This window comes from Allobosea sp. RAF48, assembly GCF_052114025.1.
In the GTDB taxonomy this organism is placed as follows: Bacteria; Pseudomonadota; Alphaproteobacteria; order Rhizobiales; family Beijerinckiaceae; genus Allobosea.
The window spans coordinates 1-57,671 of record NZ_JBFRDZ010000020.1 but is presented as its reverse complement, the minus strand read 5'-3'; the positions used below and the strand labels follow the sequence as shown (position 1 = coordinate 57,671).

Sequence of the window (57,671 nt, the reverse complement as noted above, 5' to 3'; positions counted from 1 at the left end):
CTCAGTATCGACAAGCGTCCGGGTTCCGCTTCCTTCAGGTGCCGGGCCCGGACATTGCGGACGTCCGGAACGGGGCAGTTTCGCGCGTTGGCTGGTGCCTGGCGTCTCGCGCCGCGCCCCCCGGTTGAACCTCGCGCCCCCGGGATCGAATTCCCTGAGACAAAATCAATCCAGATGAGGCCTGAGACGGGTGGAGGCCGGCAGGCTTGACGGCGGCCGGTTTTGCTCTCAATTTGAATTTGAATTCAGGTTCAATTTTGAGAAAGCTCATGCCTGATATGGCGCCGAGACAGCCGCGCAAGGCCGGGAAGCGGGAGGCGATCCTCGCCGCCGCGCGCGGCATTGTTTCGGAGGTTGGCTTCCACGAAACCTCGATTGCCGCAGTGGCCTCCGCCAGCGGCGTCTCCACCGGCAGCGTCTATTCCTATTTCTCGTCCAAGGCCGAGCTGATGGCCGAGATCGTCGCGGCGGTGTCCTCTCGCGAACTGTCCGTGCTGCGCGAGATCGCCGCAAGCGATGCCCCGGTCGCTGAGCGGCTGACCGCCGCGGTCGAGGCCTTCGCCCGTCGCGCCTTCGCCAATCGCCGCCTGGCATGGTCGATGATTGCGGAGCCCGCCGACCCGGCTGTCGACGCGACGCGCCTCGACTATCGCCGCGAGATCGCCGGCATCTTCCGCGCACTCGTCGTGGAAGGCGAAGGGCAGGGCGCTTTCCGTGCCGTCGATCCCGATGCCGCGGCAGCGATGATCGTCGGCGGCTTCATGGAGGCGCTGATCGGCCCGCTCTCGCCCGAACGGCCGATCACCTCGGAACGCGGCCGCGAGATTGCCGCCGCGCTTGCAGATCTCTCCCTCGCAGCGCTGATTTCCCGTGAAGGACAGTCCGCATGACCACGCTCGACGCTTACGGTTACGACACGCATGAGGTGCTGAACCAGGCCCCGGCGCTGGCGGATTACGATACCTTTGCCGCCGATCCGGCGCTCGGACGCATCCTCGACACCTTCGGCGCCGGCTGGTTCCGCGAGCAGGCGAGCGTCGTCGGAGGCCATGTCGGTTCGCAACGCGTGCAGGATCTTGCCCGGCAGGCCAATCGCAGCCTGCCGGAACTGCGCACGCATGATCGCTGGGGCCGACGCGTCGACCAGATCGAGTTCCATCCCGCCTGGCACGAACTGATGGGGCTCGCCATGCGCGACGAGTTCCATTCGCTGTGCTGGACCAGACCGCGAGCCGGCGCGCAAGTGGCGCGTGCTGCCGTCTCCTATCTCTGGAACCAGGGCGAGAACGGCATCTGCTGCCCGCTCGGCATGACCTATTCGGCAATCCCCGTCCTGCAGCGCGATCCCGCGCGCTGGGCCGAGTTCGGCAGGCTGATCACCTCCTCCGACTACGACGGGCGCCCGCTGCCGGCCGCGCAGAAGCGCGGCGGCACGGTCGGCATGGCGATGACCGAGAAGCAGGGCGGCTCGGATCTGCGCCAGACCCAGACCGTGGCGTCGCGCAATGCCGACGGCACCTATTCGCTCACCGGCCATAAATGGTTCTTCTCCGTCCCGCATTCCGACGTGTTCCTGACGCTGGCCCGGACGGAGGAGGGCGTCTCCTGCTTCGTCGTGCCGGGCTGGCTGCCCGACGGCTCGCGCAACCGGCTGCAGATCCAGCGGCTCAAGGACAAATGCGGCAACAAGTCGAACGCCTCCTCGGAAGTCGAATTCCGCGGCGTCATCGCCCATCTGATCGGCGAGCCCGGCCATGGCATCCGCGCCGGGCTGGAAATGAACCATTATACGCGGCTCGATTTCGCCGTCGGCTCGGCCGGGCTGATGCGCCATGCTGTAGCGCAGGCGGCGCACCACACCGCGCATCGCCGCGCCTTCCAGAAGGCTCTGATCGACCAGCCGATCATGGCGAATGTCATCGCCGACCTCGCTCTCGAAGCCGAAGCCTCCGCCTGGCTCGCCTTCCGCTTCGTCCATGCGCTCGACCGCGAGGGCGAAAACGAGGCGGAGAAACTCATCGGCCGCATCGGCGCGCCGATCGCCAAATACTGGAACTGCAAGCGCGCCACGCCAGTGGTGATCGAAGCGCTGGAATGCCATGGCGGCAACGGCTTCATCGAGGACCATCTGATGGCGCGGCTCTATCGCGAAGCGCCGCTCAACGGCATCTGGGAGGGCACCGGCAACGTCGTCTGCCTCGACGTTCTCCGCTCGATCCGCCGCTATCCGGATTGCGTGCCGGCGCTGCTCGACGAATTGCGCGCGGCGCGCGGCAGCGACCCACGCTACGACGCGTTCCTGAACGAGCTGGAGACCGATCTCGTCGACGTTCTCCGCCACGAGCATCTGGCGCGGCGCTTCGTCGAGCGCATGGCGCTGGCGCTGTCGGCCTCGCTGCTGATCCGCCACGCGCCGCATGCGGTGTCCGATGCCTTCATCGCCTCGCGTCTGGCGGGCGGCTGGTCTGGCCATTTCGGCTCGCTGCCGCTGGGAGCCGATCTGCAGGCGATCGCGCGGCGGGCAGTGCCGGACCCGAACTGAGACTTCGACCCGAGACGCATCTTAGGCGTCATGCTCGGGCTTGACCCGAGCATCTCATGCCGAAGGAGGCCCCGGCGCCTTCTCGTCCAGAGATTCTCGGGTCTGCGCTTCGCTCCGCCCGAGAATGACGTGCGGGCGAAGGTCAAAGCAGCGTCATAGCCGCCAGCACTGCCGCCAGTCCCCACAGCAACCCGCAGGCGCGCCGGTAGAGCCTGAGCGCCCGGCGGATGTCGGCGGCGTTCGCTTCGGCCCGGCCATCGCCCATCCAATGGTCCTCGACACGGGTTTTGCCATAGATGCGCGGCCCGGCGAGGCGGAGCCCCAGCGCCCCGGCCATCGCCGCTTCGGGCCAGCCGGCATTGGGCGAGCGATGCTTGTCGGCATCGCGGCGCAGGGCTCGCCAGGCGCCGCCTGCATCGGCCGACCGGTCGAGCGCGGCCGAGGCGACCAGCAGCAGCGCCGTCAGCCGCGAAGCCGGCAGGTTGACGAGGTCGTCGAGCCGAGCCGCCGCCCAGCCGAAGGCGAGATGGCGCGGCGTGCGGTGGCCGATCATCGAATCGGCGGTGTTGATCGCCTTGTAGGCGGCGATACCAGGCAGGCCGCCCGCACCAAGCCAGAAGGCGGGCGCAACGATGCCGTCCGAGAAATTCTCGCCGAGGCTTTCGATCGCCGCGCGCGCAACCCCGGCTTCATCCAGCGTCTGCGGATTACGCCCGACGATCATCGAGACGGCTCGGCGGCCGCCTTCCAGCCCCTCGCGTTCCAATCCTTCGGCGACGCGGGCGACATGCTCGTAGAGGCTGCGCTGTGCGATCAGAGTCGAGGCGATCAGCGCGAGCGGGATGAGGCCGAGCGGCCCGAAGAACAGGCACAGACGCTGGACCAATGCGGACAATGCGATGGTGACGGCGAGCAACAGCGCCAGCGCCAGCACGCCCATGACCTTTCGCGTGACGAAGGACGAAGCCTCGCGGTTGAGAGCCCGGTCGAGCACGCCGATCAGTTTGCCAATCCAGGTGACGGGATGGCCGATTGCGGCATAGAAGCGCGAGGGATAGCCGAAGGCCGCCTCGATCGCGAGGGCGAGCATGAGTAGCGGCAGGCTGGCGGAGAGGTTCATGCGGGGCGCGGGCGCAATCGTGGCTGAGGACAGCATCTGGCATGGCGGCGATCTCGCCACAGCCCGTGCGCTCTTTCCGGATGCGCCCGGACCCTGGATCGATCTCTCCACCGGGATCAATCCGATCCCCTATCCGCTTCCGGAGCTGCCGTTAAGCCTGTGGACGCGCCTGCCCGGCGCCGATGACGAGGCGGCGCTGATCGCCGCCGCACGCGCGGCCTACCGCGTGCCGGATCACGTCGGCATCGTCGCCGCGCCCGGCACGCAGATCCTCATCGAGCTGCTGCCGCGCCTTGCGCCGTCGGGGCCCGTCGCCATCCTCGGGCCGACCTATGCCGAGCACGGCCATGCCTGGCGCAAGGCGGGCTTCGCGGTCGCCGAGGCGGCCGCGCTGGAAGAGGCCGCGACCATCGTCGTGGTCAATCCGAACAATCCCGATGGGCGCGCGCTGTCGCGGGCAGAACTCGCGGATCTGGCGGCGCTCTGCGCCGCGCGCGGCGGTCTGCTGGTCGTCGACGAAGCCTTCGCCGATTTCACGCCCGAGACCAGCACCGTGCCGGAACTGCCGCCCGGTGCGATCGTGCTGCGCTCCTTCGGCAAGACTTATGGACTCGCCGGCCTGCGCCTCGGCTTCGCGATCGGCGCGGCCGAACTGATGGCACGGCTCAAGGCGGCACTCGGCCCCTGGTCGGTCGCCGGCCCCGCCCTTCATGTCGGTGCCCAGGCTTTGGCGGATGCCGAATGGCTGGTCAGCGCCGGCCGAGAGCGCGCACGGGATGCCGCGCGTCTCGACGCGTTGCTCGCGCCCCATGGCCGCATCCTCGGCGGCACCAGCCTGTTCCGCCTGCTCGAGACGCCCGCGGCGGCGGCGCTCTTCACGCGCCTCGGCCGACACGGCATCTATGTCCGCCGTTTCCAGAACGCGCCGGATCGTTTGCGCTTCGGTCTGCCGGGCGACGCCGCCGGCTGGTCGCGCCTGCAGACGGCGCTCACCGTCGATGCGCGGGAGGCATCGGCGTCAGCGTGAAGCTTGCATGCGGCGGATGCGGGGACAGGAGCCGGCGCGCCAGCTAACGTCCACCGAAAAGGATTCGGGGAGAGAAAACGCATGGCATTCCTGCCGCCGGAAGGTGAACTGACGATCGGCTTCGCCCACGCCGCCTACCAGCTGGGTGACGAGTTCGCGACGCGCGGACGAGCGGCAGGAAGTTTCGAGGTCCGCAATCTCGACGAATTGCGAGAGCGCGCGCCGGAGGCGGATGTGCTCGTCGTCTCCGGCCTTTGGCGTAACGACCTTCTGCCGCGCCTGCCGAAGCTGCGCTTCATCCAGTCGATCAGCGCCGGCACCGACCAGTTCGACAAGGCGGCGATTGGGGCAGCCGGCATCCGCCTCGCAAGCGCGCAGGGCAGCAATGAACGGGCGGTCGCCGAGCATGCGATGTCGCTGATCCTCGCGCTCACGCGTCAGATACATTTCGCCCGCGACAACCAGGCGAAGCAGCACTGGCGCCCGATGATCGGCGACCGTGCGCTGCGTGAGGACGAGCTTGGCGGCAAGACGCTGGTCGTCGTCGGGCTCGGCCGCATCGGGCTGCGGCTGGCGAAGCTCGCCGCCGCCTTCGACATGCGCGTCATCGGAGTCCGGCGCAGCTCCGAGCCTCAGCCTCATGTCGAGGCCGTCGTCCATCCCGACAAGCTCGCCGAGACGGTCGCGCAAGCCGATTTCGTCACGCTGACCTGCCCGCTGACGCCAGAGACCGAAGGGTTGATCGACGCCCGCATCCTCGCGGCGATGAAGCCTTCGGCCTTCCTGATCAATGTCGCGCGCGGCCGTGTCGTCGACGAGGCGGCGCTGCTCGATGCCCTCGGCAACGGCGGGATCGCGGGTGCCGGGCTCGACTGCGTCCATGAGGAGCCGCTGCCGGCCGCCTCGCCGCTCTGGCGCCTGCCGCAGGTCATCGTCACGCCGCACAGCGCCGGCGAGACCCGCGCCTATGAAGGCAATGTGGTCGATATCCTGCTCGACAATCTCGATCGCCTCGGCCGAGGCGAGACGGCGTTGCGCAACCAGGTCGTCTGACCGGAACAGGGGGCGGCCATGCCCTGGCCCAAGTTCGGACGGCCCGGCGGGCCGTCGCTCATCCTTGCGCTCGGTGTGACGCAGGTCTTCGGCTACGGCGCGCTCTACTACGCCTTCACCGTGCTGGCGCCCCGCATCACCGCGAGCTTCGGCTGGGCGCCGGAATGGACCTATGGCGGCTTCGCGGTCGGTCTCTTCCTCGGTGGCGCGGTCGCGCCCGTCACCGGCAGCCTGATCGACCGCTACGGCACGCGACTGGTGATGACCGCCGGCTCCGCGCTGGCCGGTCTCGCTTTGCTGGCGCTGGCCGAGGCGCGCGGCATGGTCGGGTACGTCCTTGCGATGGTGGCCTTGCAGGCCGTCACCACCGCCGTCTTCTACGATGCCGCCTTCGCGGCGTTGACGCAGGCACGCGGAAGCCAGGCGCGCCGCGCCATCAGCCAGCTCACCTTGATCGGTGGCTTCGCCTCGACCTTGTTCTGGCCGCTCACCAGCAGTCTGCTCGCGATCCTCGACTGGCGTGGCGTGTACCGGCTCTACGGCCTTTCGCAGATCCTCGTCTGCATGCCGCTGCACTTCGTCTTCCTGCCGGGGCGGGTGAAACGGCCGGTCGTCGCGCCGGCCGCTCATGCCGCATCGCCCGTGCCGCAGGAACCGGAAGTGACCTATCTCACGGGCGATGCCCGTCGCCGCGCCTTCCTGCTGCTGGCGCTGGCCTTTTCGCTGCAGGGTTTCGTGGTCTCGGCCATGGCCGTGCATATGCTGGCGCTGCTGCAGGGCTTCGGGCTCAGCGCCGCCGTCGCGGTCGGCCTCGGCGCGATGCTCGGGCCGTCTCAGGTCGCCGGGCGCCTCGCCGAGATGCTGTTCGGCCGCGCGGTCTCGCCGATCACCACCGCCTGGGTCTCGGCCTGGCTGATGCCGTTGGGCCTTGTGCTGCTCCTGATCGGCGGCTCTCTGCCGGTGGCCGCGGGCCTGTTCGCCATCGCCTTCGGCATCAGCATGGGGCTGAGCTCGATCGTGCGCGGCACCGTTCCGCTCCAGCTCTTCGGCCCGGTCGGCTTCGGCGCGACGATGGGCAAGCTCTCGGCGCCCGGCCTCGTCATCAAGGCGGCGGCGCCGCTCGTCTTCGCCGTTTCGCTGCAACGCGGCGGCGTCATGGTCTCGACGCTGCTGCTGATCGCCGTCTCGGCGCTCGCCGCCATCGCGCTTGTCCTGCTGGCGCGCAGCCGGCGCTAGCAGCGGTGCTTGAAAATTCTCGGCCCTCAGGATGGGGGCTCGCAAAGTTGCTCGCCTATGAAAGGCTCAGGCGAGAAGGCCCTGCCACCAGCGCCGGGCGGTGTCACGGGTGCGAATGGCGAAGCCATAGGCGGCCGAGGCGCGTACCCAGCCCAGCACCTGATCGCGCACGCGCACCACCTGTCCCATGATCCAGGCGAACCAGCGATAGCTCAACAGCTTCTCGCGGCCGGCATGATAGATGCGCTCAACGAAGACGAAGCTCATGAGATGCGCGAAGGCCGTCACGACGAGCCCGGCCCAGAACTGCCCGCGCGCGAACAGCAGCAGGCCGAAGAGCTTCAGCGGTTCGGCGATGGCGAACGGGATCGCCAGCGCCAGCAGGACGAGCGGGCGGGGCAGGCCAGAGACCGTTTCCTCAAGCCTGCGCATGACACGCAGGCCCGCGAGCCGGCGGATCAGCGGCCGGTAGAGCGGCCGCAGCAGCTCATCGAGGACGATGAAGACGGTGAGGACGGCGCGCAGTGCCGCGAGCAGCCCGCGCTTCAGCGGGCCGCGCTCCGGGGCGGGCGGGGGCGGGAGGTTGTCGGACATCGCAGCCGGATTCATTGGCCCGGATTTATGGCATTTCCGTGCCGCTCGATATCCGCCATGGCGAGAAGCGATGCGACGAAGCAATCTGGCGGCGGCAGAACTCCCGGTCTCCCGGATTGCATAGCTGCACCTGCAATGAGGTTCCGTTCCGCCCGGTCTAACGGCGCGCATCCTCTTTCAGCATGGCCACGCCCTTCTCGGCGATCATCATCGTCGGGTTGGCGGTATTGCCGGAGGTGATCGTCGGCATCACCGAGGCATCGATGACGCGCAGGCCCGAGACGCCGCGCACGCGCAGCCTTTTGTCCAGCACGGCGCCCGGATCGTCGTCGCCGCCCATCTTCGCCGTGCCGACCGGATGGAAGATCGTGGTGCCGAGCTTGGCGGCGGCTTCGAGCAGGGCTTCGTCCGACTGGGCGCCTTCGCCCGGCAGGTACTCCTCTGGCCGGAAGCGCGCCAGCGGTGCCTGCGCCACGATCCGGCGCGTCAGCTTCAGCGCGTCGATCGCGACCTGCCGGTCTTCCTCGGTATCGAGGTAGTTCGGCGAGATCACGGGGGGGCCGAACGGATCGGCGGAGCGCAGATGGACGTTGCCGCGGCTCGTCGGCCGCAGATTGCAGACGCTGGCGGTGAAGGCGTCGAAGGGGTGCAGGCCCGAGCCCCAGCTGTCGAGCGAGAGCGGCTGGAAATGATACTGCAGGTTCGCGGTCGCATAATGAGGCGCGGATTTCGCGAAGGCGCCGACCTGCGAGGGCGCCATCGTCAGCGGGCCGGAACGCAGAGCCGCCCATTGCAGCGCCATCAGCGGCCGGCGCCAGATCCTGGCATAGTCGCTGTTCAGCGTCTTGACGCCGTGGACCTTGTAGACCGGCCGGATCTGCAGATGGTCCTGCAGGTTCTCGCCGACGCCGGGCGCGTCGACCAGTGTCTCGATGCCCAGGCTCTGCAGCCGTGCCCCGCCGCCGATGCCGGAGCGTTCGAGCAGGAGAGGGGAGGCGACGGCGCCCGCCGACAGCACGACTTCGCCGCGGACCTCGACCCTGAGCTTCTCCTCGCTCGGAGTGCCCTGGCCATGGGTGAACTCGATCGCCTTCGCCCGGCCGTCCTCGAAGACGATGCGCTCGACATGAACGCGCGTCTCGAGCCTGAGATTGGTCCGGTCGCGCTGTTCGAGCAGCGGCTTCAGGAAGGCGCGATAGGCGCTCAGGCGTCGCCCGCGCCGCTGGTTCACCTGGAAATAGGAGGAGCCTTCGTTGTCGCCGGTATTGAAGTCCGGGATCTTGGCGATGCCGGCGGCCTCGGCCGCGTTGCGGATGGCATCGAGGATAGCCCAGCGCACGCGCGGATGCTCGACGCGCCATTCTCCGCCCGCCTTGTGCATCCCGCCGGGCGGCGGCGCGATATGGTCTTCGTGCTTGAGGAAATAGGGCAGCACGTCGTCCCAGCCCCAGCCGTTGAGGCCGCGCTGGCGCCAGCCGTCATAGTCGGCCGCCTGGCCGCGCATATAGACCATGGCGTTGATCGCCGAGGAGCCGCCGACCACCTTGCCGCGCGGATAGGCCAGGGCCCGGCCGCCGAGCCCGGGCTGCGGCTCGGTCTGGAACAGCCAGTCGGCGCGGGGATTGCCGATGGCGAAGAGATAGCCCACCGGGATGTGGAGCCAGATCCAGTCGTCGTTGCCGCCGGCTTCGAGGACGAGGACCTTGGTCTCCGGATCGGCCGCCAGCCGATTGGCGACGACGCAGCCGGCCGAGCCCGCACCGATGACGACGTAGTCGAAGGTGCCGATCAGGCGGCGGTCGGTCGAAGGCGAATCTGGCATGGCGTTTCCAAGGGCTTAGCTGCGAACCCGCCTGTTCGCCGGCGGTGGAGGTACAATCTGGCATAGGTCGGAACGCCGTGTCAGCGCGCGGATATGCACATCCGTGCTGCTTCTCTGCGGCTCATCTGGGCCTGAAAGCCAATCGCGAGTCGCCGCGCTGAAAACCAGGTGAAGTTCTCGCACTGATATCGGAACGGACTGCGGCATACTTGTCATCGCTGCGAGGATGTGGCCGAAGGTGAGATTGCCAGGCGTTCGCATGCATCCTTTTCGCGAGGAGCGGCAAGACGCGCCCGGCATCGAAGCTCCAGCTGCCGTCCGTCCGAGAATGAGCGATATGAATGAAATTCTGCCGGATGAGGCGGCGAAGAAGCTGCTGCAGCGCGTGCTGGACCGTAGCTTCCGGGTTGGGATCATCGGCCTGGGGTATGTCGGCGTCCCGCTCGCCTTGGCTGCTCTGCGTGCCGGCTTCGACGTGCTCGGTTTCGATATCAACTCTGCACGCGTGTCCGAGCTCAACGCGGGCAGAACCGGGATCAAGCATATTCAGGCCGAGGATCTCGCCGCGGCCGCGAGGGCGGGGCGCTTTCTCGCCACGGACGACTTTTCGCGGCTGGACGAGCCAGACGGCCTTATCATCTGCGTTCCGACCCCGCTCACGCGCCACCGCGAGCCGGATCTGAGCTTCGTCGTCCAGACGGCGGAAACCATCGCGGGACGTTTGCGGAAGGGGCAATTCATCGCGCTGGAATCCACCACCTACCCGGGTACGACCGAGGAAGTCCTCAAGCCGATCCTCGAACGAACCGGGTTGAAGAGCGGCACGGATTTTTACTTGGCCTTCTCGCCCGAACGCGAAGATCCGGGCAATCCGCGTTTTGGAACCGCCTCGATACCCAAGGTCGTCGGAGGCGACGGCCCCGAGGCGCTCGCGATAGCGCAGGCCCTGTATGGCGAGCTCGTCGTCCAGACCGTGCCGGTCTCGTCGACCTCCGTGGCCGAAGCCGTGAAGCTGACCGAGAACATCTTTCGCTCGGTCAATATTGCGCTCGTCAATGAGCTGAAATCGATCTACGCGGCCATGGGCATCGATATCTGGGAGGTTATCGATGCCGCCAAGACCAAACCGTTCGGCTTCATGCCGTTCTATCCCGGCCCGGGGCTGGGCGGGCACTGCATCCCGATCGATCCTTTCTATCTTTCATGGAAGGCCCGGGAATACGGGATCACGGCGCGCTTCATCGAGCTGGCAGGCGAAATCAACACGGCGATGCCGCATCTGGTTGTCGAACGACTCGCGCACGGTCTGGATCAGCATTTCGCGCGCGGACTGAACGGAGCGCGGATTCTCGTCATCGGCGCCGCCTACAAGAAGAATGTTGACGATATGCGCGAAAGCCCTTCATTGCGCCTGATCGAGCTGATCGAGCAACGCGGCGCCCAGGCATCCTATCACGACCCGCATGTTCCGATCATTCCGCAGACCAGGGAGCATGGCGGCCTTGCCGGGCGCCGATCCATTGATCTCGCTCCCGGCACGATCGGCGATTTCGATGCCGTTCTCATCGCTACCGACCACGACGCTGTCGATTACAAGAGGCTCGTCGCAGAAGCGCGGCTGGTTATAGACACGCGTAACGCTTGCGAACGGAACGGCGCCTCTGCAGCCAACGTGATCAAGGCCTGACCCGCGCTTTGAGGACGGCGGTGGTATGATAGGCAAGCAGCTGGGTTGATCTGCGTTGGCTTCTCGCCCCGACAGCCGGGCAGGGTCGCCGGAGCGAGCATTGCTCTGCGGCTATGGCCTGCGCGATAAGCGATGGCCGTGTTTTCGGCGTCCGAGCCTAACGGAGTCTCCATGACTTTCCGCAACATCCATTCGCACGGTCTCGTCCGGATCGCCTGCGCCGCGCCGCGGCTGAAGGTGGCCGATCCGGCTTTCAACGTGGCCGAGACGATTGCGATGCTGCGGCGGGCGGACGAGAGCGGGGCGTCGCTGACCCTGTTCCCGGAACTCGGCATCAGCGCCTATGCCATCGACGACCTGCTGCAGCAGAATGCGTTGCTCGATGCCGTGCGCGAGGCCTTGGGGCACCTCGTCGCGGAGAGTCGCGCGCTGCGCGGCGTCGTCGTGGTCGGCGCGCCGCTGCGGGTCGAGGGGCGGCTGTTCAACTGCGCCGTCGCGATCCATCGCGGGCGCATCCTCGCTGCCGTGCCCAAGACCTATCTGCCGAACTATCGCGAGTTCTACGAGCGCCGGCAGTTCGCCTCGGGCGAGCGGGCGGGCGCGCTCTATATCGATCTCTGCGGCCAGGAAGTGCCGTTCGGCACGGATATCCTGCTGGCCGCGGCCGATATCCCGGACTTCGTGGTGCATATGGAGATCTGCGAGGACGTCTGGACGCCGATCCCGCCATCGTCCTACGCCGCGCTCGCCGGGGCGACCGTGCTGCTCAACCTCTCGGCCTCCAACGTCACCATCGGCAAGTCGGACTGGCGCCACGCACTCTGCAAGGCCCATTCCGGCCGCTGCATCGCGGCCTATGCCTATTCCGCCGCGGGCACCGGCGAGTCGACCACCGACCTCGCCTGGGACGGGCAGGCGATGATCTACGAGAACGGCGCGCTGCTGGCCGAGGCGGAGCGCTTCGCCGCCGAGCCGCAACTCATCCTCGCCGATATCGATCTCGAACGGCTGGCGATGGACCGCATCCGCCAGAACACCTTCGGCGACAGCGCCGATGTGAACCGCGACCGGCTCGGCTTCCGTCGCATCGACTTCACGCTGGAGCCGGATCGCGACAACGATCTCGGATTGGCCCGCACCGTCGAGCGCTTCCCCTTCGTGCCGAGCGACGATGCCAGACTGAACGAGCTCTGCTTCGAGGCCTACAACATCCAGTCGCATGGGCTGCGCAAGCGGCTGGAGAGCACGCGGCTCGACAAGGTCGTGATCGGCGTCTCCGGCGGCCTCGATTCGACGCAGGCGCTGATCGTCGCGGCCCATACCTTCGATGCGCTCGGCCTGCCCCGCCAGAACATCCTCGCCTATACGCTGCCGGCCTTTGCCACCAGCAAGGACACCAAGGACAATGCCTGGCGACTGATGCGGGCGCTGGGTGTCTCTGCCGAGGAGATCGACATGACGCCGGCCTGCCGGCAGATGCTGATCGATATCGGCCACCCCTTCGCTCAAGGGCAGCCGCTCTACGACATCACCTTCGAGAACGTGCAGGCCGGCGCACGCACCTCGGTGCTGTTCCGCCTCGCCAACCGGCACAATGCGCTGGTGATGGGAACCGGCGACCTGTCGGAGCTGGCGCTCGGATGGTGCACCTATGGCGTCGGCGATCACATGTCGCATTACAACGTCAACGGCTCGGTGCCGAAGACGCTGATCCAGCATCTGATCCGCTGGGTGGCGCAGTCCGGCCGCTTCGGCGCCGAGGCCTCGGACGTCATGCTCGACATCCTCGCGACCGAGATCTCGCCCGAGCTGGTGCCGGGCGATGGCGACGAGCCGGCGCAGAAGACCGAGGATTTCGTCGGCCCCTACGCGCTGCAGGATTTCAACCTGTTCTACACGACGCGCTACGGCTTCCGGCCGAGCAAGATCGCCTTCCTTTCCGAGCATGCCTGGCGCGATGCAGGGGCGGGGGACTGGCCGCCGAACATGGAAGCCGGCAAGCGCGTCGCCTACGATCTGCCGGTGATCAAGCGCTGGCTCGGCGTCTTCATCCGCCGCTTCTTCGAGACCAGCCAGTTCAAGCGCTCGGCCATGCCCAACGGCCCGAAGGTCTCCTCCGGCGGCTCGCTCTCGCCACGCGGCGACTGGCGCGCGCCGAGCGACGCCTCCGCCGCGCCCTGGCTGAAGGATTGGGAGCGGATTCCGGATTGAGCGAGAGGGTTTAGTTCGTCGGGCACGCTCCCAGCGCAAGCGGCGAGGTCCGTAACGTCAGATCCCGATCCAAGTGGGGCCTTAAGCATGTCCGCTTTCGGTTGTCGCCGTCGTGCCTGCTATCATGTGATAGAAACCCGGCACGACGACACGCCTTCGCAGATTGTCCCAAGGGGCAGCCTTGCAGCTTCGAGGTCGTGCGAATGGCAGGCGAAAGCGGGCTGTCCGAAGAAGAAATCTGGCTCTGGTTCCGGAATGCAACGATGGAGTTCGCCGTGCTGAAACGATGCCTCACCGTGGTGTTCATCCTTCTCGGGCCAGTCGGTTGTGTCACGCAAGATACCGTTCCCAGCAAAAGAGCGGATGGGCCAGCCTACATGCTGCCAGGCGTTGGCGCGCCCGCACGTCAAACGGACATGTTTGGGAATGCCTTTCGTTAGTTGAAGAAGGGCGCCTCTTACCCGTTCGCCGGGATCGTGGATGCCTCCCACAGAGCGTTCAACGGACCGCGCAATTATGATCAGTGAGGTGCGGCAGCCCGGCTTTCCGGTTGAGCGTGCCGCACCCTTGGCTGATTGACCTCGAGCGGCAGCGTCCGCTTTCGAGCAAGTCCTCTCGGCCGGCTCCCCACCCGGAGCGGCAGTTGAGGAGCGAGCGCGAGCAATGCTGCAATCCGTAGCCAATCAAAACGGAGACGCCGGTGCATTCGGCCGCGCAGATTTTTCAGCGACAACAAGGTTAGACGATCCCGCTTCGTCTAACGGTAGGACGTCAGATTTTGGCTCTGAAAATTGTGGTTCGAATCCATAAGCGGGAACCACCTGGAAAAAATCGTCAGACAGCGCTCGCTGTTTCCGCTCCCCAGCCATCCTCGCCCTTCGGGCTCACGATTGAACCGCGGTCCAGCCAGCGCCAGAAGAGAACATTCAACCAATGCCGGGAGGCCGACAGTCGCGGCATCTGCAACAGCAGAAATATGATGAGGTACCGCTGCCTTCGGGGCTCATTACCGATCGAATTCGGCATTCTGAATGATCCGCATTCGCGGAAGGCCACAGCAGATCAGCAACCTCGGCGAAGCCGCAACCCGGAATATGCTGGGCGCGACGCGTGACGGTCTCGGTCGCAAACATCGTTCCCGGATGATCGGCGCGGGATCAGGCAGCCAGGCCTTTGAGTTCGCGACACCGACCTTCAAGCAAAGGGGTGTTTGCCGCTGCCAATTCCTATAAATCTATTCCAGATCTTCATAACAACGCGCGTCAAATGCATTGGCCAGCGGCGGTTCGGCCGTGCCATCCTCCGACGATACGGGGGGCGTCGCGGCGCTCCGGTGCAGCGGAGCCCGATGTGCCTGACGACGAGAGTGCTCTCTATCCAGTGGTCGAGTCTTACCGCTCGCTGCGCCTCCCCGTCGGTGACGACCATGAGCTTCAGGTCGAACTGAGCGGCAATCCCGACGGAATTCCCGTCGTCTTCCTGCATGGCGGCCCCGGCGCGGGCACCAAACCCGCCCAGCGCCGAACCTTTGATCCGGCGGCCTTCAACATCGTCACCTTCGATCAACGCGGTGCGGGCCGTTCGCGCCCTTCCGCCGCGCTCGCCGGGAATACGATCCAGGCGCTCGTTGCCGATCTCGAGCGAATCCGCAGCCACCTCGGCATCGAGCGCTGGCTCGTCACGGGCGGCTCCTGGGGTAGCTGTCTCGGCCTCGCCTATGGACAGGCCCATCCCGAGCGCTGCCTCGGCTTCCGCCTGCACGGCATCTTCATGGCCGAGCGCGCCGAGATCGACTGGTGGTTCCATGGCTCGCGCACGATCTTCCCGGACCATTGGGAGACCTTTGCCAATTTCGTGCCGGAAGCGGAGCGAGGCGACCTGCTCGGCGCCTATTACCGCCGGCTCACCGGCCCTGATCGCGAGCAGCAGATGGCGGCCGCAGTCAGCCTCAGAACCTTCTCGGGGCGGACTCAAACCTTCCTGCCCGACGCCGATCATGTCGCGGCCCTGACCGAGCCGCAGGCTGCGCTCGCGCTGGCGCGGATCTTCACGCATTACTGCGTGAACGGCGCCTTCCTCGAACCGGGCCAGCTTCTACGCGACGTCCCGCGCATCCGGCACCTGCCGGCCGAGATCGTCCAGGGCCGCTACGATATCGTGACGCCGATGTGCACGGCCTGGCGGCTCAAGACGGCCTGGCCCGAAGCCCGCTTCACCATCGTGACCGAAGCCAACCACGCGGCGACACCGAACGCGCCGGCTCTATCGCTCGCCTTGCGCGAAGCGACCGATCGCCTGCGCGACTCCATGCCGGCCAGAGCGGCCTGAAGGAACAGCCATGTACGAAGCCGCCAGCCAGATCCGCCTCGGCATCGAACCCTATCTCGAAATCCGCAGCGCCAAGAGCCCGGCCGTTGCGCCCGACGGCGAGCTCCTGGCCTATCTGAGCGACGAGAGCGGCACACATCAGATCTGGCTGAAGCCGGTCGCGGGCGGGGCGCCCTGGCGCCTGACCGACATGCCGGAGCCGGTCGGGGCGATCGCCTTCAACCCCAAGGGGCGCGACCTGCTGTTCACGATGGACTGCGGCGGCGACGAGCGGCATCAGCTCTGGCTCGTGCCGGGCGCTTCCGGCGTGCCGCAGCCGCTGACAGACGATCCGTCCGTGGTTCATGTCTGGGGCGCCTGGGCTCCCGACGGGCAGCGCATCGCCTTCGCCTCGAATGCACGCCATCCCGAGCATATGGACATCTATGTGATGGACATGGCGACGCGCGCGGCGCGGCGCGTCTACGAGGGGAACGGCTATCGTGAGGCCGTGGCCTTCTTCCCCGACGGCCGCTCGCTGCTCGTCGCCGACGCTACCCGCTCGATGAGCGATCAGGATCTTTACCGGCTCGATGTCGAGAGCGGCGCGCGCACGCCGCTGCTTCCGCACGAGGGCCGGGCCCGCTATGCCGCGAGCCGGATGAAGAAGGACGGCAGCGGCTTCTTCACGCTGACCGATCAGGGGCGCGAGCATCTCGGCATCGCCTTCTGCGCGACGGCCGATGGCGCCATGAGCTGGGTCGTTGCGCGCGACGGGCAGGATGTCGAGGCGGCCGCACTCGCGCCCGATCAGGGCCGCCTGGCCTATGTCGCGAACGACCGCGGCAGGAACCGCATCTTCGTGCGCGATCTCGCCAGCGGGACGGAGTTCGAAGCCGGCGGGCTGCCGCCCGGCACGATCGGCTCCGTCGCCTGGCTGCCCGACGGCTCCGGGCTTGTCTTCCCGCTCGACGGCTCGGCCTCGCCGCCGGATGTCTGGTGCTTCGACATCGCCACGAAACAGGCGAAGCGGCTGACGGATGCCTCCAAGGCCGGGCTCGACCCCGCCGCCTTCGTCGAGCCCACCGTGGCGAATGCGGCCAGCTTCGACGGCCTGGAGGTGCCGTTCTTCGTCTATCGTCCACGCGGCAAGGCGCCGGAGTCCGGTTACCCGGCGGTGGTCGTGGTGCATGGCGGGCCGGAAGCGCAGTGGACGCCGATCTTCCGCGCCGACCTGCAGTTCTTCCTGAGCCAGGGCATCATGGTGATCGCCCCGAACGTTCGCGGCTCGACCGGCTACGGCCGGACCTACCAGCATCTCGACGACAAGCATCTGCGCATGGACAGCGTCGCCGACCTCAAGGCGGTGCGGCTGTGGCTTCGCGAGCAGCCCGATGTCGACGACAGCCGCGTCGCCGTCTACGGCCGCTCCTATGGCGGCTTCATGGTGCTGGYGGCGCTGACCGAACAGCCCGAGCTGTGGAAGGTCGGCATCGAGTTCTACGGCATCGCCAACTTCCTGACGATGCTGGAGACGACCGGCCCGTGGCGCCGCTATCTGCGCGCTGTCGAATACGGCGATCCTGTCACGGACCGGGAAAACCTGATCCGCTTCTCGCCGATCCACAAGCTGGGCCGCATCCGGGTGCCGCTCTTCGTAGCGCAGGGGCTCGACGATCCCCGCGTGCCGCCCGGCGAGAGCGAGATGGTCTATTCCGTGCTTCGCGGCCTCGGCCGTCCGGTCGAGTATCTGCGCATCCCGCATGAGGGCCACGGCTTCGCGCGGATCGAGAACCGGCGCACCGTCTTCGGCGGCGTCGCCCGCTTCCTGCGCGAGCATCTCTGAAAGAGGACCAACCCATGCAGAATTCCGAGATCATCTGGGAGCTGGTCGATGCCAAGCGGCAGCCTTTCGAGGCGCTGAGCGATCGCGTCTGGGGCATGCCGGAGATCGCCTATACCGAGTACCGCTCGGTCGGCGAGCATGTTGCGATGCTGAAGGAACAGGGCTTCCGCATCACCGAGAACGTCGCGGGCATCCCGACCGCGGTGATGGGTGAAGCCGGCGAAGGCGGTCCGGTCATCGCCATCCTCGGAGAATACGATGCCCTGCCGGGCCTCAGCCAGGAAGCCAATATCGCCGAGCCCAGGCCCGTCGAAGCTGGTGGCCACGGCCATGGCTGCGGCCACAACATGCTGGGCTCGGCCGCTCTGCTCGCGGCGACCGCGGTGAAGGACTGGCTCGCCAGGACCAGCCGGCCGGGGCGTGTCCGCTATTTCGGCTGTCCGGCGGAGGAAGGCGGCGCGGCCAAGGCCTTCATGGTGCGCGCCGGCGCCTTCGATGACGTCGATGTCGCGATCAGCTGGCATCCGGCTTCGATGACCAAGGTCGACGACGCGCTGTCGCTCGCCAACACCCGGATGGATTTCCACTTCACCGGCCGCGCCTCGCATGCCGCTGCTGCGCCGCATCTCGGCCGTTCGGCGCTCGATGCGGTCGAGCTGATGAATGTCGGCGTCAACTACATGCGCGAGCACATGCCGTCCGACGCCCGCATCCACTACGCCATGCTCGATGCCGGCGGCATCGCGCCGAATGTGGTCCAGGCCTCGGCCAAGGTGCGCTACGCCATCCGCGCCCGCGACCTCGCCGGCATGCTGGAACTCAACGAGCGCGTGAAGAAGATCGCCGAGGGCGCGGCACTGATGACCGAGACCAAGGTCTCGATCTCGATCATGAGCGCGGTCTCCAACATGCTCGGCAACACGCCGCTGGAAGACGCGATGTTTGGGAATATCGACCGGCTCGGCCCCGTGCCCTTCGATGCGGCAGACAAGGCCTATGCGGCCAAGATCCAGGCGACGCTGAGCCAGGGCGACATTCTCAACGACTACCGCCGCACCGGCATCGCGCCACGCGAGAACACGCCGCTCTGCGACTTCGTCGTGCCGCAGGGCACAAGGGGCGTGCCGATGATCGGTTCGACCGATGTCGCCGACGTCAGTTGGAAAGTGCCGACGATCCAGGCGCGGGTCGCGACCCATGCCATCGGAACGCCCGGCCATTCCTGGCAGATCACGGCGCAGGGCAAGGCCCCGGCTGCGCATAAGGGCATGGTCCATGCCGCCAAGATCATGGCGGGCACCGCGATCGACGTGATCAGCGATGAGACGCTGCTGGCCCGCGCCAAGAAGGACCATCAGGAGCGGATCAAGCGCACCCCTTACGTCTGCCCGATTCCGCCCGAGGTGAAACCGCCGATTCAGCCGCGGCCCGCGGCCGCCTGAGCCTTACATCCCGGGACCGCCGGCGAGGCTGTGCCCGGGCGACGTTTCAACCAAACAACAAATAAAGAGCGGGATACGATCATGGCGAACCGAAACGAGAAGAGCGGCACCAAACGAGGCGCCGCCGGCCGCAGTCTCCTGTCGGCTGCGGCAGCCGGCGCCCTCTGCGCGGCGGCGGGAGCAGCTATCGCCGCCACGCCCAAAAATGCTCTGGTGATGGCCTGGAACGTCGACGCCATCAGCACCTTCGACCCCGCCCAGGTCGGCGAGGTCGTCACCAACGAGATCCTGCAGAACACCTGCGACACGCTGGTCGATTTCGACCCGGCCGACGAGCGCAAGGTCGTGCCTGGCTTCGCCGAGCGCTGGGACGTCTCGCCCGACCGCAAGGAGATCACCTTCCACCTGCGCAAGGGCGCGAAATTCCCTTCCGGCAATCCCGTCACGGCCGAGGACGTCGCCTGGTCGCTGCATCGCGTCGTCAAGCTGAACTTCGGCAATGCGGCGACGCTGACCGAGTTCGGCTTCACCAAGGAGAACGTCGAGCAAAGCATCGCTGCGGGCCCGAACGACACGCTCGTCTTCAAGCTCGACAAGGCCTATCCGACGACGCTGGTGCTGCAGTCCATCGCCGCCAACCGGGTCTCCATGGTGATGGACAAGAAGACCCTGATGGCGAACGAGCAGGGCGGCGATCTCGGCAACAAGTACCTGACCACGCGCACCGCTTGCGTCGGCCCCTACAAGCTGACCCGCTGGAACGCCGGCGAGTCGATCGTGCTGGAGGCGAATGAGGGCTATTGGGGCACGACGCCCGGCCTGAAGCGCGTCCTGATCCGCCATGTCGCGGAACCCGGCACCCAGCGCCTGCTGCTCAGCCAGGGCGATGTCGACGTGGCGCGCGACCTGACCCCGGAGGACCTCAGGGATCTCGAAGGCTCCAAGGACGTCTCGATCGTCACGACTCTGAGGCCCCAGCTCTTCTACTGGGGCTTCAACGTCGCGGACGGCCCCTTCTCCAAGGAGAAGGTGCGCCTCGCGATGCGCTACCTGATCGACTATGACGGCCTCGGCAAGACCGTGATGACCCATCTCGGCGTGCCCCGCGCCAGCTTCGCCCAGCTCGGCGCCGTCGGTGCCCTCGATGCGAAGGAGGGGCAGCCTTTCAAGCTCGATCTCGACAAGGCCAAGCAGCTGCTGACGGAAGCCGGCTATTCCAACGGCTTCGAGGCGACCATGATCTTCGGCACGCTGCCGCATGCGAACCCGATCGCCCAGAGCGTCCAGCAGAACGCCGCCAAGGTCGGGATCAAGCTCTCTCTCGAACGCATGGCCAATGCCCAGCTCTTCAGCAAGGTGCGCGGGCGCGAGTACCAGTCGGCAATGCTGGCCTGGCAGACCAACGTGCCGGACGCCCATGGCAACGCCTCGCGCCTCGTCTTCAACCCCGATAACAGGCTGGAAGCCAAGCAGACCCAGTATCCGAGCTGGCGCTCCGCCTTCCAGGATCTCGACCTCAACAAGAAGGTTGACGAGGCCCTGCTCGAGCCCGACCCGGCCAAGCGCGACGCCCTCTATGCCGAAATCCAGAAGGAGGTGATGGCGAAGGGGCCGATGGCCTTCATGTTCCAGATGAACAATGTCGCCGGCGTGCGCAAGGACCTGAAGTCTTGGACCTGGAACGGCTTCCGGACCTATTACGAGCGCGCGGCCAAGTAAGGCCGCCGCGATGTCCCGGACCGCCGCAGTCGCGTCCGGCTTGAGCACCGAATCCGGGCGGAATCTGTTTCCCTCCTGGCTTCGAGCGTCCAGCCGGACTCTCATATCGTTCGCCGTGACCCTGCTCGGGCTCGCGGCGCTGACCTTCTTCATCGGTCGCCTGCTGCCGCTCGATCCCGTCGTCGCCGTGCTCGGCGACAACGCGACCCAGGAAGCCTATCAGGCGATGTACAAGCAGCTCGGTCTCGACCAGCCGCTCCATGTCCAGTTCGGCCGCTATCTCTGGGGCGTCCTGCATCTCGATTTCGGCATGGCGCTGACCACCGGCAAGCCGGTGATGGCGGATATCGCCCGCGTCTTCCCGGCGACGATCGAGCTCGCCAGCGTGGCGATCGTCATCGGCACCAGCCTCGGCATTCCGCTCGGCGTGCTCTCCGCGATGTATCGAGGCTCCCTGATCGACCAGATCGTGCGGGTCGTCGGGCTGGTCGGCTATTCCGCGCCGAATTTCTGGCTCGGCCTGATGGGTCTGGTGCTGTTCTATGCGACGCTGGGCTGGGTCGGCGGCCCCGGGCGCATCGACTTCACCTATGAGTTCGATCTCGAACCCGTCACCGGCTTCCTGCTGATCGACAGCCTGCTCGCCGGCAACTGGGATATGTTCGGCAATGCCGTGTCGCACATCATCCTGCCGGCCTCGATTCTGGCCTTCAGCTCGCTCGCCTATATCAGCCGCATGACCCGCAGCTTCATGATGGAGCAGCTCGGCCAGGAATATGTGGTGACGGCGCGGGTCAAGGGGCTGTCCTGGGCGCGAACCGTGTGGGGTCACGCCTTCCGCAACATCGCCGTGCAGGTGCTGACGGTGGTCGCGCTCTCCTACGCCTTCCTGCTCGAAGGCGCGGTGCTGACCGAGACGGTCTTCGCCTGGCCAGGCTTCGGCCGCTACCTGACCAACGCGCTGCTCGCCGGAGACATGAACGCCGTCGTCGGCTGCACGCTCCTGGTCGGCGTCATCTTCGTCACGCTCAACCTGTTGTGCGACCTGCTTTACCGGGTCTTCGACCCGCGGACCCGCTGAGGCATGGCCATGGCACCACGATCCATCGACCATTCAGCCGGGCGGGGCCTCGGGGCCTGGCTCGCCGCACCCGTCCCGGCCTCGCCCTTCCAGGCGCGGATGCAGCAACTCTCGCTGAAATGGTGGCGGCTGCGGGCCAATCCCGCCGCCCTGTTCGGCCTCGCCATCATCGTGCTGATCGCGCTGGTGGCGCTGTTCGCGCCGTTGATCGCGACGCACGACATCTATGCGCAGGACCTGATGCAGCGCCTGCAACGGCCTTCCGCCGCGCACTGGTTCGGCACGGACGAACTCGGCCGCGACATCTTCAGCCGACTGGTGTTCGGAGCGCGCATCACGCTCTACATCGCCCTGCTGACGGCAGTGATCGCCGCGCCGCTCGGGCTGATCATCGGCACCACCTCCGGCTATCTCGGCGGCTGGGTCGATATCGTGCTGATGCGCATCGTCGACATCTTCCTGGCTTTCCCGAGCCTGGTGCTGGCGCTCGCCTTCGTCGCGGCGCTCGGTCCCGGCATCGACCACGCGATCATCGCGATCGCCCTCGCTGCCTGGCCGCCGATCGCGCGGCTCGCCCGCGCCGAGACGCTGTCGATCCGCAAATCCGACTATATCGCGGCGGTCCGGCTGCAGGGGGCGTCACCGCTCCGGATCATTCTCGGCCATGTCGTGCCGATGTGCATTCCCTCCGTCGTGGTGCGCATCACCCTCAACATGGCCGCGATCATCCTGACGGCGGCCGGTCTCGGCTTCCTCGGCCTCGGCGCGCAGCCGCCAAGCCCGGAATGGGGCGCGATGCTGGCATCGGGCCGCGAGTTCATCCTGACCAATGGCTGGATCGCCGGCATCCCCGGCCTCGCCATCCTCGTCACCAGCCTGGCCTTCAACCTGTTCGGCGACGGCCTGCGCGACATCCTGGATCCCCGCCATGGATAAGCCGCTGCTCGAGGTCGAGGACCTCTTCGTCTCGTTCAAGGGCGCGCACCGCACGGTGCAGGCTGTACGCGGCATCTCCTTCAGCGTCGGCCGCGAGAAGGTCGGCATCGTCGGCGAATCCGGCTCGGGCAAGTCGCTGACCGGACGCACGATTCTGAAGCTGACGCCGAAGGCGGCGTCGATCTCCGCCACGAAGCTGTCCTTCGACGGGATCGACCTGCTGGCCGCCAGCGAGCGGCAGATGCGCAGCATCCGCGGCAACCGCATCTCGATGATCCTGCAGGATCCCAAATTCTCGCTCAACCCGCTGATGCGCGTCGGCCAGCAGATCACCGAGGCCTATCGGTTGCACCACAAGGTCGGCGGGCGGGAGGCGGAAGCGCGGGCGCTCGCGATGCTGGAGGCCGTGAAGATCCGCGATCCCGCGCGCGTCTTCAGGCTCTTCCCGCACGAGGTCTCGGGCGGCATGGGGCAGCGCATCATGATCGCGATGATGCTGATTCCGGAGCCGGACCTGATCATCGCCGACGAGCCGACCTCGGCGCTCGACGTCACCATCCGGCGGCAGGTGCTGAGCATTCTCGACGAGCTGGTGACGCGGCGTGGCGCGGGGCTGATCTTCATCAGCCACGACCTCAACCTCGTGGCGGATTTCTGCGACCGCGTGCTGGTGATGTATGCGGGCCGGATCATGGAGGACATTCCGGCGCGCGAGCTGCGCAATGCGCGGCACCCGTATACGCGCGCGCTGCTCGACAGCCTGCCGCGCCTCGATCGGCAAGCCGACATGCTGCAGGTGCCGAGCCGCGATCCGGCCTGGTTGGACGGGCCGACGCTGCAGAGCGGGAGCCGGACATGAACGCGGCGGATCCGAGCATCGCGAACAACCGCCCGGCTGCCCTCGCCGTCAGCAATCTCTCCATCGTCTTCGGCCGGGGCGCCTCGGCGCTCACCGCGGTCGACGGTGTTTCCTTCACCTTGCGCCATGGTGAGGCCTTCGGGTTGATCGGCGAATCCGGCTGCGGCAAGTCGACGGTGCTGCGCGCACTCGCCGGGCTCAACAGCGAATATGGAGGCACGATCGCCTTCCATGACCGCGAGGTGCCGCATAAGCGCGACAAGGCTTTTTTCCGCCGCGTGCAGATGGTGTTCCAGGACCCCTATGCCTCGCTGCACCCGCGCAAGATGGTGCAGAACGTGCTGGCCGAGCCGCTGAAGATCCATGGCTTCGACCGGCCGCAGGAGCGCATCGACGAGATCCTCACCGCCGTCGGCCTCGGCCCTTCCTTCCGCTACCGCTTTCCGCACGAGCTCTCGGGTGGGCAACGCCAGCGCGTCGCGATCGCGCGTGCGCTGATCATCGAGCCCGAGCTTCTGCTGCTGGACGAGCCGACCTCGGCGCTGGACGTCTCCGTGCAGGCCGAGATCCTCAACCTGCTGAAGCAGCTCCGCCGCGACCGCGACCTGACCTATCTCATGGTGAGCCACGATCTCGCGGTGGTGACGCATCTGTGCGAGCGCGTCGCGATGATGAGCGAAGGGCGCATCCTCGAGGAAATGAGTTCGCAGGATGTCCGCGCCGGCCGCGCACGCGAGCCCTACACGCGGGAATTTCTCGACGCGAGCACAGGCTATCGCCCGGCTACGTGAGCGATGGTGGGAACGGCGGAGGACCAGCAAGTGGATAAGGCAGTCATCGCGGGCGAAAGCCCGGCCGGAGAATTCTGGCCGGTGCAGGCCTGGGAAACCACGGAGCCGGAAGCGGCGGGCTGGTCCAGCGCCGGGCTCGACCTGGCCTGGCGCTTCGCCGACACCATCGCCACGGCGACGGTGATGATCGTGCAGGGCGGACGCGTGGTGGCGAGCCGCGGCGACCTCGCTCATCGCTACCAATGCCACTCCGTCCGCAAGAGCTTCCTCAGCGCGCTGATCGGCATCCATGAGGAAGCCGGCACGATCGATCTCTCCCGGACACTCGCCCAGCTCGGCATCGACGACAGGGAAGGCCTGAGCGAGCGCGAGAAGGCGGCGACGATCTATGACCTGCTGACGGCCCGTTCGGGCATCTTCCACCCGGCCGGCTATGAATCCCCCTGGATGAAGTCGATCAAGCCGCAGCGCCATTCGCAGCCGCCGGGCACCTTCTGGCTATACAATAACTGGGACTTCAATGCGCTCGGGACGATCTTCACTGCCCTCACCGGCGCCGGCATCCATGACGACTTCCTGACGCGGATCGCCCGCCCGCTGGGCATGGAGGATTTCCGTTTTGACGGCGAACGGCGCGACGGCTGGCTCGAACAGGACGATTGCTCGGTTCATCCCGCCTATCCGTTCCGGATGTCGACGCGGGATCTGGCACGCTTCGGCCTGACGTTCCTGCGGCAGGGGCGCTGGCAGGGCGAGCAGGTCATCCCAGCCAACTGGGTTGCGACCAGCGTCCTGCCGCTTTCCGATGCCGGGCCGCGCGGCGGTTACGGCTATATGTGGTGGACCGAGCGCTCCGGCGCCGGCTTCCCCGGCGTCGTGCTGCCGGCCGGCAGCTACAGCGCGCAGGGCGTCGGCGGGCAGAACTGTCTCGTCATCCCCTCGCTCGACCTCGTGATCGTCCACCGGGTCAACACCGACATCAAGGGCACGGAGGTGAACCGCTTCGCCTTCGGCCGCCTGCTGCGCCTGATCCTCGAAGCACGCCGGCAGGATTGAGCAGCCTTAGCCTCCGCCAGACCGACCGGGAGTAATCATGCCCAGCGCCATAGAACGTATTGCCGCATGGAGCCGCTCCGGGTCGGTCTTCTCGCCGCTCGCGCGGCTGAGGGCGCATCACGCCATCACCGATACGGTGGCCTGCATGCTGGCCGGTATCGGCGATCAGGCGACGCAGGCCGTGCGGCAGGCTTTCGCGTCCGGCATCGGCCCGCAGGGCGCGGCTGCGGTCGCCGGTGGTGGCCGGGCGAGCGAGGCGATCGCCGCGCTGGTCAACGGCACGGCCGCGCATGCGCTCGACTATGACGACAATTTCCGGCCGGGCATCACCCATGCCTCGGCGGTGCTGGTGCCGGCGCTGCTCGCCGTGGCGCAAGGGCGCGGGGCGGGCGGACGGGCCTTCGTCGACGCCTATCTCGTCGGGCTGGAGGCGCAGGCCGCCGTCGGGCGCGGCATCAACCCGGCGCACTACACCATCGGCTGGCACGCGACCTCGACGGTCGGCGCCATCGGCACGGCGGCAGGCACGGCCTGCCTGATGGGGCTCGACGCGGCTGGCATTGCGCGGGCGATGAGCGTTGCGGCGAGCATGGCGGCCGGGCCGAAGGGCCAGTTCGGCACGCCGGCCAAGCCGCTGCACGCCGGCCTCGCGGCCCGCAACGCCGTCGATGCGGCTGCACTCGCCGCTGCGGGGATGACCGGGCGGCTCGACATCCTGGAATGTCCGATGGGCATTGCCGAACTGTTCGGCGACGACAGCGCTGCCGGCTGGGAACGCATGGCGCTGGCGTCACCCCATGTCATCGAGAGCGATGGGCTGACGCCGAAACGTCATCCCTGCTGCGGCTCGACGCATCTCGCGGTCGATGCGATCCTCGACCTCAAGGCGGAGCATGGTTTCGCTGCCGATGACGTCGCGGGGGTCGATACGCTGGTCGGCATCGCCAATGCCCGTAACCTCGCCTATCCCGACCCGCAGGACGAGATGCAGGGGCGCTTCTCGATGCATTACTGCGTGGCGCTCGCGCTGTCGCAGGACCGGCTGTCGCTGGCCGATTTCACGCCGGCTGCCGTCGGGCGTGCGGAACTCCGGCGCCTGCTGCCGCTGACGACGATGCGATCCTACGACAAGAGCGACGAGGCGGCCGGGCGCCAGCCGCATCGCGTCACCATCAGCCTCAAGGACGGGCGCGTGCTCAAGGCCGAGCGGCTGGAGGCGAAGGGCTCGATCGCGGACCCGTTCGACGATGCCGACCGGGAAGCGAAGTTCGGGGATTGCTGCGCCGACATGCAGGGCGCCGCTGCACTCTACGCCCGGCTCGCCGACATCGATGCGGCAGCAGACCTCGGTTTCCTGTTGTCGGAGTCCGTCGAGGCCGGACGCGTATAACCGCGCCGGCCGGTGACGGGGCCGGCCGGATCGTCCGGCCGCGAGGGCTGGTTGTCGTCGATGGTGGCAGCCCAGAACTGTTCGACGGAGAGCCGACCCTGCTGCCTGGCCCGGTAAAGCCGGATTTCGGCGGTGATGTACCAGGACGGGTCGGCGGCCGTCACAAGCTGGCCGTTGCGCAACTCGTCGACGACCAGGCTCTCGGGCACCCAGGCGACGCCGCGCCCGGCCATGACCATGGCCTTGAGGCCGACCGACATCGGGTTCTCGTAGACTGTGACCAGCGGCGTCGGCCGCTCCGCGAAGAGCAGGGCCAGCCGTCGCGCGAAGAAGGAGCAGGTGCCGTAGCTCAGCAGGCGGACGGGAGCGTCGCCACAGCGGAAGGCGTGCAGCGGCTCGCCGCGTTCGTCGGGGATCGAGACCGGGATCGCCCGCTCGGTGCCGAGGCGGCGATAGACGAAGCGCTTGGCGTCCAATTCAGGCGACACCGCCGGATGGGCATAGGTCAGCAGGAAATCGCATTCGCCATGGTTGAGGAGCGCGACATTGCCGTCGAAGGAAGAGCGCTGATCACAGAACCGCGTTTTCACCGGCCCGAGCTTTTCCTCGATGCGGCGGACGAGGCCAGGAAAATAGGTCAAGGACAGGGTGTTCAGCGTGGCGAAGACCAGGGTCTCCGACGCGTCCTCATGGAGCTGGCGCACCTCCTGCCGCGCGCCCTGCACCTGCTTCAGGATTTCCTGGGCACGCGGAAGAAAGGTCCGGCCGGCTTCGGTGAGACGGATGGGATAGCTGCTGCGGTCGAACAGCGGCAGGCTGAGCCATCCCTCGAGCTGTTTGACGCGGCGGCTCAGGGCCGATTGCGTGACGTTTCGTTCACGGGCGGAGCGCGAGAAGCTGAGCGTCGTCGACAGGCTCAGGAAGTCTTCCAGCAGCTTCAACTCCATCGCCATTTCCTCCGCCGGCGCGGGCAGGATGGCATGGCTGCTTCGGCCACGCCAGAAGCCGACCGGGCGAAGGGAATCGAAGCATTGGCACGGGCTTGCCTTGCCGTCGGGCGTTGAGCCATCTGCTCGCGGTCGAGCTCCTCTAAGGGCGGGGGAGCCAATTGGCGGCAGTGTCAAACCCTGCTCTGGGATCCCGATCGTGGCCGCGCCTGTTAAACGGCCACCCTCGCTCGCGACGATCCGCTCACAAGGTCACCCAAGGCGCAGTACCAAGTAGCACAAGCGGGATGGCCACCACGGCGAGCACCGTCTGTGTCGCCGTGATGCCAGCCATCAGCGGAGCATCGCCGCCCAGCTGACGGGCCATGATGTAGGCCGACGATGCCGTAGGCAGGGCCTGGAACAGCAGGGCTGTCGTCAGTGCCGGACCTGTAAGGCCGGTCAGCATCGCGAACAGGATGGTTGCAACCGGCATCGCCAGGAATTTCATCGCCGACGACGACGCGACCGGGCCGACCCACTTGCGAGCTGTCCTGAAGTCCAACGCGGCGCCGACGCAGAGAAGGCCTAGCGGCAGAGAAGCGGCACCCAGGGAGCGCATCGCCGGCTCTATACCGGGCGGAATGCCCAGGCCGGCGAGCTGAAATACGATGCCGGCCAGAGAGGCGATCACCAGCGGGTTCGTCACCAGCTGCTTGAGGATGCCCCGGCCGCTCAGCTTGGCCGAGCCGTGCCGGGCAAAAACCAGCACGCACAGGACGTTGACCGTCGGCACGATCGCGGCATTGCAGATTGCCGCCATGGCGATGCCCTTGGCGCCGAACAGTCCGGATGCCAGGGTGACGCCGACATAGTTGTTGAAGCGCACGCTCCCCTGAAACACCGAGGTGAACGCTGGGCCATCCAGACGCAGCAGAGGCCGCACCGCCACAACCAGCGCCGACACGACGATCGTGGCCAGGATGAGCGTCAGGGCCAGCTCGTGAACCGGCAGCGCCTCGAGATGCGCCGTGGCGAGCCCGTGGAAGAACAGGCACGGCAGCAGGATGTAATAGCCGAGCCGTTCTGCCAGAGGCCAGAAGCCGTCATCCAGGAAACGCCGCAGGCGCAGCCCCATGCCCAGCCCGATCAGCACAATGACGGGCAGCAGCGCCAACAGGACATCGCGCGTCATGCCTCGGCTCCCAACGCCGCGACGATGCGATGGCCGCCCTCGACCAGCGTTGCGGAGATCCGCACCATGTCGGGATAGCCGGCCCAATACGGCGCGGGGATAATCACCTCGTCCCCGGCTTCAAGGGTCGCCAGAAACGCGTTGAAAATGACCTGCTTGGCGCCGCAGCCGACAGCGATCTCGGTGTCCTCGTACTCAAGGCCTCGGTCCCGTGCGACGGCATTGCGAGCGGCCATGCGGAGTTCCGGCATTTCATTGGACGGCGTATAGCCAAGCGGCCGGCGAGCCGCGTCTATCGCGGCGTCTGCGACGTGAGACGGGGGCGCGAAGTCCGGCTCCGCGAGGGTTAGACCCACGATATCGCGACCGGCCGCGCGAAGCGCGGCTGCCCGACGCGCCATTGCGAGGATGGGCGAGCCTTCGACGGCGTCCTGGCTGGGAGCAGCGGCGGTCATGTCGGCCTCGTCGGTCGGTCTTTGCCGAAGCAACTACCCCTTTTGAGGGGCGAGAAAAAATGCTTAATTCTTGACGGATCGTTGAGAATAACTTTTGGGTCGAGTGTCTGTGTCGCTGCGCGCTCTTCGCACCTTGCAGGCCATTTCCAGGCTCGGGTCTTTTGCCCGCGCCGGGGAAGCGGTTGGCCTGACGTCGTCTGCCGTGAGCTTGCAGGTGAAGTCGCTGGAGGAGGAGTTCGGCGCCCAGTTGTTTGACCGCTCGCGCCGACTGCCCGTACTGACGGAGGCCGGCAGGATCGTGCTCGCAAAGTCCGAAGAGGTGCTCGCGCTCTACGACCAGATCGCGGAGGCTCTGAGTGTCGAGCAGTCGCTTGCCGGGCGACTAAAGCTTGGGGCCATCCAGACGGCGCTGTCGGGCGTTCTCCCGCAGGCGCTCATGGCACTGAAACGGTCCCATCCACGCGTCCGGGTCCATGTCGAGGCGGGAATGTCGGCGGAACTTGCGCTGAAGGTCTCGGCCGGCGAGCTGGACGCCGCCATCACGACCGAGCCGGTGAAGCCCCACCCGGCGGATCTGAACTGGACGCCGCTCTATGAGGATCGGTTCTGGCTTGTCGCCCCGGCGGGGTCGGAAGGCCAAAACCAGCGGGAATTGCTATCCAACCTGCCTTTCATTCGCTTCGACAGCCGGGCGTGGGCCGGCCGCGTGATAGAGCGAGAGCTGAGGCGGCAGCGGATCAATGTTCGCGAGGAGATGGTCCTCGATAGTCAGGAGGTGATCCTGAGAATGGTCCAGAGCGGGCTCGGAGTCGCCATCATTCCCCTTTCAAACGAAGTGCGGAACGGCTTGCCCATGTTCTGCCTGCCGTTCGGCGAGCCGCAACTCAAACGGCAGATCGTGCTGTTGGAGCGGCAGGGCCAAAAGGGCGGCAGGTTGGCGGCAGCGCTCGCCTGTACGGTGGCGGAAATGGCTGATACGGCGCAAAGGCCGTGAGGCCAATGCCCGCTGCCACGGGTGAGATATCTCCCGAGAGCAGCCCCCTTGAATGACCCGCCCATGCCGAGAAGCACCTCTCGGCCTGTCAGCCCGGAACCTCCGTCTTCGGGCGAGGCGCCAAATTCCGTTATTGGCGCGATCGGGCCGCGCGTAGCTCACGTGGCGGACTTCCACTTTCCACCTGAACAGGACACTCCGCGGCCCAACAAAAAGCCCGCGGCTCGCGCCGCGGGCTGATTATTTTCGAGATGCGAAGGCCTCAGGCCGCGACGGCGGCCGGCTCCTTCTTTTCCCATTCCTCGCCCCAGATCATCACGGCATGGCCGGGCGAGACCTCGCGGTACTGGCGCACCGGCACGATATAGTCGGGCGCCCGCACCGGGCTCTTGATCTCGTCGTTCGAGACCGGGCGCTTCTGCAGGCGCCGGGCCGGATCGGCGATCGGCACCGCCGCCAGCAGCCGCTTGGTGTAGGGATGCTGCGGGTTCTGGAAGATCGCCTCGCGCGGGCCGATCTCGACGATCTCGCCGAGATACATCACCGCGACGCGGTGGCTGACGCGCTCCACCACCGCCATGTCGTGCGAGATGAAGAGATAGCCCAGCCCCATGCGCGCCTGCAGGTCGAGCATCAGGTTCACCACCTGCGCCTTCACCGAGACGTCGAGCGCCGAAACCGCCTCGTCCGCCACGATCAGCCGCGGCTCGACCGCCAGAGCGCGGGCGATGCAGATGCGCTGGCGCTGGCCGCCCGAGAACTCGTGCGGGAAACGGTTGGCCATCTCCGGCAGCAGGCCGACGCGCTTGAGCAGGTCGGCGACCTTGTCGCGCGCCTCCGAACGGGTGGCGAGGTTGTTGATCAGCAGCGGCTCGGCGACGGCCGTGCCGACATTCATGCGCGGATTGAGCGAGGCGAACGGGTCCTGGAAGATCATCTGCATGCGCTTGCGCTGCTCGCGCAGGTCATGCTGGTTGAGCTTGAGGACGTCGACGCCGTCGAGCAGCACCGAGCCGGCGAGCGGCTCGATCAGGCGCATCACCGAGCGGCCGGTGGTCGACTTGCCGCAGCCGGATTCGCCGACCAGCGCCAGCGTCTCGCCGGCCTTCAGGCTGAACGAGACGTTCTCGACGGCGTGCACGCGCCCCTTCACCGAGGAGAGCAGGCCGCCGCGGATTTCGAAGCGGGTGGTGAGGCCGGCAACCTCCAACACGGGGCGCTCGGCCGCCTGGACGGTATCGGGCACCTCGGTCGGCACGTCCGAGAGGCCGGTCGCGCGGTCGACGACCGGGAAGCGCATCGGCCGCCGGCGGCCTTCCATCGAGCCCAGCTTCGGCACGGCCGAGAGCAGCGCCTTGGTGTAGGGCTTCTGCGGATTGCGGAAGATGTCGTCGGTGTTGCCGGTCTCGATCTCGTCGCCGTTGTACATGACGACAGTGCGGTCGGCGATCTCGGCCACCACGCCCATGTCGTGGGTGATGAAGAGGACGGACATGCCCTCTTCGTCCTGCAGCTGCTTGATGAGCTCCAGGATCTGCGCCTGGATGGTGACGTCGAGCGCGGTGGTCGGCTCGTCGGCGATCAGGAGCTTGGGCTTGCAGGCCAGCGCCATCGCGATCATCACGCGCTGGCGCATGCCGCCCGAGAAGCGGTGCGGATATTCGTGGAAGCGCGACTTCGCGGCGGGGATGCGGACCTTCTCGAGCAGGCGCACCGTCTCGGCCTCGGCTTCCGAGCGCGACAGGCCGCGATGCAGGATCAGCGCCTCGGCGATCTGGAAGCCGATGGTCAGCACCGGGTTCAGCGAGGTCATCGGCTCCTGGAAGATCATGGCGATCTCGTTGCCGCGGATGTGGCGCATGTCGGAATCCGGCAGCGTCAGCAGCTCCTTGCCGTTGAGCTTGATCGAACCTTCGATCTTGCTCGATTGCGGTGGGGTGAGGCGCATGATCGAGAGCGCGGTCACGCTCTTGCCGGAGCCGGATTCACCGACGACCGCCAGCGTCTCCTTTGGCTTGATGTCGAAGGAGATGTTGCGGACGACCGATTTCCACTGGCCTTCCACGCGGAAGGAGGTCGAGAGGTTCGAAACCGACAGGATAGGGGAGGTCATTTCGGGTCCTTCTCTGGATCAGATCACACGACGCGGGTCGAGCGCATCGCGCAGACCGTCGCCGATGAAGTTGATCGACAACACGGTCAGGAAGATCGCGGCGCCGGGGAACAGCGCCCAGTGCGGCGCCGAGTCGAGGTGGTCCTTGGCGTCGAACAGCAGGCGCCCCCAGGTCGGGATGTCCGGCGGGAAGCCGAGGCCAAGGAAGGAGAGCGTCGATTCCGCAATGATCGCGGAAGAGACCTCGATCGTCGAGGCGACGATGACCGGACCGAGCGCGTTGGGCAGGATGTGGCGCGTCATCTGGCGGAGCTTGGTCGCGCCCTGGGCGCGGGCCGCCTCGACGAACTCCTTCTCGCGCAGCGAGAGGAACTGCGCGCGCACCAGGCGCGCCACCGGCATCCAGCGCAGCCCGCCGATGACGACGACGATCAGCACGAAGACGCCGCCCTCGACGCCGAACACCGCCTTCAACTGCTCGCGGAACAGATAGATGATCAGCAGCAGCAGCGGCAGCTGCGGCAGCGACAGGAACAGGTCGGTCACCCACATCAGGACGGGGTCGGCCACCTTGCGGGACATGCCGGCGAACGCGCCGATGACGACGCCGACGATGGTCGCCACGATCATCGCGGCGAGGCCGACGGCGAGCGAAATGCGCCCGCCATACATCATCCGCGCCAGGATATCCTGGCCGAGGTCGTCAGTGCCGAGCGGGTGCGCCCAGGACGGACCCTGGAGCTGCGCCGAGAAATCGATGTCGTTGATCGGGATGGGCCAGAACCAGGGGCCGACGACGACGCCGAGGATCAGGAAGGCGAGCACGAAGGTGCTGGCCATGGCGAGCTTGTGCCGGCGGAACCGGCGCCACGTCTCGCGCCCCGGCGAGACCACGGCGGTGGCGGCGGCTGCCGTCACCGTCGGATCAGCTGAAGGAGATGCGAGGGTCGAGCCAGCCATAAAGGACATCCGCGATGAGATTGAACAGGACCACCAGGCAGGCGAAGACGAACGTCACGGCCATGATCACAGGTGTGTCGTTGGCGAGGATCGCGTCGATCAGAAGCGAACCGATGCCGGGGATTCGGAAGATCTGCTCGGTCACGATGGCACCGCCGAAGACGGCGGGCATCTGCAGCGCGACCAAGGTCACGACCGGTATCAGTGCGTTGCGCGTGATGTGCCGCAGCGTGACCGTGCGCTCGCTGAGGCCCTTGGCGCGCGCGGTGGTGACGTAGTCGAGCCGGATGACGTCGAGCACGGCCGAGCGGACATAGCGCGTATAGGAGGCTGCCTGGAACAGGCCGAGCACCATGATCGGCATGATCGCCTGGCGGAACATCTCCCAGTACCAGCGCCAGCCTGTCGCAGCGACGTCGGAGCGGTAGACGAAGGGGAACCAGTCCAGCGTCACCGAGAAGAGCAGGATGAAGAGCAGGCCGGTGAAGAAGGTCGGCAGCGAGAAGCCGACGAAGGCGAGCGTGTTGGCGATCTGATCGAAGATCGAATAGGGCCGCGTCGCCGCGAAGATGCCGACCGGCAGGGCGATGCACAGCGCCAGGATCTGCGAGGAGCCGACCACGAACAGCGTCGTCGGCACGCGCTGCAGGATGAGCTGGTCGACATTGATGCGGCTGGCGAAGGAAAAGCCCCAGTCGCCCTGCACCATGGCCCCGAGCCAGCGCAGATACCGCACCATGATCGGGTCGTTCAGGCCGAAGCTGGCGCGGATGGCCTCGCGCACCTCGGGCGGCACGTTGGGATTCGTCGCCATTTCGGAGAACGGATCGCCCGGCGCCAATGCGAGCACCGTGAACAGGATCAGGCTGATTCCGAGTAGACTTGGAATGGCGATCAGAAGCCGCCGTATCAGATATGTCGCCATCTAGTGTTTTTCTCTTTGCGTGCGCGGCGCCGCCGCGGACTGAACGCCGACTGCAACCAAATCATCCCTGCAGCTGCCGAAGGCCGAGCGATGAGCCGGTGCAAAAGCGCCTCTCGCGGAGATTGTCTCTCCGCGAGAGGCTGTTCGGCACTTAGCTGCGATACCAGGCCGCGAGGTTCCAGGTATCGACGTCCCAACCGGAATGGTCGTGGGAGATGTTGTTCAGGGCGGCCGCCACGCGGGTACGCGAGAGCAGCGGCAGGATGATGTTGGCCTCGCAGAAGATCTCGTTGACCTTGATCAGCAGCGCTGCGCGCTTGGCTGGGTCGAGTTCCTTCTGGGCGGCCTTGTAGGCCTTGTCAGCCTCGGGGTCCGAGTAGCGCGAGACGTTGCGGCCCAGCCACTTGTTCTCCTTGGTCGCGATCTCCCAGGAGGTGAACTGGTTGAGGAAGCGCTCCGGATCGGGCTGCGGCTGCGTCGTGGTGTACATCTCCATGTCGACATAGAGCTTGGTGTAGGTGTCGGGATTGGCGACGTCCGACGAGAAGAACACCGAAGCCGTGACCGACTTGAGCTCAAGGTCGATGCCGGCGCGCTGGCAGGCCTGCTTGATGATGGCCTGGGTCTTCTGGCGCGGGGCGTTGATCGAGGTCTGGAAGACGTATTTGAGCTTCTTGCCGTCCTTCTCGCGGATGCCGTCGGCACCCTTCTTCCAGCCGGCGTCGTCGAGGATCTTGTTGGCCTTGTCGATGTTGAACTCGTATTTGAGCTTGGTCGACTTGAACTGCTTGGGCTCGTTGACGAAGCTCGCCGTGGCGGTGCCGCCGCGGCCATAGATGAACTTCTGGACCGAGTCGCGGTCGATCAGCAGGTTGATCGCCTGGCGCACGGCCGGGTCCGACAGCGTCGGGTGCTTGGTCTTGATGCTCGAGCGTTCGCCATCGACCTCGGTCCACGGGTCGGTCGGGTTCAGGATGATGAACTCGATGTCGCCCGAAGGCACGGCGCTGACCTTGCCGCGTCCGCCGGTCTCCATGCGCTTGAGGACTTCGTCCTCGACCTGCAGGTTCCAGGCGTAGTCGTATTCGCCGGTCTGCAGCACGGCGCGCGCCGCGGAGACTGCGTCACCGCCGCCCTTGACCTCGAGCGTGTCGAAATGCGGCTGGTTCTTGACGTGGTAGTCGGGATTGCGCTCGGCGGTGATGATGTCGCCCGGCTTGAACTCGACGAACTTGTAGGGGCCGGTGCCGATCGGCTTCAGGTTGCCCGGAGCCTCGCGCGACTTGGCGCCGATGTAATCGCCGAACTGATGCTTCGGCAGGATCTGGCCGGTCACGCCGACGAAAGCGTCGGCCCAGAACGGCGTGGCCTCGGGGAAGATCACCTTGACGGTGAGGTCGTCGACCTTCTCGACCTTGATGTCCTTGTAGGCACCGGTGGTGTAGGCGGCGGTCGCCGGATCCCTGGCATATTCCCAGGTGAAGACGACGTCGTCGGCGGTGAGCGGCTTGCCGTCATGCCACTTCACGCCCGGCTTCAGCTTCCAGGTGACGGCCTTGCCGTCCTCCGAGAGGCCGCCATTGGCGCGGGACGGCACTTCGGCCGCGAGCTGCGGAATGAGGTTGCCTTCCTTGTCCCAGCCGGCGAGCGGCTCGAAGAAGATGCGCGAGGCGATCTGATCCTTGGTGCCGGAGGCGAAGTGCGGGTTGAGCAGGGTCGGGGCCTGCCAGAGCAGGATCTTGAGCGGACCGCCGCCGCCGGCCTTCGTCGGTTTGTAGGGCAGCGTGGCATCGGCCATCGCCACACCGTTCCAGACCAGAATCTGGCTCGCGATCGGGGCGGCGATACCGACTGCCGCCATCTTCCGGATGAAGGATCGTCGCGACATCGCGCCACCCTTCACATCCGCGACGAGACCGCGGATTTCCTGCTCATTCATCGGATTGCCTCCACCTAAAAAACAAAAAGTCATCCCCAGCGCTTTCGCGCCGTTTTCTCGTTGATGGGCTCAGCAAGGCATGTGCCAACGAAAGCGTCAACTGTGCAGCGCGGGACGGCCATGTCCCCGTGGCGGCCCCGAACGGCTCGAAACGGGCGCCTTTGCATGAATGTGCCTTCCGCTTGCGGGGGGATCGCAATTTTATGCGGGTCATCCGGTGAAGACGACAGTTTTCTTTCCGTTGAGAATGATGCGGTCCTCCAGATGGTGGAGGACGGCGCCCGCCAGGACGCGCCGTTCGATATCGCGCCCCTTGCGGACGAGGTCGTCGGGCGTGTCCCGGTGCGAGATCCGCTCGACGTCCTGCTCAATGATCGGGCCCTCGTCGAGATCGGGGGTCACATAGTGCGCGGTGGCGCCGATCAGCTTCACCCCGCGCTCATGCGCCTGATGATAGGGCTTGGCGCCTTTGAAGCCGGGCAGGAAGGAGTGATGAATATTGATGCAGCGCCCGGCGAGCTTGGCCGACAGCCCGTCCGACAGCACCTGCATGTAACGCGCCAGGACGACGAGGTCGGTCCGGGTTTCCTGGATCAGCCGCCAGATCTCCGCTTCCTGCTCCATCTTGGTCTGGCGGGTGACCGGCAGGTGATGGAAGGGCAGGTCGCCGAGGTCGGTCGAGGCAATATGCTCGCGCGCGTGATTTGAAACGACGCCGGTGATGTCCATCGGCAATTCGCCGATCCGCCAGCGGTAGATCAGGTCCGCCAGGCAATGATCGAACTTCGAGACCAGCAGCATGACGCGCTTCCTGCGGCTGGCTTCGTGCAGGCTGAGTTCCATCCCAAAGCGCTGGCCGAGCGTGGCGAGCGCTTCGGCGATGGCCTCGTGCGGCTGGCTGCCGTCGAGGCGGTTGAACACGACGCGCATGAAGAACCGGTCGGATTCGGTATCGTCGAACTGCTGGGCGTCGAGGATGTTGCAGCCGGCTTCGAACAGCAGGGTCGAGACGGCGGCAACGATGCCCGGGCGGTTGGGGCAGGAGAGGGTGAGGGTCGAGCTGAGATCGAGCATGGCTGACGCCGCCGGGCTGGCGGCCCTTTCAGGGAAACGATGAAGACAGGGAGAGAGGACGGCTGCGCGCGGCGCGCTGCCGTCAACCTCGGCCGGTCGCACGCCCGAAGGCGGCCGGTTCCGAACGACGCTGTGGCCGGGAAAGGGCCTGGGGTCTCGCGGTCGTCATGATCGTATGGGCTACATGGGCTCGCTGGTCGGGGACCATGCGGGATGAAACACCGCCTTCGGCGCTTTTTGTCAACGCAGGCTTCCGGATCGCCTTGACTCGCTCATGTCGAAAATGGAATGTTTATTCCATTGAGCGGGAGGCCTAAAAAATTCCTGCCGTTTTCCGGGAGCCAGCCACCTTGCCGCAAACCAGTTCGTTCAGCCGTGACCTTCACGGCAAGGCGGCCATTATCACTGGTGCCAGCCAGGGCCTCGGCGAGGCGATCGCGCGCGAATTCGTCGGCCGCGGCCTCAAGGCGGTGCTGCTGACCGGGCGCAATGCCGCGCGCGGCGAGGCCGTGGCGGAAAGCCTGCGCGCCGAGGGCTGCGATGCCCGCTTCCATCAGGTCGATCTCGCCGATCTCGACGCCGTCAGGCGGATCGTCCCGGCCGCCGAGAAAGCCTTCGGCAGGCTCGACATCCTCGTCAACGCGGCCGGCGACACCGATCGCGGCACGATCTTAGACACCTCGCCCGCGCTTTACGAGCGCATCATGGCGGTGAATCTGCGCGCGCCCTTCTTCCTGATCCAGGACGCGGCGGAGCTGATGCGCCGGCACGGCATCGAGGGGGCGATCGTCAACATCCAGTCGATGTCGGCCCATGGCGGCCAGCCCTTCCTCTCGGCCTACAGCGTCTCGAAGGGTGCGCTCGCGGTGCTGACGAAGAACGTCGCCTATGGCCTGATCAAGGACCGCATCCGCGTCAACGGCCTCAATATCGGCTGGATGGCGACGCCGGGCGAGGATGCGATCATGAAGCTGCGCCACGACGCCAAGGACGGCTGGCTCGACGAGGCCGCCGCCGGCCAGCCCTTCGGCCGGCTGATCGATCCGCGCGAGGTCGCCAAGGCCGTCGCCTATCTCGCCTCGGCCGAGTCGGGGCTGCTGACCGGCGCCAACATCGATTTCGACCAGAACATTCTCGGCGCGCACGACTAGCGCTCGGGGCCCATTCGCGGCAGGACGACTGCCGGACGAGACCACAGGACTGAAGACGACCATGAAGATCGGATTGCTGGGCGCCGGCCGCATCGGGCGCATCCATGGGCTGAACGTCGCCGCGCGTGGCGATGCAGAGCTGGTCGCCGTCACCGACGCGATGCCGGAGGCAGCCGCTTCGCTCGCTGCCGCCGCCGGCGCGAAGGCGACGAGCACCGAGGCGATCCTCGCCGACGCTGCCATCGACGCCGTGCTGATCTGCACCCCGACCGACACCCATGCCGATCTGATCGAGCAGGCGGTCTCCGCCGGCAAGGCGGTGTTCTGCGAGAAGCCGGTCGATCTCGACGCTGCCCGGATCCGCCGCTGCCTTGCGACGGTCGAAAAATCAGGCAAGCCGCTGATGATCGGCTTCAACCGCCGCTTCGATCCGAATTTCTCGGCGCTGGAGAAGCGTCTGCGCGCGGGCGAGGCCGGCGCGATCGAGATCGTCACCGTGATCTCGCGCGATCCCTCTCCGCCGCCGGTCGATTACGTCAAGCGCTCGGGCGGGCTCTTCCGCGACATGATGATCCATGATTTCGACATGGCGCGCTTCCTCCTGGCCGAGGAGCCGGTCGAGGTCTTCGCGCTGGGCTCCGCCCTGGTCGACAAGGCGATCGGCGAGGCCGGCGACGTCGACACCGCAGCTGTCGTCATGAAGACGGCCTCGGGCCGCATCGCCCAGATCTCGAACTCCCGCCGCGCGACTTATGGCTACGACCAGCGCATCGAGGTCCACGGCTCGAAGGGCATGCTGCGCGCCGGCAATATCCACGAGACCACGGTCGAGATCGCGACGGGGCAGGGCTTCCGCGCCGACCCGGTGCAGAACTTCTTCCTGGAACGCTATGCCGCTGCCTACCGCGCCGAGCTCGACGCCTTCATCGCCGCCTGCAACGGCAAGGCCGTGGCCTCGCCGACCGGCCTCGACGGGCTGAAGGCCCAGATCCTCGCCGACGCCGCGACCGAGTCCGCGCAGACCGGCAAGCCCGTCCGCGTCGATCTGGAGTCCAAGTGATGGCTGGTGGTTCGATGACCCCGGCGGAACGCGACCTGCGCTATTACGCGGCGCTCGGCCTTGCGGCCGAGGCCAGCCATCTGGCCCTGGGCTATTTCAACAAGCGCGAATCCCTCGGCGTCACCATGAAGGGCGCGCAGGACTGGCTGACCGTCGCCGACGGCAAGGTCGAGGAATTCCTGCGCCAGCGCCTCTCCGTGCTGTTCCCGAACGATTCCGTCATCGGCGAGGAGGGTGGGGGCCAGGCGTCCGACGCGGTCTGGATTCTCGATCCGATCGACGGCACGGCGAACTTCGCCCATGGCGACCGCAACTGGTGCATCTCGATCGGTTTCCTGGCGAACCGCAAGCCCGAGATCGGCGTCGTCGCGGCGCCGGCGCTCGGCGAGGTCTACGCTGCCCGTCGCGGCGCCGGCGCGACCCTGAACGGCGATCCGATCAAGGTTTCCGCCGCCACAGACATCGCCCGCGCCTCGGTCGAGCTGGGATGGTCGACCCGCATGCCCGCGGCGAACTATCTCAAGGTGATCGAGCGTGGCTATGCCGCGGGGGCCGCGATGAAGCGCGGCGGCTCCGGCACCCTCGGCCTCTGCCATGTCGCCGACGGCAGCAGCGATGCCTATGCCGAGCTGCACATCAACGCCTGGGACGTGGCCGCCGGCATCGTCATCGCCAGCGAGGCGGGCGCCTCCATCAACGATTTCTTCGCCGGTGAGGGGATTGCAAAGGGCAATCCCATCCTGTGCTGCACGCCGGAACTGGCTCCGGTGCTCAGGGAGATCACAGGAATCGCTTAGCCGGCGCTGTATTTCATTGATCTTTCGCGGCCATTCGTCTCAGTTTCACGGCAGTCACAAGAACCGGACAGAGAAGCCGGGTTCTTCGATCAGGGAGGTTACCATGTCATCGAAATCCTGGCTCAGGGCCGGTCTCTTCGCCGCCCTCGCCACCGCGGCCTTCGCCGCGACCCCGGCCCGCGCCCAAGGCTCGCTCGTCATGTATTGCGGCGTGCAGGAGGAATGGTGCCGTGCCATGTCGACGGCCTTCGAGAAGGACACCGGCATCAAGGTCGCCATGACCCGCAAATCGGCGGGCGAGATCTATGCCCAGCTCAAGGCAGAGTCCTCCAACCCGCGTGGCGACATCTGGTGGGGCGGCACCGGCGATCCGCATCTCCAGGCGGCGGAGGAGGGGCTGACCCTCGAATACGAGTCGCCGAAGAACGCCGAGCTGCATAGCTGGGCACTCGATCAGTGGAAGGCCGCCAAGCAGCGCTCGGTCGGCATCTACGCCGGCGCGCTCGGCTTCGGCTACAACACCGAGCAGATCAAGGCGAAGGGAATCCCTGAGCCGAAATGCTGGGCCGACCTGCTCAATCCCAAGCTCAAGGACGACGTCCAGGTCGCCGATCCCAACTCGTCGGGCACTGCCTACAACCTGCTCGCCACCGTCGTGCAGCTGATGGGCGAGGAGAAGGGCTTCGATTATCTGAAGCAGCTCCACAAGAACGTCAGCCAGTATACCAAGTCGGGCGCGGCGCCGGCAAAGGCTGCGAGCCTCGGCGAGACCGCCGTCGGCATCGTCTTCATCCATGACGCGGTGGTCTTCGCCGTGCAGGGCGACCCGATCAAGCCGGTCGCACCCTGCGAGGGCACGGGCTACGAGATCGGCTCGATGTCGATCGTCAAGGGCGCGCGCAATCTCGAGAACGCCAAGAAGTTCTACGACTGGGCCCTGACCCCGGCCGCGCAGGCGCTGGCCGCTCCCGCGAAGTCCTATCAGGTGCCCTCGAACAAAGCCTCGCCGGTGCCGGCGCAGTCGCCGAAGATGGATCAGATGAAGCTGATCAACTACGACTTCGTGAAATACGGCTCCTCGGCCGAGCGCAACCGCCTGCTCGCCAAGTGGGACAAGGAAGTCAAGGCGCTCCCGAAGTAAGGCGCGTCTCTCCGGCGTGTTTCCGGATGATCTCGGAAACACGCCGTCATCCCGGGCTTGACCCGGGATCCATGCCTGAACCTCCGCCGGATGCGCTCCGGCATGGATCCCGGATCTCCGCTTCGCTGCGTCCGGGATGACGCTGGAGGTTCGGGCGCAGGACAAGGGCAGGGCTCTGAAAGCCGGGGCAACCGGTTCGGGCCAACGGAAACTGTGAGGGCAGGGCAAGCATGGCACCGGCGACGCGACTCGTGCTGCTGATCGGCTGGCTCGGCTATGCGCTGATGCCCTGGTATCTCGTCGAGGGCATGAGCCTGACGAGCTGGGGCTGGCTCGGCGAATATCCGTTCGGCAAGGCCGGGAGCGCGCTGGCGCTGGCTCTTTCGGGTCAGACGCCCTGGCTTCTGCCGGTCGGCGTCGCGCTCGCGGCGGCGACGCTGTTCTGGGGCAGCCAGGACCGGCAGCGCACGGCGCGCGTTCTGGTCTGGGCGGGCCTGCTCGGCATGGTCCTGTTCTTCGCCCAGGCCTTCTCCATCGTCCTGAAGGACCAGGGCATTTCCTGGCTTGCCGCCCTGCTCGGCGGGGCCGGCGCCGCCCAGCGCGGCATCGGCGGCGGCGCCTTCCTCACGCTGCTGTCGCTGCTCTTCCTGCTCTGTCACGGCCTCGCCTATCGCGGCGTCTGCCGCGGCGATCTCTTCACCGTCTCGACGATCGGCCTCGTCATCCTGCTGATCGGCGTCTTCATCTTCTTCCCCGTCTCGATCATCCTGAAGAGCGCGCTGGTCGACCAGAGCGGCGCCTTCGCGCCCTCGGCCTTCATCGAGCGCTTCCTCGATTCCTCGATCTGGGGGCTGGGCTGCGTCACCAGCAACACCAATTGCGGCGTCGCCTGGAACACCCTGGTCCTCGCCGTGCTCTGCGGCGTCATCACCACGCTGCTCGGTCTCGCCTGCGCGCTGCTCATCCTGCGCACCGGCATGCCGGGCAAGCGCATCATGCGCGCGCTGACGGTGCTGCCGATCATCACGCCGCCCTTCGTCATCGGCCTCGCGCTGATCCTGCTCTTCGGCCGGGCCGGCGCCTTCTCGACGCTGCTCTACGAATGGTTCGCGATCCCGCGCTCGCGCTGGCTCTACGGCCTGCCGGGCGTGCTCCTGGCGCAGGTGCTCGCCTTCGCGCCGATCGCCTTCCTCGTGCTGATCGGCGTGGTGCAGGGCATCAGCCCAAGCCTTGAGGAAGCCTCGCAGACGCTCGGCGCCAAGCGCTGGCAGACCTTCCGCACCGTGACCTGGCCGCTGCTCAAGCCCGGCATCGCCAACGCCTTCCTGCTCGGCTTCGTCGAGAGCATGGCCGATTTCGGCAATCCGCTGGTGCTCGGCGGCAATTTCGAGGTGCTCTCGACCAAGATCTTCTTCGCGGTCGTCGGCGCCTCCTACAATCAGGGGCAGGCGGCGGTGCTCGCGATCGTGCTGCTCGCCTTCACGCTCGGCGCCTTCTGGGTGCAGCAGCGCTGGCTCGGCGGAAAATCCTACACGACCGTGACCGGCAAGGGCGATGCCGGCCTGCCGACGCCGCTGCCGCGCCGCATCACCTGGCTCTCCGTTGCCGTCATCGTGCCCTGGGTGGCGCTGACGCTGGTGATCTACGTCGTCATCCTGATCGGCGGCTTCGTCCGCAACATGGGCCGCGACTTCACGCCGACGCTGCAGCACTATCTCACCGGCTTCGCCATCGACTTCAGCAACGGCATCTACTTCCAGGGCTCGGCCTGGCCGTCCTTCTTCACCACGATCAAGGTCGCGGCGATCTCGGCGCCGCTGACGGCGGTGATCGGCCTACTCACCGCCTATCTGCTGACGCGCCAGCGCTTTCGCGGCCGCGGCGGGCTGGAATTCGCGACGATGCTCTCCTTCGCCATCCCCGGCACGGTGCTCGGCGTCGCCTATATCCTCGCCTTCAACGTGCCGCCGATCGAGATCACCGGCACGGGGCTGATCCTCATCATCGCCTTCGTCTTCCGCAACATGCCCGTCGGCGTCCGCTCCGGCATCGCCGGCCTGTCGCAGATCGACAAGAGCCTGGACGAGGCTTCGACCACGCTGCGCGCCCGCAGCTTCACCACGCTCTGGCGGGTCGTGCTGCCGTTGCTGAAGCCCGCGCTGGTCTCGGCGCTCGTCTATTCCTTCGTCCGTTCGATGACGGCGGTCAGCGCGGTGATCTTCCTGGTCTCGGCCGAGTACAACCTCTCCACCGCCTATATCGTGGGGCGCGTCGAGGCGGGCGAATTCGGCCTCGCCATCGCCTATTCCTCGGTGCTGATCGTCTTCATGGCGCTCGGCATCGGCCTCATCCAGCTCGGCGTCGGCGAGCGCAAGCTCGGCCGCCGCAAGCTCATCCCGCTGTCGAGTTCGGCTGCCGAGCCGCTCAAGCCAGGAGTAGCCGCATCGTGAAGGCCGGTCCCGCTTCCGTCGAGTTCCGCAACGTCTCCATGCGCTACGGCGCGGTGACGGCGGTCGACAATGTCAACTTCACCATAGAGGCCGGCCAGCTCGTCACGCTGCTCGGCCCCTCCGGCTGCGGCAAGACCACGACTTTGCGCATGATCGCCGGGCTCGAGATCGCCAGCGAGGGCCAGATCCTGATCGGCGGCAAGGACGTGACCAAGCTCTCGGCGGCTGACCGCGACGTCTCCATGGTCTTCCAGTCCTATGCGCTGTTCCCGCATATGAGCGTGCTGGAGAACGCGGCCTATGGCCCCACCGTGAAGGGCCTCGGCAAGGAGCAGGCGAAGCAGATGGCGCTGGAGAAGCTGGCGCTCGTCGGCCTCAAGGGCTTCGAGAACCGTTACCCGTCCGAGCTTTCCGGTGGCCAGCAGCAGCGCGTCGCAGTGGCGCGCGCCCTCGTGCTGGAGCCGCAGGTCCTGCTCTTCGACGAGCCGCTCTCCAACCTCGACGCCAAGCTGCGCCGCCGTGTGCGCGAGGAGATCCGCGAGCTGCAGCAGGATCTCAACCTGACCGTCGCCTACGTCACCCACGACCAGGAGGAGGCGCTTGCCGTCTCCGACCGCATTATCGTGATGTCGAATTCGCGGATCGCGCAGGAGGGCGCCCCGCGCGACCTCTACGAGCAGCCTTCCAACGCCTTCGTCGCCGACTTCATCGGCGACGCCAATCTGGTGGATGTCACGGTGAAGGCGGTGGCCGACGGCCGCGCCGATGTCGGAATCGGCTCCGCCACCGTGTCGCTGCCGGCGCGCGGGCTCGGTCCCGGCCCGGCCAAGGTGGCGATCCGGCCGGAATCGCTGCTGCTCGGCGAGACCGGTCTGGCTGGCTCCCTGCCGGGCACGATCCGCAAATGCGCCTATCTCGGCAATCACCTCGACATCATGGTCGAGACCGAGGTCGGCGAGCTTTTCGTGGTGCAGTATGGTGCCCGCGAGCTGCTGGAGCAGGGCGCTCCGGTCGCGGTTTCCTTCGCGAAATCGGGCGTGACGTTGATTCCGCCGGCCTGAAGGCCGCCAGACGCAGGAAATCGCTCACATATGCGGCAGGAATCTGCCGCATTCTCAGCACTTTCACTGCTTATATCTGTTGAGTTGGCTAATCAAAAACTGTTAGATTCAGCCTGTCATCGTCACCTGAATCGGGAAAAGACCGCACAAAAATGGCCACGGGCGAGAGCGCAACCAATATCCTGATCCATCTGGCCGGTGGCGTCGCGCTGCTGATCTGGGCGGTCAGATTGGTGCGAACCGGCGCGATGCGCGCCTTCGGCTCGCAGCTCAGGCATGCCCTGCAGAGCTTCACGCGCAATCGCTTCGCTGCGTTCGGCAGCGGCGTCGTCGTGACCATGGTGCTGCAGAGCTCGACGGCCACGACGCTGCTGGTCTCCTCCTTCGCCGGGCAGGCGCTGATCGGCTCGGCCATGGCGCTCGCGGTGCTGCTCGGCGCCAATCTCGGCACGGCGCTCGCGGCCTTCGTCATCTCGATGGATCTCGGCTGGCTCTGGGGCCTGTGCATCGCCATCGGCGTCGCCATGTATCTGTCGAGTGAGGCGATGGAGCGGCCGCGCAATATCGGCCGCGTGCTGGTCGGCATCGGCCTGATCCTGCTGTCGCTGATCGAGCTGAACACCGCGGCGGCGCCGCTCGCCCAGTCGCCGACCTTCCGGGTCATCCTCGGCGCCATCGGCAGCGAGCCGCTGCTCGCCGTCCTCGTCGCCGTCGCCGCGACCTGGATGGTGCATTCCAGCATCGCGGTCATCCTGCTGGTCGCGACCTTCGCCGCCTCCGGGCTGTTCCCGCCGGCGACCGCGCTGACGCTGGTGATCGGCGCCAATCTCGGCAATGCGCTGATCCCGGTGCTGGACCAGCTCGGCGCGCCCGCCGCCCAGCGCCGCGCCGCTGTCGGCAACCTGCTGACCCGTCTGTTGCTGGCGCTCGCGGTCATTCCCTTCGTCGGCCCGCTTTCGGCCTGGCTCACCAGCCTGCCGATGACCGGCCAGCGCTTCGCCATCGAGTTCCATGTCGGGCTGAATCTGGTCGGCGCGCTGATCTTCCTGCCCTTCGTCGGGCCGATCTCCGCCCTGGTCGAGCGCTTGATGCCTGGCAAGCAGGAGAAGGCGGAAGCCGTGGCGCCGCGCTATCTCGACCCCAACGCCCTCGACAGCCCGACCGAGGCGCTTGCCGGCGCGATGCGCGAGGCGCTGCGGCTGGGCGACCGCGTCGAGGCCATGCTGCGCGACACGATGACCCTGCTGGAGAAGGACGAACTCAAGCTCTCCCGCGCCATCGCCCAGGCCGATGACGGCGTCGACACCATCCACGAGTCGATCAAGCTCTATCTGGTCAAGGTCTCGCGCAACGAGCTGACCGAGGAGGAGAGCCGCCGCCTGTTCGAGATCATCACCCTGATCACCAATCTCGAGCATATCGGCGACATCATCGACAAGAACCTGCGCGAGCTCGCCGAGAAGAAGATCCGCAAGCGCTACGCCTTCTCTCCCGAGGGGCTGGCCGAGATCCGCGATTTCCATCAGCGCGTCGCCTCGGCGCTGGCGCTGGCGCTCAACGTCTTCGCGACGCGCGACCTCGTGCTCGCCCGCCAGCTCTTCGCCGACAAGGCGGCGATGCGCGAGGCCGAACGGCGCGCCACCGACAGCCATTTCCAGCGCCTGCGCTCGGGCCGGCCGGAATCGATCGAGACCAGCGCGATCCATCTCGACATCATCCGGGACCTCAAGCGCATCCACGGCCATATCGTCTCGATCGCCTATCCGATCCTGGAGAGCGCCAACGAGCTGCGCGAGAGCCGCCTGCGCGAGACCAAGGAAGCGGCGCGCAATCGCGAGACGCCGGCCGTGCTCATCCCCGCCCCGCATTCGGGCGGGTGAAGGTCGTCCGACCCCCTCAGCCCTCATCCTGAGGAGCAGCCGGAGGCTGCGTCTCGAAGGATGTTCGAGACAGCGGGGGAGCCTCCTGAAGCATCCTTCGAGACGCCCGCTCACGCGGGCTCCTCAGGATGAGGGCTGGAGGAAGCGCACGCTACCGCGGCGCGGCGAGGATGATCGCGGCCCCGGCGAGGCAGATGACGCCGCCTGTCAGGTCCCAGCGATCCGGCCTCACCCCTTCGACCGCCCAGAGCCAGCCGAGCGAGGCGGCGATGTAGACCCCGCCATAGGCGGCGAAGGCCCGCCCGGCCGCCGCGCTCTCGACCAGCGTCAGCAGCCAGGCGAAGAGCCCGAGCGACAGCATCCCCGGCAGCAGCCACCAGATCGGCTTGCCGAGCCTGAGCCAGCCCCAGAAGGCGAAGCAGCCGGCGATCTCGAAGAGTGCGGCGCCGATATAGGCGGCGATGGTCGGCATGGCGGTTCTGGTGGGCTTTTCGAAGCGAGGGCGCCAGTCTAAAGCGTTAAGCCTTCGAACGGAAACATGCCGTCATCCCGGACAAGCCGCGTGAGCGGCGCCGATCCGGGATCCATGCCGGAACATGTCCGAGGAACCTTCAGGCATGGATCCCGGGTCTTCGCTTCGCTGCGCCCGGGATGACGCGCCCAGATGAGAACAGGGCTGCGGTGGAAAAGCCGATACGTAACATCGCCATCATCGGCGCCGGCCCCGCCGGGCTGATCGCCGCCGAGCGGCTGGCCAGTGCCGGGCATCGGGTCACGATTTATGAGCGCATGGCCTCGCCGGCGCGCAAGTTCCTGCTGGCCGGGCGCGGCGGCCTGAACCTCACCCATTCCGAGCCGTTTGAAGCCTTGCTCGGCCGCTATCGCGAGGCGAAGGACTGGCTGGAGCCGGTGCTGCGGGCCTTCCCGCCGCAGGCGCTGCGCGGCTGGGCCGACGGACTCGGCGCCGAGACCTTCGTCGGGTCGAGCGGTCGCGTGTTCCCCCGTGCGATGAAGGCCTCGCCGCTGTTGCGCGCCTGGCTGCGGCGGCTGGACGGGCTGGGGGTGAGGCTGGCATCGGGCCGGCTCTGGACTGGCTGGGACGAGGCGGGAGCGCCGACCTTCAAACTCGCTTCCGACGAAACCGAAACGATCCGGCCCGATGCGGTGTTGCTGGCGCTGGGCGGTGCGAGCTGGCCGCGGCTCGGCTCCGATGGCGGCTGGGTGCCGCTGCTGGAAGGGCGCGGCGTTGCTGTCTCCCCGCTCCGGCCGGCAAATGGTGGCTTCACGGTCGCCTGGTCGCCGCTGATGCAGGAGCGCTTCGCCGGGCAGCCGCTCAAGCGCATCATCATTCGCTTCGGCGGCGAGGAAGCCGCCGGTGAAGCGATGATCGATGCGGATGGTATCGAGGGCGGTGCGATCTACGCGCTCTCGGGTCCGATCCGTGAGGCGATCATGCGCGCTAGCGTGGCCGAGATCACGATCGATCTGCGGCCCGATCTCGCGGTGGGCGATATCGCCGCACGCCTCGCGAAACGCCGCAAGGGCGAGACGCTGAGCAATCATCTGCGCAAGGCCGCTGGCCTCGCGCCCGTCGCTGCCGCCCTGATGCGCGAGTCGGCGGGGACCGCGCTGCCGACGGAGCCGGACAGGCTGGCGGCGCTGATCAAGGCGGTGCCGCTGCGCCTCGATGCGCCCATGCCGATCGCGCGCGCCATCTCGACGGCCGGCGGCATCGCCCGCGACGAAGTCGATGCCGGCTTCATGCTAAAGCGCCTGCCGGGCGTCTTCGTCGCCGGAGAGATGCTCGACTGGGAGGCGCCCACCGGCGGCTATCTGCTGCAGGCGAGCTTCGCGACGGGCGTGGCCGCGGCGGCTGGAATCGACGATTGGTTGCGCCTATCCGGCCCGAATGGTTGAACCTCGGCTTCCCCTCGGCGTTGCTTCAGCATGGAAGCAGGGAGTGTCGTGGGATGACCATGAGGGGAGCGGCTGCGATGCGGCATGTCGACCTCACGCCGCCTGAATCCGTCGCCAAGGCGGCCGCGAAGGGCCTGAGACTGCGCCAGAGGTTCAACCGCGGCGGGACGCAGATCGGTGTGGCCAGGACCCGCGATCTCAGCCACCGCAGGCCCCTGAGCGAGGAAACCGTGCGTCGCATGGCGAGCTACTTCGCCCGCCACGCTGCCGACTGCCAGGCCAAGGGCTTCGGCGACAAGGACAATCCCTCGGCCGGCTGGGTCGCCTGGCTGCTCTGGGGTGGCGACGAGGGCCGCGCCTGGTGCGAGCGCAAGAAGGCGGAGCTCGACCGGGCCGACGAGGGAGGCGAGCAGAAGCGCCCGTGATGCCCGCTCATCCCGTGGCGCTCAGCCGGCGCGCGAAACTGCGCCCGCCATCTGCTGTCGAGATTTCGCCGACGCGCGCCAGCGGGATCAGGATGTCGCGTATGGCACGCTCGACCTTGCGGCCTTGCCGGAAGCGCGCGGCGATTCCGGCGGCGTCGAGCGCGGTCGCGGCACAGGCCAGGGCCGAGAGCACGCCGGCCACGCGCTCCACCGGGTCGGTCGGGAAGAGCGGCCGGCCCGCGCCTCCCGGCAGCGTCGCGACCAGCTCTTCCGCCTCGATCTGCTCGCCGCCTCGGCCGGCATCGCCGAAGCGCGGGCGCTGATAGTCCGGTCTCAGCCAGCGCACCATGCCACGCCCCTCTTCCTGCAGGCGCTGCCGGTTCAGGGCGACGAGCCGCGCCAGTACCTCCTCGCCCGCCAGATCGGCCGGCCAGCCATAGGCGGCGGCGACCGCGGCATCGATGGCGTCGTGATGCTCGTCGAGGATCAGCACGAGCCCGCGGTCGCGGATATCGCCTTCGGCCGTCGTCAGGGTGCGCCCGGCCCGGATCGCCTCGCGCACATTGTAGAGCTTGGTCAGGGTGAGATCGGGATGATCGGCCAGCACCTTTTTGCGCAGGGCATCCAGTTTCTCGGCAGGTCGGCGGATGGCTTCCTTCTGAAGCTCGGCCGCATCGGGGAAAGGGAAGGGGTCGAAGCAGCGGGATTTCGAGTAGCGCGGGCGATCTTCCAGTGTCGCGCCTTGCGCCAGACACCAAGCGACGTGGATGCGCGACGACAGCACGCCGAGATGGAACGCATCGGACAACGCCACCGCGACCAGCATGTTGTCGGGCAGGATCGACGCGTCGAGGAACTGGAAGACACGGTGCTTCGCGGTCTCGACCGTGGCGATATAGCGCTGGAGCGGGGCGAGGGCGGGGCGAATTTCATCGCGTGTTCGTCCGAAGAGCCACCATCGCGCTTTGATGTCGGCATCTCTGTTGCGGTCCCGCTCCACCTTCACCGTCCGGAGCAGATGCTGATAGATCTCGGGGTACTGTTCCCGGACATGGTCGGACCGGAGTCCATGGAGATCGATGACCATCGCGCCTCGTGGGCGGGCCATGAGGTCGCGGCCGTTGCGATAGATGCGGATGTGCTCCTCCAGGCCCGCCCTGCGCCCGAGCCCGAGCGCTTCCGCTTGCTGGGGTGACACAATGAACCCCTTGCCGAACAACATCATGCCGCGTGAACTGAGCCCGACATTGGCCTGAAGGCCCATGGCTTGGCTCGTATCGGCTCCCACCGTCAGATCGGAATTGATCCGCCCCTCGCGCGCACTCAATTCGATCTGCGGTTGATCGGTGTCGAGAGCAGCTTCGGAGAGGGTTTGGCAGAGCCTTCCATGACGCTCGCCTGCCTGCGCCACCGTCATCGCGATGCGTACCGCGGCGGTGTCCTTGCCGGCCTTGGTCCAGGGATGGTCGGGGATCGCCATGACCAGCGAGAGCGGCCGTCGCGCCGTCAGATGCCGCTCGATCGTGCGGCGCTGGAAGAGTTGCGTGATCGAGTTGGTGGTGACGAAGCCGAAGCGCCGCAGGCGCGTGCCGGGCTCGGTCAACAATTCGGCGGCCCGGTTCCACCAGTACATCACGAAATCTGCGCTCTCGTTCATCTGCGGATGCGTCGCCCACAGCGCCTCCGCGTAGACGTCGGTGAGTCGGCTGCGCAGATCCTTGCCGCCGATGAAAGGCGGGTTGCCGACGATGAACTCGGCCTCCGGCCATTCCGGGCGGCGTGGATTCGGCAGGAACTCCCTGCCATTGCGCCAGTCCGGGATCGGCCAGTTGTCCCACGACAGAACGGCGTCACGCTTGTGGATGTGGTTGAGCTTTTCGAGGATCGGTTCCTTGGGAGCGAAACCGCGGGTGCGGAAATGCCATTGCAGATGACCGATCCAAAGCACGAGATCGGCAATGGCGACAGCGCGGCGATTGATCTCCATGCCGAGGAACTGGTGCGGACCTACCGCATGTCGCGCAAAGCCGCCGAGTGCTTCGGCACTGCCGAGCTCACTTGCGGCGTCGAGCACCTCGCCTTCGAGCTTCTTCATCAGCTCCTGAGCGACGTGCAGGAAGTTCCCGGTTCCGCAGGCCGGATCGAGCACGCGTGTCCGGCACAGGGCTTCGTGAAAGCTCTCGACCAGCGCCAGTGCCTTTTTCGCGTCGCCGCCATCGCGCGCCTGCTGGGCGGCGGCGAGCACCGCCCGCCAGTCGTCCCGCAATGGCCCGATCACCGTCTCGACGACGAGCCGCTCGACATAGGCGCGCGGCGTGTAATGGGCGCCGAGCCGGGCGCGCTCCTTCTCGTCCAGCGCCTGCTCGAGCAGCGTGCCGAAGATCGCGGGCTCGACCTCCTTCCAGTCGTGCTCGGCCGCGGCCAGCAATTCGCCGATCTCCTCGCGCCCGAGGGGGAATACCTGCGCATCCTCGTAGAGCTTGCCGTTGAAGCGCTTCATCCGCTCGCGCACCGAGGTCGAGTAATGCCCCTTGTCCATCGCCTGCCAGAGCTCCGAGACGAGCGGCAGGAAGGATTCGGGATCGTCGCGGCATTCGCGCAGCAGCGTCTTGAAGGCGTCCTTGCGGATCAGCCCGACATCCTCGGCGAACATCGTGAACAGGCAGCGCATCAGGAAGAGCGCGACTTCCTCCGGGTCGTGGGCGCGCTCCAGCGCTTTGGACACTGCCGCCAGCCTCTCGGCGATGGCACGGGTGACGCGCGCCGCACGGCGGGTCGGGTCGAGCGAGAGCGGGTCGGTCCAGACCATCGCGATGCGCTGGCGCACGGCCTCGTCGCGGAGATCGTTGAGATAGACGCGGTAGCTCTGCCGGTCTGGGAACTGGACGTAGTTCTTACCCTGCCCGGTGAAATCGGCGTAGAACTCGAAGCAGTGGCCGACGTCGCAGACGATCAGGAAGAGCGGCCAGCCATGCGAGGCCGGCAGGGCCTTGGCATAGTCCTCGGCCTGGCGCCTGGCGTTGAGCATCAGCACGTCCCAGGCGCGATCGGCGCCGCGCCGGCCGCGCGGCCCGGCCGGCTCCGCAAAGGGCAGGACCCCCTGCGCCGGCAATATCTCCTTCGCCTGTCCCTTCAGCCGGCTCTGCTTGGCTTCGAGGACGAAGGCACCCTTTCTGTAGAGGTCGACGCGCCCCGTGCTGTGCCCGCCCTGCCCGTCGGGAAAGCGCACGGGGTATTCGAAACGATAGGTCACCGCGCCGGAATCGCTGGTCGGCGGCTGCGGCGGCTCGACGCCGATCAGCCGGCAGAGCTCGCTGAGGAACTGCGCATAGGCGGCGCGCTCCGCTCCCTCCGAGACCCGCCAGCGGGCGATGAAGGTCTCGATTTCATCGCCCGCCGGCACGGACCTACCCCTCAATATGGTCCGTCCTTTTGGTTGTTCTCGGCCACTATATACAACTTAAAATAGCAAGATGCCCCCCTGTCAACTCCTGTCACCAATCGCGCGGGCGAGGCGCCGCACCCTCTCGCATCCACAGCCGTTCCGCCCCATATTGCGGCCATGCCGAAAAGCTCCGACACCACCGCGACCAAGCCGAAAGCCGCGAAGAAGCCGTCTTCGGCCCGCACGCCGAACTCCAAGGCGTCGAAGCCCGAGCTGAAGCCGCTCGAGGGCTATCTCGCCGATCTGCTGAACCCCGCTATCAACCGCGGAACGGCGGTGCCGGGCGGCGCTTCGGGCTTCAAGGATGTGCCGCAGGCCGGCTACGAGGTTGAAGCGCGCCCGGGCGATGGCGATATCAGGCCGAAGAAGAAGCTGTCGAAGAAGGCGGATGCCGCCTTCGCCGGCGCCGAGGGGGCGGCGGCCGCGACCGCGACGTCGCTGCAGCATCTGCTCGAAACCGGCAGTCCCTTCATCGATCCGGGCAAGGCCTGGACGCCGCATCGCCCGCCGCGCCCCGAGAAGTCGGAAGGCGGCATCGCCTTCACGATGAAGTCGGACTTCTCCCCGTCCGGCGACCAGCCGACCGCGATCGCCGATCTCGTCGACGGCATCCGCCGGCAGGAGCGCGACCAGGTGCTGCTCGGCGTCACCGGCTCGGGCAAGACCTTCACCATGGCGAAGGTGATCGAGGAGACGCAGCGCCCGGCGCTGGTCCTCGCCCCCAACAAGACGCTGGCCGCGCAGCTCTATGGCGAGTTCAAGAGCTTCTTCCCCGACAACGCGGTCGAGTACTTCGTCTCCTATTACGACTACTACCAGCCGGAGGCCTATGTCCCGCGCTCGGACACCTATATCGAGAAGGAATCCTCGATCAACGAGCAGATCGACCGCATGCGCCACGCCGCGACGCGCTCTTTGCTCGAACGCGACGACGTGATCATCGTCGCCTCCGTCTCCTGCATCTACGGTATCGGCTCGGTCGAGACCTATACGGCGATGACCTTCTCGGTGAAGCTCGGCGAGCGCATCGAGCAGCGCCAGCTCATCGCCGATCTCGTCGCCCTGCAATACAAGCGCACCCTCGGCGATTTCGCCCGCGGCACCTTCCGCGTGCGCGGCGACGTGATCGAGCTGTTCCCGGCGCACTATGAGGACCGCGCCTGGCGCATCGGCCTGTTCGGCGACGAGGTCGAGAGCATCAGCGAGTTCGATCCGCTCACCGGCCAGAAGACCGGCGAGCTCGAATTCATCAAGGTCTACGGCAATTCGCACTACACCACGCCGCGCCCGACGCTGACGCAGGCGGTGAAGTCGATCAAGCAGGAGCTCAAGGCCCGCCTCGACGAGCTCAACCGCATGGGCCGCTATCTCGAGGCGCAGCGGCTCGACCAGCGCTGCACCTTCGACATCGAGATGATCGAGGCCACCGGCTCCTGCAACGGCATCGAGAACTATTCGCGCTATCTCACCGGCCGCAAGCCGGGCGAGCCGCCGCCGACGCTGTTCGAATACCTGCCCGACAACGCGCTGGTCTTCACCGACGAGAGCCATGTCTCGGTCCCGCAGATCGGCGCCATGTACAAGGGCGACTTCCGCCGCAAGGCGACGCTGGCCGAATACGGCTTCCGCCTGCCCTCATGCATGGACAACCGGCCGCTGCGCTTCGAGGAGTGGGACGCGATGCGGCCGCAATCGGTGCATGTCTCGGCCACGCCCGGCAGCTGGGAGATGGAGCAGACCGGCGGCGTCTTCACCGAGCAGGTCATCCGGCCCACCGGGCTGATCGACCCGCCGGTCGAGATCCGCCCCGCCAAGCACCAGGTCGCGGACCTGCTCGACGAGGTCAAGGAGGTCACGCAGAAGGGCTACCGCACCCTCGTCACCGTGCTGACCAAGCGCATGGCCGAGGACCTCACCGAATACCTGCACGAGAACGGCGTGCGCGTGCGCTACATGCACTCGGACATCGACACGATCGAGCGCATCGAGATACTCAGAGACCTGCGCCTCGGCGCCTTCGACGTTCTCGTCGGCATCAACCTGCTGCGCGAGGGCCTCGACATCCCCGAATGCGGCTTCGTCGCCATTCTCGACGCCGACAAGGAGGGCTTCCTGCGCTCCGAGACCTCGCTGATCCAGACCATCGGCCGTGCCGCCCGAAACGTCGACGGCAAGGTCATCCTCTATGCCGACCACGTCACCGGCTCGATGGAGCGGGCGATGGCGGAGACCAACCGCCGCCGCGAGAAGCAGGTCGCCTATAACGAAGAGCACGGCATCACGCCGCAGACGGTGAAGAAGAACATCGGCGACATCCTCGGCTCGGTCTATGAGCGCGACCATGTCACGGTCGACAAGGGGCTGGTGGCGCCGGCCTCGGGCCACAACCTCAAGGCCGCGATCGCCGATCTCGAGAAGCGCATGCGCGAGGCCGCGGCCGACCTCGAATTCGAGACCGCCGCGCGGCTGCGCGACGAGATCAAGCGCCTGCAGGCGACCGAGCTGGCGATCTCGGACGACCCGCTCGCCCGCCAGAGCGATGTCGAGGCCAGCGCCGGCAAGTACAAGGGCGAGCGCAGCTACGGATCGAGCGCCAACCTGCCGCCGACAAAAGCCTCGCCGGCAGGCGACGGCGTCTACAAAAGCCGCGCCCGCAAGCCGACGGACGAGGACATGGGCCCGCATAATCTCGGCGGCGGCGAAGGCCGGCCGAAGCGCGGCGCCGCGCCCGAGCCCCTGGCCTCACGCGCCCGCAAGCCGACGCTGGACGAGATGGGCCCGGTGCCGGAATCGCGGCCGAAGGGGGCGGGGGAGCGGAGAGGGCGGAGGCGTGCTTAGCTAATTTTTTGAAGGATCATTTCTTTCGAGAGATAAGATGCTTCTGAACGAATTCCCTGTCGTATATAAATATACGAGCCACGGATCTGCCGAGTTAATTATTGAAAATCGTTCGCTTCGCTTCGGTAGACCAACCGAAATGAACGATCCTTTTGATGCCTATATCGATGACCTGTTTGACAGTTCATTGAGGGAGCGGCATCGAGATGCTGCTATCGCTATAGTTGATATGATCGAACATGATCCCGCAGCGCTCGCGCGCTGTTTAGGGTTGCCATTCGAAGAAGTGGCAGAAGCGTCATCAACAATGAGGGCGGGTACTCAAGGGCAGCGTGACGAGCTTCTCGCTCTGGTTACCTCGACAGTCGTCGAAGAATTGTATCCGCAATTGAAGGCGGAGCGCGACGCGCTGGAAATCCAACGACGAGCATTAATTGCCCAGCTTCGCGATAGCGGGATTTTTTGCGCGACGCAGCGCAAAGACAACCTTCTAATGTGGGCGCACTATGCAGAGCAGCATCGAGGGGTCGTTTTTGGTTTTAGACCAGATCCCGCTGTGGACTCGTTTTTGTGTTTGCTCGGACCAGTCATCTATAGCGCTTCTCGACCGAGTTTTTACGACCCGATCGACCCGCTTAAGGGCGCTCGTCCCAAACCAGAGGATATGCGAGCTTTCAATCGGTATTTGACCGCAACAAAAGGCCCGGAATGGGCTTACGAAGAAGAGCTACGTCTCGTTGTCCCGTCGCTTATTCCAGAGGGGCAATCAGCGACTTTCTTGCCGTTTCATCCCCATGAGTTGGTGGAATTATACCTCGGCCACCGGTTTGCCGCAGAGCGTCAGGATGAAATAGTTACTGCTGCGCGGTCGTTGAATAAAGATGTGACGATCTTTAAGGCAAAGCTCGCGAAGGGTGCGTATGCACTAACCTTTGAACGTATCGTGTAAATGGCGTCTCACCTGCCCTGACCGTCCCCTCCACCTTCGTCTACCCCTCACGTGATCTCGGACGCTTCCTGCTCGATGCGCTCGATGAGTGAAGCACGGGGAATTCCTCTCCCGGGTGGGACAGGGCGGGGGTGAGGGACCGCCGATCATCATCGAGGCCAACGGGGCCGCCGGAAACCGCACACCCTCATCCGGCGCTCCGCGCCACCTTCTCCCATCCGGGAGAAGGAAAGGGGCGTTGAGGTTCGCGTGCTATGCCGCATTCATTTTGAGGCGAAATTTCGCGATCGACGGGTGAACTGCCCTATTGCTTGGCACGATTAGACAAGAACTTGGCAGTGTTTGACACGGACTCCCGACTTCTCTGGCGATATATAGATGGCCCCAATTGAGCGGAGGCCGATGTGACATTGCTGCAGTTTTCCTACTTTATGATTGCGCTTTCCTATTTGGTTGCTGCGGTCGCGCTCAATGCGGGCCACTAGTCGCTGGGCGCAGTCGCGTCGCAAAACATGGATGCCCCGAGCGACCTGAGCCACGACCGAGTGGGCATCACCTTTCCTCCCGCCATGACCGTCTCTTCCGCCTTCGTCTAAGCCTCGCGCGATTTCGAACGACCTCGATGCGCGCGCTGAAGTGAGGCGCGGGAACCCTTCTCCCGTGTGGGAGAAGGGCAGGGATGAGGGACTGCCGCTGCCGATGAAGGCTCGGCCTATCCGCCTATTGCTGTGCGGATGGTGGCGAGGACATCGTCTCGGCTATCCATGACCTCGGCATTGCTGAAGCGCACAAGCTTGAACCCGTGCCGCTCGATTTCCGCGGTCCTTACCGCATCATAATCGCGCTCCCAGCTGTGCTGGCGCCCGTCGATTTCGACGATCAGTTTTCGATCAATGCAGATGAAATCGACCGTATAGGCGAGCAGGGGAACCTGACGGCGGAATTTCAGCCCATCGAGCTGCCGATTGCGCAGTAAAGACCATAGGGCGTCTTCCTGCCGGGTGGAGGGCTGTCGAAGCTGCCGGGCGAATTGGCGCCGTTCGCTGGTCATTGGCAGATGTTGAACGGACTCGCTTCCGCGATCAACGGCGGTCCCTCACCCCTGCCCCTCTCCCATTCGGGAGAGGGGTTCCCCGCGCCTGGCGGTCGCTGTCGAGAAAACTTATCCCCGCCCGCCCGGCCCATGCCTATGCTCGGCCCACCTCATCCCCGAGGGGCGGCCATCCGGAGGTATGCCAGTGGCGGGGTGAGGTCGGC

The 57,671-nt window shown here is 66.5% G+C and carries 43 protein-coding genes, 1 tRNA gene and 1 pseudogene; 31 read left to right on the top strand and 14 right to left on the bottom strand.

Translation table 11 applies throughout. The features are described 5' to 3' along the window. The first annotated feature begins 269 nt into the window (after positions 1–269). Positions 270–890: a TetR/AcrR family transcriptional regulator gene (locus AB4Z10_RS26735; protein WP_441473438.1), complete on the top strand. Its 621-nt coding sequence runs from the start codon at positions 270–272 to the stop codon at positions 888–890. Further along, a complete protein-coding gene (locus tag AB4Z10_RS26730; RefSeq protein WP_441473437.1) occupies positions 887–2,542 on the top strand; it encodes an acyl-CoA dehydrogenase family protein in 1,656 nt (551 codons plus the stop codon). Before AB4Z10_RS26735 ends, AB4Z10_RS26730 begins: the two co-directional genes overlap by 4 nt. Before the next feature lie 142 nt (positions 2,543–2,684). Here the strand turns inward: AB4Z10_RS26730 and cbiB are convergent, their stop codons facing one another. After that, positions 2,685–3,662, bottom strand: coding sequence for an adenosylcobinamide-phosphate synthase CbiB (gene cbiB / locus AB4Z10_RS26725; protein ID WP_441473436.1), 978 nt, complete (start codon positions 3,660–3,662; stop codon positions 2,685–2,687). Here cbiB and cobD point away from each other — a divergent pair. The 3 genes from cobD to AB4Z10_RS26710 all read left to right on the top strand — a co-directional run bounded on the left by cobD (position 3,661) and on the right by AB4Z10_RS26710 (position 6,978). Next, positions 3,661–4,689, top strand: a complete 1,029-nt coding sequence (cobD, locus tag AB4Z10_RS26720; RefSeq protein ID WP_441473435.1) for a threonine-phosphate decarboxylase CobD — start codon at positions 3,661–3,663, stop codon at positions 4,687–4,689. The two genes, cbiB and cobD, sit on opposite strands and share 2 nt — an antisense overlap. A gap of 81 nt (positions 4,690–4,770) precedes the next feature. Next, complete coding sequence (locus AB4Z10_RS26715) at positions 4,771–5,742, top strand: D-2-hydroxyacid dehydrogenase (protein ID WP_441473434.1); 972 nt, start codon at positions 4,771–4,773, stop codon at positions 5,740–5,742. 18 nt (positions 5,743–5,760) lie between these two features. Then, complete coding sequence (locus AB4Z10_RS26710) at positions 5,761–6,978, top strand: MFS transporter (RefSeq protein WP_441473433.1); 1,218 nt, start codon at positions 5,761–5,763, stop codon at positions 6,976–6,978. A gap of 66 nt (positions 6,979–7,044) precedes the next feature. Here AB4Z10_RS26710 and AB4Z10_RS26705 read toward each other — a convergent pair whose 3' ends face one another. Together AB4Z10_RS26705 and AB4Z10_RS26700 are read right to left on the bottom strand one after the other, a co-directional pair. Further along, positions 7,045–7,572 (bottom strand): hypothetical protein, encoded by a 528-nt coding sequence (locus tag AB4Z10_RS26705; protein ID WP_441473432.1) that lies wholly within the window; start codon positions 7,570–7,572, stop codon positions 7,045–7,047. Positions 7,573–7,729: 157 nt separating this feature from the next. Further along, a complete protein-coding gene (locus AB4Z10_RS26700) occupies positions 7,730–9,394 on the bottom strand; it encodes a GMC family oxidoreductase (protein ID WP_441473431.1) in 1,665 nt (554 codons plus the stop codon). A gap of 337 nt (positions 9,395–9,731) precedes the next feature. On the opposite strand from AB4Z10_RS26700, the gene AB4Z10_RS26695 reads away from it, so the two are divergent. The 14 genes and pseudogenes from AB4Z10_RS26695 to AB4Z10_RS26630 all read left to right on the top strand — a co-directional run bounded on the left by AB4Z10_RS26695 (position 9,732) and on the right by AB4Z10_RS26630 (position 26,719). Further along, positions 9,732–11,081, top strand: a complete 1,350-nt coding sequence (locus AB4Z10_RS26695) for a nucleotide sugar dehydrogenase (protein WP_441473430.1) — start codon at positions 9,732–9,734, stop codon at positions 11,079–11,081. Positions 11,082–11,252: 171 nt separating this feature from the next. Then, positions 11,253–13,292: an NAD(+) synthase gene (locus tag AB4Z10_RS26690; protein ID WP_441473429.1), complete on the top strand. Its 2,040-nt coding sequence runs from the start codon at positions 11,253–11,255 to the stop codon at positions 13,290–13,292. A 746-nt stretch (positions 13,293–14,038) separates the two neighbouring features. Then, positions 14,039–14,112: transfer RNA gene (locus AB4Z10_RS26685), tRNA-Gln, on the top strand. 530 nt (positions 14,113–14,642) lie between these two features. Next, positions 14,643–15,620, top strand: coding sequence for a prolyl aminopeptidase (pip, locus tag AB4Z10_RS26680; RefSeq protein ID WP_441473428.1), 978 nt, complete (start codon positions 14,643–14,645; stop codon positions 15,618–15,620). A gap of 10 nt (positions 15,621–15,630) precedes the next feature. Next, on the top strand, positions 15,631–17,445 hold the full coding sequence (locus AB4Z10_RS26675; protein WP_441473427.1) for a S9 family peptidase: 1,815 nt from the start codon (positions 15,631–15,633) through the stop codon (positions 17,443–17,445). A 14-nt stretch (positions 17,446–17,459) separates the two neighbouring features. Then, on the top strand, positions 17,460–18,887 hold the full coding sequence (locus AB4Z10_RS26670) for a M20 family metallopeptidase (RefSeq protein WP_441473426.1): 1,428 nt from the start codon (positions 17,460–17,462) through the stop codon (positions 18,885–18,887). 81 nt (positions 18,888–18,968) lie between these two features. Beyond that, on the top strand, positions 18,969–20,606 hold the full coding sequence (locus tag AB4Z10_RS26665; RefSeq protein ID WP_441473425.1) for an ABC transporter substrate-binding protein: 1,638 nt from the start codon (positions 18,969–18,971) through the stop codon (positions 20,604–20,606). A 10-nt stretch (positions 20,607–20,616) separates the two neighbouring features. Next, positions 20,617–21,687, top strand: a complete 1,071-nt coding sequence (locus AB4Z10_RS26660) for an ABC transporter permease (RefSeq protein WP_441473424.1) — start codon at positions 20,617–20,619, stop codon at positions 21,685–21,687. 9 nt (positions 21,688–21,696) lie between these two features. Continuing rightward, positions 21,697–22,623: an ABC transporter permease gene (locus tag AB4Z10_RS26655; protein ID WP_441473423.1), complete on the top strand. Its 927-nt coding sequence runs from the start codon at positions 21,697–21,699 to the stop codon at positions 22,621–22,623. A gap of 70 nt (positions 22,624–22,693) precedes the next feature. Continuing rightward, positions 22,694–23,152, top strand: a pseudogene (locus AB4Z10_RS26650) (ATP-binding cassette domain-containing protein); the annotation flags it as partial. Between the two features lie 144 nt (positions 23,153–23,296). After that, the gene (locus AB4Z10_RS26645; protein ID WP_441473452.1) at positions 23,297–23,482 is read left to right on the top strand and encodes an ABC transporter ATP-binding protein; all 186 of its coding nucleotides are present in this window, start codon (positions 23,297–23,299) and stop codon (positions 23,480–23,482) included. Further along, a complete protein-coding gene (locus AB4Z10_RS26640; RefSeq protein ID WP_441473422.1) occupies positions 23,479–24,273 on the top strand; it encodes an ABC transporter ATP-binding protein in 795 nt (264 codons plus the stop codon). Before AB4Z10_RS26645 ends, AB4Z10_RS26640 begins: the two co-directional genes overlap by 4 nt. A 30-nt stretch (positions 24,274–24,303) precedes the next feature. Further along, the gene (locus AB4Z10_RS26635) at positions 24,304–25,329 is read left to right on the top strand and encodes a serine hydrolase domain-containing protein (RefSeq protein WP_441473421.1); all 1,026 of its coding nucleotides are present in this window, start codon (positions 24,304–24,306) and stop codon (positions 25,327–25,329) included. Between the two features lie 37 nt (positions 25,330–25,366). After that, on the top strand, positions 25,367–26,719 hold the full coding sequence (locus tag AB4Z10_RS26630) for an MmgE/PrpD family protein (protein ID WP_441473420.1): 1,353 nt from the start codon (positions 25,367–25,369) through the stop codon (positions 26,717–26,719). Here AB4Z10_RS26630 and AB4Z10_RS26625 read toward each other — a convergent pair. The 3 genes from AB4Z10_RS26625 to AB4Z10_RS26615 all read right to left on the bottom strand — a co-directional run bounded on the left by AB4Z10_RS26625 (position 26,638) and on the right by AB4Z10_RS26615 (position 29,295). Continuing rightward, a complete protein-coding gene (locus AB4Z10_RS26625) occupies positions 26,638–27,666 on the bottom strand; it encodes a LysR family transcriptional regulator (RefSeq protein ID WP_441473419.1) in 1,029 nt (342 codons plus the stop codon). The two genes, AB4Z10_RS26630 and AB4Z10_RS26625, sit on opposite strands and share 82 nt — an antisense overlap. Positions 27,667–27,910: 244 nt before the next feature. Next, entirely contained in the window at positions 27,911–28,840 is a 930-nt protein-coding gene (locus AB4Z10_RS26620; protein WP_441473418.1) for an AEC family transporter, read from the bottom strand. After that, positions 28,837–29,295: an aminotransferase class I/II-fold pyridoxal phosphate-dependent enzyme gene (locus tag AB4Z10_RS26615; RefSeq protein ID WP_441473417.1), complete on the bottom strand. Its 459-nt coding sequence runs from the start codon at positions 29,293–29,295 to the stop codon at positions 28,837–28,839. Before AB4Z10_RS26615 ends, AB4Z10_RS26620 begins: the two co-directional genes overlap by 4 nt. Positions 29,296–29,404: 109 nt before the next feature. On the opposite strand from AB4Z10_RS26615, the gene AB4Z10_RS26610 reads away from it, so the two are divergent. Then, positions 29,405–30,289: a LysR family transcriptional regulator gene (locus AB4Z10_RS26610; protein ID WP_441473416.1), complete on the top strand. Its 885-nt coding sequence runs from the start codon at positions 29,405–29,407 to the stop codon at positions 30,287–30,289. A 262-nt stretch (positions 30,290–30,551) separates the two neighbouring features. Here the strand turns inward: AB4Z10_RS26610 and AB4Z10_RS26605 are convergent, their stop codons facing one another. The 5 genes from AB4Z10_RS26605 to purU form a co-directional block, all read right to left on the bottom strand. Continuing rightward, positions 30,552–32,402, bottom strand: a complete 1,851-nt coding sequence (locus AB4Z10_RS26605; RefSeq protein ID WP_441473415.1) for an ABC transporter ATP-binding protein — start codon at positions 32,400–32,402, stop codon at positions 30,552–30,554. Positions 32,403–32,420: 18 nt separating this feature from the next. Beyond that, positions 32,421–33,362, bottom strand: a complete 942-nt coding sequence (locus AB4Z10_RS26600) for an ABC transporter permease (RefSeq protein WP_441473414.1) — start codon at positions 33,360–33,362, stop codon at positions 32,421–32,423. Beyond that, on the bottom strand, positions 33,328–34,287 hold the full coding sequence (locus tag AB4Z10_RS26595; RefSeq protein ID WP_441473413.1) for an ABC transporter permease: 960 nt from the start codon (positions 34,285–34,287) through the stop codon (positions 33,328–33,330). Before AB4Z10_RS26595 ends, AB4Z10_RS26600 begins: the two co-directional genes overlap by 35 nt. 151 nt (positions 34,288–34,438) lie before the next feature. After that, positions 34,439–36,226, bottom strand: coding sequence for a peptide ABC transporter substrate-binding protein (locus AB4Z10_RS26590; RefSeq protein ID WP_441473412.1), 1,788 nt, complete (start codon positions 36,224–36,226; stop codon positions 34,439–34,441). A gap of 210 nt (positions 36,227–36,436) precedes the next feature. Beyond that, positions 36,437–37,300: a formyltetrahydrofolate deformylase gene (purU, locus tag AB4Z10_RS26585; RefSeq protein WP_441473411.1), complete on the bottom strand. Its 864-nt coding sequence runs from the start codon at positions 37,298–37,300 to the stop codon at positions 36,437–36,439. Positions 37,301–37,650: 350 nt separating this feature from the next. Between purU and AB4Z10_RS26580 the strand changes: the two genes are divergently transcribed. From AB4Z10_RS26580 to AB4Z10_RS26550, 7 genes are all read left to right on the top strand, one after another. Continuing rightward, positions 37,651–38,451 carry an SDR family oxidoreductase gene (locus tag AB4Z10_RS26580; RefSeq protein ID WP_441473410.1) on the top strand — a complete coding sequence of 267 codons (801 nt, stop codon included), beginning with the start codon at positions 37,651–37,653 and terminating at the stop codon, positions 38,449–38,451. A gap of 61 nt (positions 38,452–38,512) precedes the next feature. Beyond that, on the top strand, positions 38,513–39,511 hold the full coding sequence (gene iolG, locus AB4Z10_RS26575) for an inositol 2-dehydrogenase (protein ID WP_441473409.1): 999 nt from the start codon (positions 38,513–38,515) through the stop codon (positions 39,509–39,511). Then, positions 39,511–40,308 carry an inositol monophosphatase family protein gene (locus AB4Z10_RS26570; protein ID WP_441473408.1) on the top strand — a complete coding sequence of 266 codons (798 nt, stop codon included), beginning with the start codon at positions 39,511–39,513 and terminating at the stop codon, positions 40,306–40,308. The genes iolG and AB4Z10_RS26570 overlap by 1 nt, the downstream gene beginning before the upstream one ends. Before the next feature lie 103 nt (positions 40,309–40,411). Beyond that, entirely contained in the window at positions 40,412–41,449 is a 1,038-nt protein-coding gene (locus AB4Z10_RS26565; RefSeq protein WP_441473407.1) for an ABC transporter substrate-binding protein, read from the top strand. 230 nt (positions 41,450–41,679) lie between these two features. Continuing rightward, positions 41,680–43,899 (top strand): ABC transporter permease, encoded by a 2,220-nt coding sequence (locus tag AB4Z10_RS26560; protein WP_441473406.1) that lies wholly within the window; start codon positions 41,680–41,682, stop codon positions 43,897–43,899. Continuing rightward, complete coding sequence (locus AB4Z10_RS26555; RefSeq protein ID WP_441473451.1) at positions 43,893–44,960, top strand: ABC transporter ATP-binding protein; 1,068 nt, start codon at positions 43,893–43,895, stop codon at positions 44,958–44,960. The genes AB4Z10_RS26560 and AB4Z10_RS26555 overlap by 7 nt, the downstream gene beginning before the upstream one ends. Positions 44,961–45,112: 152 nt before the next feature. Then, positions 45,113–46,840: a Na/Pi cotransporter family protein gene (locus tag AB4Z10_RS26550; RefSeq protein WP_441473405.1), complete on the top strand. Its 1,728-nt coding sequence runs from the start codon at positions 45,113–45,115 to the stop codon at positions 46,838–46,840. 151 nt (positions 46,841–46,991) lie between these two features. On the opposite strand, the gene AB4Z10_RS26545 is transcribed toward AB4Z10_RS26550, so the two are convergent. Beyond that, on the bottom strand, positions 46,992–47,312 hold the full coding sequence (locus AB4Z10_RS26545; RefSeq protein WP_441473404.1) for a YnfA family protein: 321 nt from the start codon (positions 47,310–47,312) through the stop codon (positions 46,992–46,994). 179 nt (positions 47,313–47,491) lie between these two features. Between AB4Z10_RS26545 and AB4Z10_RS26540 the strand changes: the two genes are divergently transcribed. After that, on the top strand, positions 47,492–48,757 hold the full coding sequence (locus tag AB4Z10_RS26540) for a BaiN/RdsA family NAD(P)/FAD-dependent oxidoreductase (protein WP_441473403.1): 1,266 nt from the start codon (positions 47,492–47,494) through the stop codon (positions 48,755–48,757). 53 nt (positions 48,758–48,810) lie between these two features. Continuing rightward, positions 48,811–49,182 (top strand): hypothetical protein, encoded by a 372-nt coding sequence (locus AB4Z10_RS26535; RefSeq protein ID WP_441473402.1) that lies wholly within the window; start codon positions 48,811–48,813, stop codon positions 49,180–49,182. A gap of 7 nt (positions 49,183–49,189) precedes the next feature. Here the strand turns inward: AB4Z10_RS26535 and AB4Z10_RS26530 are convergent, their stop codons facing one another. Then, positions 49,190–52,585 carry a class I SAM-dependent DNA methyltransferase gene (locus tag AB4Z10_RS26530; protein ID WP_441473401.1) on the bottom strand — a complete coding sequence of 1,132 codons (3,396 nt, stop codon included), beginning with the start codon at positions 52,583–52,585 and terminating at the stop codon, positions 49,190–49,192. 159 nt (positions 52,586–52,744) lie between these two features. On the opposite strand from AB4Z10_RS26530, the gene uvrB reads away from it, so the two are divergent. Continuing rightward, a complete protein-coding gene (gene uvrB, locus AB4Z10_RS26525) occupies positions 52,745–55,465 on the top strand; it encodes an excinuclease ABC subunit UvrB (RefSeq protein ID WP_441473400.1) in 2,721 nt (906 codons plus the stop codon). A gap of 37 nt (positions 55,466–55,502) precedes the next feature. Beyond that, positions 55,503–56,414, top strand: coding sequence for a DUF2971 domain-containing protein (locus AB4Z10_RS26520; RefSeq protein WP_441473399.1), 912 nt, complete (start codon positions 55,503–55,505; stop codon positions 56,412–56,414). Positions 56,415–57,126: 712 nt separating this feature from the next. Here AB4Z10_RS26520 and AB4Z10_RS26515 read toward each other — a convergent pair. Further along, positions 57,127–57,465, bottom strand: a complete 339-nt coding sequence (locus AB4Z10_RS26515; RefSeq protein WP_441473398.1) for an endonuclease domain-containing protein — start codon at positions 57,463–57,465, stop codon at positions 57,127–57,129. Positions 57,466–57,671: the final 206 nt, after the last annotated feature.

Coding starts and splice junctions, on each gene's coding strand:
- AB4Z10_RS26595 (WP_441473413.1), bottom strand. CDS start 34,287: ATGGCGACATATCTGATACGGCGGCTTCTGATCGCCATTCCAAGTCTA.
- AB4Z10_RS26520 (WP_441473399.1), top strand. CDS start 55,503: ATGCTTCTGAACGAATTCCCTGTCGTATATAAATATACGAGCCACGGA.
- cbiB (WP_441473436.1), bottom strand. CDS start 3,662: ATGAACCTCTCCGCCAGCCTGCCGCTACTCATGCTCGCCCTCGCGATC.
- AB4Z10_RS26630 (WP_441473420.1), top strand. CDS start 25,367: ATGCCCAGCGCCATAGAACGTATTGCCGCATGGAGCCGCTCCGGGTCG.
- AB4Z10_RS26660 (WP_441473424.1), top strand. CDS start 20,617: ATGTCCCGGACCGCCGCAGTCGCGTCCGGCTTGAGCACCGAATCCGGG.
- AB4Z10_RS26560 (WP_441473406.1), top strand. CDS start 41,680: ATGGCACCGGCGACGCGACTCGTGCTGCTGATCGGCTGGCTCGGCTAT.
- AB4Z10_RS26690 (WP_441473429.1), top strand. CDS start 11,253: ATGACTTTCCGCAACATCCATTCGCACGGTCTCGTCCGGATCGCCTGC.
- AB4Z10_RS26550 (WP_441473405.1), top strand. CDS start 45,113: ATGGCCACGGGCGAGAGCGCAACCAATATCCTGATCCATCTGGCCGGT.
- AB4Z10_RS26540 (WP_441473403.1), top strand. CDS start 47,492: ATGACGCGCCCAGATGAGAACAGGGCTGCGGTGGAAAAGCCGATACGT.
- AB4Z10_RS26715 (WP_441473434.1), top strand. CDS start 4,771: ATGGCATTCCTGCCGCCGGAAGGTGAACTGACGATCGGCTTCGCCCAC.
- AB4Z10_RS26565 (WP_441473407.1), top strand. CDS start 40,412: ATGTCATCGAAATCCTGGCTCAGGGCCGGTCTCTTCGCCGCCCTCGCC.
- AB4Z10_RS26655 (WP_441473423.1), top strand. CDS start 21,697: ATGGCACCACGATCCATCGACCATTCAGCCGGGCGGGGCCTCGGGGCC.
- iolG (WP_441473409.1), top strand. CDS start 38,513: ATGAAGATCGGATTGCTGGGCGCCGGCCGCATCGGGCGCATCCATGGG.
- cobD (WP_441473435.1), top strand. CDS start 3,661: ATGCGGGGCGCGGGCGCAATCGTGGCTGAGGACAGCATCTGGCATGGC.
- AB4Z10_RS26620 (WP_441473418.1), bottom strand. CDS start 28,840: ATGACGCGCGATGTCCTGTTGGCGCTGCTGCCCGTCATTGTGCTGATC.
- uvrB (WP_441473400.1), top strand. CDS start 52,745: ATGCCGAAAAGCTCCGACACCACCGCGACCAAGCCGAAAGCCGCGAAG.
- AB4Z10_RS26625 (WP_441473419.1), bottom strand. CDS start 27,666: ATGGAGTTGAAGCTGCTGGAAGACTTCCTGAGCCTGTCGACGACGCTC.
- AB4Z10_RS26710 (WP_441473433.1), top strand. CDS start 5,761: ATGCCCTGGCCCAAGTTCGGACGGCCCGGCGGGCCGTCGCTCATCCTT.
- AB4Z10_RS26645 (WP_441473452.1), top strand. CDS start 23,297: ATGTATGCGGGCCGGATCATGGAGGACATTCCGGCGCGCGAGCTGCGC.
- AB4Z10_RS26600 (WP_441473414.1), bottom strand. CDS start 33,362: ATGGCTGGCTCGACCCTCGCATCTCCTTCAGCTGATCCGACGGTGACG.
- AB4Z10_RS26545 (WP_441473404.1), bottom strand. CDS start 47,312: ATGCCGACCATCGCCGCCTATATCGGCGCCGCACTCTTCGAGATCGCC.
- AB4Z10_RS26705 (WP_441473432.1), bottom strand. CDS start 7,572: ATGTCCGACAACCTCCCGCCCCCGCCCGCCCCGGAGCGCGGCCCGCTG.
- AB4Z10_RS26615 (WP_441473417.1), bottom strand. CDS start 29,295: ATGACCGCCGCTGCTCCCAGCCAGGACGCCGTCGAAGGCTCGCCCATC.
- AB4Z10_RS26605 (WP_441473415.1), bottom strand. CDS start 32,402: ATGACCTCCCCTATCCTGTCGGTTTCGAACCTCTCGACCTCCTTCCGC.
- AB4Z10_RS26665 (WP_441473425.1), top strand. CDS start 18,969: ATGGCGAACCGAAACGAGAAGAGCGGCACCAAACGAGGCGCCGCCGGC.
- AB4Z10_RS26640 (WP_441473422.1), top strand. CDS start 23,479: ATGAACGCGGCGGATCCGAGCATCGCGAACAACCGCCCGGCTGCCCTC.
- AB4Z10_RS26570 (WP_441473408.1), top strand. CDS start 39,511: ATGGCTGGTGGTTCGATGACCCCGGCGGAACGCGACCTGCGCTATTAC.
- AB4Z10_RS26735 (WP_441473438.1), top strand. CDS start 270: ATGCCTGATATGGCGCCGAGACAGCCGCGCAAGGCCGGGAAGCGGGAG.
- AB4Z10_RS26515 (WP_441473398.1), bottom strand. CDS start 57,465: ATGACCAGCGAACGGCGCCAATTCGCCCGGCAGCTTCGACAGCCCTCC.
- AB4Z10_RS26700 (WP_441473431.1), bottom strand. CDS start 9,394: ATGCCAGATTCGCCTTCGACCGACCGCCGCCTGATCGGCACCTTCGAC.
- purU (WP_441473411.1), bottom strand. CDS start 37,300: ATGCTCGATCTCAGCTCGACCCTCACCCTCTCCTGCCCCAACCGCCCG.
- AB4Z10_RS26535 (WP_441473402.1), top strand. CDS start 48,811: ATGACCATGAGGGGAGCGGCTGCGATGCGGCATGTCGACCTCACGCCG.
- AB4Z10_RS26695 (WP_441473430.1), top strand. CDS start 9,732: ATGAATGAAATTCTGCCGGATGAGGCGGCGAAGAAGCTGCTGCAGCGC.
- AB4Z10_RS26670 (WP_441473426.1), top strand. CDS start 17,460: ATGCAGAATTCCGAGATCATCTGGGAGCTGGTCGATGCCAAGCGGCAG.
- AB4Z10_RS26730 (WP_441473437.1), top strand. CDS start 887: ATGACCACGCTCGACGCTTACGGTTACGACACGCATGAGGTGCTGAAC.
- AB4Z10_RS26590 (WP_441473412.1), bottom strand. CDS start 36,226: ATGAATGAGCAGGAAATCCGCGGTCTCGTCGCGGATGTGAAGGGTGGC.